At 48.8% G+C, this 57,671-nt stretch carries 46 protein-coding genes (1 of these 46 running past the window's edge); 19 read left to right on the top strand and 27 right to left on the bottom strand.

Features of this window, described 5'->3' with window-relative positions; genetic code table 11:
- Positions 1-241 precede the first annotated feature (241 nt).
- Positions 242-409 (top strand): hypothetical protein, encoded by a 168-nt coding sequence (locus tag AC5JLB_RS19120; RefSeq protein ID WP_495875415.1) that lies wholly within the window; start codon positions 242-244, stop codon positions 407-409.
- 227 nt (positions 410-636) lie between these two features.
- Complete coding sequence (locus AC5JLB_RS19125) at positions 637-1,038, top strand: hypothetical protein (RefSeq protein WP_495875416.1); 402 nt, start codon at positions 637-639, stop codon at positions 1,036-1,038.
- 92 nt (positions 1,039-1,130) lie between these two features.
- Here the strand turns inward: AC5JLB_RS19125 and hpsP are convergent, their stop codons facing one another.
- The 5 genes from hpsP to hpsL are packed head-to-tail and all read right to left on the bottom strand — an operon-like array spanning position 1,131 to position 7,225.
- Positions 1,131-2,318 carry a hormogonium polysaccharide biosynthesis glycosyltransferase HpsP gene (gene hpsP / locus AC5JLB_RS19130; RefSeq protein WP_495875417.1) on the bottom strand — a complete coding sequence of 396 codons (1,188 nt, stop codon included), beginning with the start codon at positions 2,316-2,318 and terminating at the stop codon, positions 1,131-1,133.
- 4 nt (positions 2,319-2,322) lie between these two features.
- Complete coding sequence (hpsO, locus tag AC5JLB_RS19135) at positions 2,323-3,492, bottom strand: hormogonium polysaccharide biosynthesis glycosyltransferase HpsO (protein WP_495875418.1); 1,170 nt, start codon at positions 3,490-3,492, stop codon at positions 2,323-2,325.
- A gap of 4 nt (positions 3,493-3,496) precedes the next feature.
- A complete protein-coding gene (hpsN, locus tag AC5JLB_RS19140; RefSeq protein WP_495875419.1) occupies positions 3,497-4,474 on the bottom strand; it encodes a hormogonium polysaccharide biosynthesis glycosyltransferase HpsN in 978 nt (325 codons plus the stop codon).
- A 4-nt stretch (positions 4,475-4,478) separates the two neighbouring features.
- Entirely contained in the window at positions 4,479-5,585 is a 1,107-nt protein-coding gene (locus tag AC5JLB_RS19145; protein ID WP_495875420.1) for an acyltransferase family protein, read from the bottom strand.
- A 26-nt stretch (positions 5,586-5,611) separates the two neighbouring features.
- A complete protein-coding gene (gene hpsL, locus AC5JLB_RS19150) occupies positions 5,612-7,225 on the bottom strand; it encodes a hormogonium polysaccharide biosynthesis protein HpsL (RefSeq protein WP_495875421.1) in 1,614 nt (537 codons plus the stop codon).
- Positions 7,226-7,657: 432 nt separating this feature from the next.
- On the opposite strand from hpsL, the gene AC5JLB_RS19155 reads away from it, so the two are divergent.
- On the top strand, positions 7,658-8,869 hold the full coding sequence (locus tag AC5JLB_RS19155) for a glycosyltransferase (RefSeq protein ID WP_495875422.1): 1,212 nt from the start codon (positions 7,658-7,660) through the stop codon (positions 8,867-8,869).
- Between the two features lie 58 nt (positions 8,870-8,927).
- Here the strand turns inward: AC5JLB_RS19155 and glmM are convergent, their stop codons facing one another.
- The 7 genes from glmM to fraC form a co-directional block, all read right to left on the bottom strand.
- Entirely contained in the window at positions 8,928-10,451 is a 1,524-nt protein-coding gene (gene glmM, locus AC5JLB_RS19160; protein WP_495875423.1) for a phosphoglucosamine mutase, read from the bottom strand.
- Between the two features lie 75 nt (positions 10,452-10,526).
- Positions 10,527-10,826, bottom strand: coding sequence for a DUF7734 family protein (locus tag AC5JLB_RS19165; RefSeq protein ID WP_495875424.1), 300 nt, complete (start codon positions 10,824-10,826; stop codon positions 10,527-10,529).
- A gap of 99 nt (positions 10,827-10,925) precedes the next feature.
- Complete coding sequence (locus AC5JLB_RS19170) at positions 10,926-11,534, bottom strand: DUF3177 family protein (protein WP_495875425.1); 609 nt, start codon at positions 11,532-11,534, stop codon at positions 10,926-10,928.
- A 174-nt stretch (positions 11,535-11,708) separates the two neighbouring features.
- Positions 11,709-13,604: an ATP-binding protein gene (locus tag AC5JLB_RS19175; protein ID WP_495875426.1), complete on the bottom strand. Its 1,896-nt coding sequence runs from the start codon at positions 13,602-13,604 to the stop codon at positions 11,709-11,711.
- A gap of 191 nt (positions 13,605-13,795) precedes the next feature.
- Positions 13,796-14,599 (bottom strand): ABC transporter permease, encoded by an 804-nt coding sequence (locus AC5JLB_RS19180; RefSeq protein WP_495875427.1) that lies wholly within the window; start codon positions 14,597-14,599, stop codon positions 13,796-13,798.
- A gap of 102 nt (positions 14,600-14,701) precedes the next feature.
- Positions 14,702-15,730: a DUF5357 family protein gene (locus tag AC5JLB_RS19185; RefSeq protein ID WP_495875428.1), complete on the bottom strand. Its 1,029-nt coding sequence runs from the start codon at positions 15,728-15,730 to the stop codon at positions 14,702-14,704.
- Between the two features lie 38 nt (positions 15,731-15,768).
- Positions 15,769-16,302: a filament integrity protein FraC gene (gene fraC, locus AC5JLB_RS19190; protein WP_495875429.1), complete on the bottom strand. Its 534-nt coding sequence runs from the start codon at positions 16,300-16,302 to the stop codon at positions 15,769-15,771.
- Between the two features lie 191 nt (positions 16,303-16,493).
- On the opposite strand from fraC, the gene AC5JLB_RS19195 reads away from it, so the two are divergent.
- From AC5JLB_RS19195 to AC5JLB_RS19220, 6 genes are all read left to right on the top strand, one after another.
- Complete coding sequence (locus AC5JLB_RS19195; protein ID WP_495696514.1) at positions 16,494-17,657, top strand: cob(I)yrinic acid a,c-diamide adenosyltransferase; 1,164 nt, start codon at positions 16,494-16,496, stop codon at positions 17,655-17,657.
- 115 nt (positions 17,658-17,772) lie between these two features.
- Positions 17,773-18,528, top strand: a complete 756-nt coding sequence (locus tag AC5JLB_RS19200; protein WP_495875430.1) for an endonuclease NucS domain-containing protein — start codon at positions 17,773-17,775, stop codon at positions 18,526-18,528.
- A gap of 123 nt (positions 18,529-18,651) precedes the next feature.
- Positions 18,652-18,849, top strand: coding sequence for a 50S ribosomal protein L35 (rpmI, locus tag AC5JLB_RS19205; RefSeq protein WP_495875431.1), 198 nt, complete (start codon positions 18,652-18,654; stop codon positions 18,847-18,849).
- 118 nt (positions 18,850-18,967) lie between these two features.
- The gene (gene rplT, locus AC5JLB_RS19210) at positions 18,968-19,318 is read left to right on the top strand and encodes a 50S ribosomal protein L20 (protein ID WP_495696518.1); all 351 of its coding nucleotides are present in this window, start codon (positions 18,968-18,970) and stop codon (positions 19,316-19,318) included.
- Between the two features lie 15 nt (positions 19,319-19,333).
- Positions 19,334-20,122: a transporter substrate-binding domain-containing protein gene (locus AC5JLB_RS19215; protein WP_495875432.1), complete on the top strand. Its 789-nt coding sequence runs from the start codon at positions 19,334-19,336 to the stop codon at positions 20,120-20,122.
- Between the two features lie 50 nt (positions 20,123-20,172).
- Positions 20,173-20,706 (top strand): tetratricopeptide repeat protein, encoded by a 534-nt coding sequence (locus AC5JLB_RS19220; RefSeq protein ID WP_495875433.1) that lies wholly within the window; start codon positions 20,173-20,175, stop codon positions 20,704-20,706.
- A 105-nt stretch (positions 20,707-20,811) separates the two neighbouring features.
- On the opposite strand, the gene hslO is transcribed toward AC5JLB_RS19220, so the two are convergent.
- Positions 20,812-21,714, bottom strand: coding sequence for an Hsp33 family molecular chaperone HslO (hslO, locus tag AC5JLB_RS19225; RefSeq protein WP_495875434.1), 903 nt, complete (start codon positions 21,712-21,714; stop codon positions 20,812-20,814).
- Between the two features lie 219 nt (positions 21,715-21,933).
- Between hslO and bchD the strand changes: the two genes are divergently transcribed.
- Positions 21,934-23,979, top strand: coding sequence for a magnesium chelatase ATPase subunit D (bchD, locus tag AC5JLB_RS19230; RefSeq protein ID WP_495875435.1), 2,046 nt, complete (start codon positions 21,934-21,936; stop codon positions 23,977-23,979).
- Here the strand turns inward: bchD and AC5JLB_RS19235 are convergent.
- The 4 genes from AC5JLB_RS19235 to AC5JLB_RS19250 form a co-directional block, all read right to left on the bottom strand.
- Entirely contained in the window at positions 23,976-24,179 is a 204-nt protein-coding gene (locus tag AC5JLB_RS19235; RefSeq protein WP_495875436.1) for a hypothetical protein, read from the bottom strand. The two genes, bchD and AC5JLB_RS19235, sit on opposite strands and share 4 nt — an antisense overlap.
- Positions 24,180-24,270: 91 nt before the next feature.
- Positions 24,271-25,407, bottom strand: coding sequence for a CO2 hydration protein (locus tag AC5JLB_RS19240; RefSeq protein ID WP_495875437.1), 1,137 nt, complete (start codon positions 25,405-25,407; stop codon positions 24,271-24,273).
- Between the two features lie 25 nt (positions 25,408-25,432).
- A complete protein-coding gene (locus tag AC5JLB_RS19245) occupies positions 25,433-26,983 on the bottom strand; it encodes an NADH-quinone oxidoreductase subunit M (protein ID WP_495875438.1) in 1,551 nt (516 codons plus the stop codon).
- A gap of 36 nt (positions 26,984-27,019) precedes the next feature.
- Positions 27,020-28,855: an NAD(P)H-quinone oxidoreductase subunit F gene (locus AC5JLB_RS19250; protein WP_495875439.1), complete on the bottom strand. Its 1,836-nt coding sequence runs from the start codon at positions 28,853-28,855 to the stop codon at positions 27,020-27,022.
- 571 nt (positions 28,856-29,426) lie between these two features.
- On the opposite strand from AC5JLB_RS19250, the gene AC5JLB_RS19255 reads away from it, so the two are divergent.
- The 6 genes from AC5JLB_RS19255 (at position 29,427) to AC5JLB_RS19280 (ending at position 37,560) form a co-directional block, all read left to right on the top strand.
- The gene (locus AC5JLB_RS19255) at positions 29,427-29,735 is read left to right on the top strand and encodes a carbon dioxide-concentrating mechanism protein CcmK (RefSeq protein WP_495875440.1); all 309 of its coding nucleotides are present in this window, start codon (positions 29,427-29,429) and stop codon (positions 29,733-29,735) included.
- Positions 29,736-29,806: 71 nt separating this feature from the next.
- On the top strand, positions 29,807-30,148 hold the full coding sequence (locus tag AC5JLB_RS19260; RefSeq protein WP_017290237.1) for a carbon dioxide-concentrating mechanism protein CcmK: 342 nt from the start codon (positions 29,807-29,809) through the stop codon (positions 30,146-30,148).
- A gap of 6 nt (positions 30,149-30,154) precedes the next feature.
- Positions 30,155-30,454 carry a beta-carboxysome shell vertex protein CcmL gene (ccmL, locus tag AC5JLB_RS19265; RefSeq protein ID WP_495875441.1) on the top strand — a complete coding sequence of 100 codons (300 nt, stop codon included), beginning with the start codon at positions 30,155-30,157 and terminating at the stop codon, positions 30,452-30,454.
- Between the two features lie 296 nt (positions 30,455-30,750).
- Positions 30,751-32,874 (top strand): beta-carboxysome scaffolding protein CcmM, encoded by a 2,124-nt coding sequence (gene ccmM, locus AC5JLB_RS19270; protein ID WP_495875442.1) that lies wholly within the window; start codon positions 30,751-30,753, stop codon positions 32,872-32,874.
- Between the two features lie 101 nt (positions 32,875-32,975).
- Positions 32,976-33,647, top strand: a complete 672-nt coding sequence (gene ccmN / locus AC5JLB_RS19275) for a beta-carboxysome scaffolding protein CcmN (protein WP_495875443.1) — start codon at positions 32,976-32,978, stop codon at positions 33,645-33,647.
- A 211-nt stretch (positions 33,648-33,858) separates the two neighbouring features.
- A complete protein-coding gene (locus AC5JLB_RS19280) occupies positions 33,859-37,560 on the top strand; it encodes a hydantoinase B/oxoprolinase family protein (protein ID WP_495875444.1) in 3,702 nt (1,233 codons plus the stop codon).
- Here AC5JLB_RS19280 and AC5JLB_RS19285 read toward each other — a convergent pair.
- Complete coding sequence (locus AC5JLB_RS19285) at positions 37,541-37,876, bottom strand: hypothetical protein (protein ID WP_495875445.1); 336 nt, start codon at positions 37,874-37,876, stop codon at positions 37,541-37,543. The two genes, AC5JLB_RS19280 and AC5JLB_RS19285, sit on opposite strands and share 20 nt — an antisense overlap.
- A gap of 804 nt (positions 37,877-38,680) precedes the next feature.
- Here AC5JLB_RS19285 and AC5JLB_RS19290 point away from each other — a divergent pair.
- A complete protein-coding gene (locus tag AC5JLB_RS19290) occupies positions 38,681-40,105 on the top strand; it encodes a right-handed parallel beta-helix repeat-containing protein (protein WP_495875446.1) in 1,425 nt (474 codons plus the stop codon).
- Between the two features lie 118 nt (positions 40,106-40,223).
- On the opposite strand, the gene AC5JLB_RS19295 is transcribed toward AC5JLB_RS19290, so the two are convergent.
- Positions 40,224-44,060 carry a WD40 domain-containing protein gene (locus tag AC5JLB_RS19295; RefSeq protein ID WP_495875447.1) on the bottom strand — a complete coding sequence of 1,279 codons (3,837 nt, stop codon included), beginning with the start codon at positions 44,058-44,060 and terminating at the stop codon, positions 40,224-40,226.
- 205 nt (positions 44,061-44,265) lie between these two features.
- Between AC5JLB_RS19295 and AC5JLB_RS19300 the strand changes: the two genes are divergently transcribed.
- A complete protein-coding gene (locus AC5JLB_RS19300) occupies positions 44,266-45,450 on the top strand; it encodes a pyridoxal phosphate-dependent aminotransferase (protein ID WP_495875448.1) in 1,185 nt (394 codons plus the stop codon).
- 132 nt (positions 45,451-45,582) lie between these two features.
- On the opposite strand, the gene AC5JLB_RS19305 is transcribed toward AC5JLB_RS19300, so the two are convergent.
- From AC5JLB_RS19305 to AC5JLB_RS19340, 8 genes are all read right to left on the bottom strand, one after another.
- Complete coding sequence (locus tag AC5JLB_RS19305) at positions 45,583-46,680, bottom strand: inorganic phosphate transporter (RefSeq protein ID WP_495875475.1); 1,098 nt, start codon at positions 46,678-46,680, stop codon at positions 45,583-45,585.
- A 336-nt stretch (positions 46,681-47,016) separates the two neighbouring features.
- Entirely contained in the window at positions 47,017-48,225 is a 1,209-nt protein-coding gene (locus tag AC5JLB_RS19310; protein ID WP_495875449.1) for a DUF8838 domain-containing protein, read from the bottom strand.
- 181 nt (positions 48,226-48,406) lie between these two features.
- Positions 48,407-49,732: a type III glutamate--ammonia ligase gene (gene glnT / locus AC5JLB_RS19315; protein WP_495875450.1), complete on the bottom strand. Its 1,326-nt coding sequence runs from the start codon at positions 49,730-49,732 to the stop codon at positions 48,407-48,409.
- Positions 49,733-50,058: 326 nt separating this feature from the next.
- Positions 50,059-51,789, bottom strand: a complete 1,731-nt coding sequence (locus AC5JLB_RS19320; protein ID WP_495875451.1) for an iron uptake porin — start codon at positions 51,787-51,789, stop codon at positions 50,059-50,061.
- Positions 51,790-51,932: 143 nt separating this feature from the next.
- The gene (locus tag AC5JLB_RS19325) at positions 51,933-52,928 is read right to left on the bottom strand and encodes an ABC transporter permease subunit (RefSeq protein ID WP_495875452.1); all 996 of its coding nucleotides are present in this window, start codon (positions 52,926-52,928) and stop codon (positions 51,933-51,935) included.
- A complete protein-coding gene (locus tag AC5JLB_RS19330) occupies positions 52,925-54,478 on the bottom strand; it encodes a sugar ABC transporter ATP-binding protein (RefSeq protein ID WP_495875453.1) in 1,554 nt (517 codons plus the stop codon). Before AC5JLB_RS19330 ends, AC5JLB_RS19325 begins: the two co-directional genes overlap by 4 nt.
- Before the next feature lie 21 nt (positions 54,479-54,499).
- Entirely contained in the window at positions 54,500-55,498 is a 999-nt protein-coding gene (locus tag AC5JLB_RS19335; protein WP_495875454.1) for an ABC transporter substrate-binding protein, read from the bottom strand.
- A gap of 574 nt (positions 55,499-56,072) precedes the next feature.
- On the bottom strand, positions 56,073-56,681 hold the full coding sequence (locus AC5JLB_RS19340) for a helix-turn-helix domain-containing protein (RefSeq protein WP_495875455.1): 609 nt from the start codon (positions 56,679-56,681) through the stop codon (positions 56,073-56,075).
- Between the two features lie 126 nt (positions 56,682-56,807).
- Here AC5JLB_RS19340 and AC5JLB_RS19345 point away from each other — a divergent pair, with 126 nt between their 5' ends.
- A protein-coding gene (locus AC5JLB_RS19345) for an FAD-dependent oxidoreductase (RefSeq protein WP_495875456.1) crosses the window boundary here: on the top strand, positions 56,808-57,671 show its 5' portion. Its footprint extends 378 nt past the window's final position; the window shows 864 of its 1,242 coding nt (coding positions 1-864); its start codon is at positions 56,808-56,810; its stop codon lies off the right edge, out of view.

Raw genomic sequence — 57,671 nt, forward strand, 5'->3', positions numbered from 1 at the left:
ACGGCTAAACCACAGGGCTGATGATTTCCGGTCTTATTTAATCCACGATCCTTAGGAACATGATGGCTACACCCGTCTAAATCCTAAACACCTTATGCTTCGTTCCAGAAATCTAGGATTGCTGCGGACATCCCATTGAGTATCAGCAATATAAATATAATCAAACTCTTTTTCGAGGTGTTTCCGAAATTCATCAAACGTTCTAGAGTCAACAAAGGAACGAGTCGTTACGAATGTGGTATTGCCGCAGAAATTGCGCTGCCTCCAGGATAATGATGAGGATGTTGTTCAACCATTAGAGATGCCTGACGATTTACCCATTTTTCTATGCAGTGCAGGGTTGCTCATTCTCTACCTGCTCCTCTCTGCCGCTACCGAGATGGGCACAAAGCTACCCTGGAAGAAATGAGGTTTAGAAGAGATACTGCGATCGCTAGATAGCTCACATCCGCTGCCAACGAACAGCCTTTGCCTAAGCCCTATAGTCACAAATAACTACTTATTAATGCACACTGATCTCAACCTAAAGATGTAGGGCATCCCAAAATTGAGTACCTACACTAGAACCGACTAGGTGAAGACAAAACTAATGTCTAGTCTTTATTTAGTCCCTTGTATACTCAGTGAGGTAAACCCATGAATCGGACTCTAAAGCGTGTTTTCATGCCGGGTCTAATGGTATCGGGGCTTGTCAGCGCTACTCTACTTCCCATGAAACCTGCATCTGCCGATCAGAATGTCTGGCGAGACATCGGCATCGGAGCAGCGACGGGCGTAGTATCTAGCGTGGTCACAAAGCACAAAGTTGTGCCTAACGTCATCAACGGGGCAGCAGCAGGGGCAGCCGTCAACCAATCTCGTGACCTCTCAACTGCCAAAGGAAAGCGCCCAGACTTGCTTCGAGACGCAGGATTTGGAGCAGCGGCTGGAGCGGCAGCGGGCGGCATCACAGGTCGTCGGCACACCGTTAGAAACGCTGCGAATGGCGCGGCTGTGGGAGCGGTGATTAATGTTCTAACGCCTCGTTCTCGTCGTTAAGCTCCCAGTTGCGAATCAGAGCTTAAAGCAACACAGAGCTTAGAAGATTGGGGTTTTACACCTAATAGGATGCATTTACCAAAAGCCAGGAGTTACCCACAGTCAACTCTTGGCTTTTTTGCCAGCCGATCGTACTCGTGAATCATTTGAAGCGCGATCGCAGCCCAACTAAAATTTTCTTGTGCGTAGTGGTAAGCATTGCTCCCACGTTGCTGCCGTTCATTCGGATCGTGTAATGCTAACCTCAAAGCATTGGTTAATGCAGACACGTCACACGGACTAATCCAGCCTGCTTCAGCCTGTTGAATGCCATGCCAAATGTGAACTTGGTTAGAAATGACAACCGGAGTGCCAACGCTCATGGCTTCAGCAACCGCAATACCGAAATTTTCGTAATAAGACGGCAGTACAAATAGGTCAGCAGCGTTTAATAAATCAGTTTTCTCGCCGCCTGTGACAAATCCAGCGATCGTTGTGTGGGCGTTTAATGGAGAGTGAGCGATGCGATCGCGAATCTCTTTTTCATAGTCAGGATCTTGAGGATTGCCTCCTGCTAGAACAAACTGAAACTCCTGTCCTTCAGCAACAAGTGTTTCCAAGGCTGGAATCAACAAATCTAATCCTTTTTTAGGATCAATCCGCGACATAAACAGCAGAATCGGACGCTGAGCGGGAATGCCAAATTTGGCTCTAATATCTGTCGATGTGCCTTGGGGAAGCTGCACGCCCAACGGCATCACCAAGTCGCGAGTTATGGCTCCAAACCGTTCTGATACTTTCGCTTCTTGGTCGCTAGTAAAGTGAATCGCAGCGGCTCCTGCCAGATTGGAACGCTCTAAAACTGCGGCATAGAGTTGCTTGAGATGGCGTTTCTTTTGTAGATCGGCAGGGTCAAGCGTTCCGAGAGGACGCAGAATGTAAGGCAAGTGATGCGATCGCGCCACTGTCGCAGCAGCAGAACTAATCGGAGAAAAGAGCGCGTGAATATGGGCTAAATCATACTCTTGATGATGCCTAGACAGCCACTTAAGCAAACTGAGAGAGAATTTGTAGCGGCGAAACGGCGAACATCGAAAATAGTAAATGTCGTAGCCGTTTTGACGAATTGGTACTTCCAACGGCACATCGAGCGGAGCCTGTCCGTTATCGCCGTTGGAATCAGTCGTTAGAATGGTCACTTCAACGCCTGCTTTTGCCAGCGCTTCAGAGAGTCCCATTACCATTTGGCTAGGACCGCCATATACCAGAGAAATCGACGGAACAATCTGAAGAATCCGCATGAGACTAATTTGAAAGGTCGCGATAGAACGTGAGAAGCTCTTTGGCGAGGGCGTGGTTGGTGTAATGTGCGATCGCACGTCCGTATCCTCGCCTACCCAACTCTTCTGCAAAAGAGCGATTGTCGATCAGTTGGCAGATGCGATCGCGCAGTTGATCGACGTTGCCTTCCGGAAAAATCAAACCTGCGTTGTCAATTACGTTGGGGATTTCGCCCGAATCCGAACCAATCACTGGAACCTGACACGCCATCGCTTCAATTAACACATGTCCAAATTGCTCTTTCCATCCCGCCGAGGTAAGCGTCTTAAACTGATAGGTTGTTTCAGATGGCAAAACCAGCGTGTGCATGAGATTGATGTAACGATAGACATCGGCATGAGGAACGCTTTCGACCCAAATTAAGCGATCGTCAAATCCCAAAGTTTTCGCCTCGGCTAACAGCGTTTCTTTCTGTTCACCACGTCCTAGTAATAGCCATTTCCATGACCGATCTTTGAGACCTGCTAGCGCTTTTGCTAACGTCAACAATCCTTTTTCGGGCACAAAGCGCCCCACAAAGCCAACGACAAAATCGTTATCAGAAATGCCGAGTTGTGCAGCAAGTTCAGGCTGGGGTTGCGGACGAAATAAATTATGATCTACGCCAAGCTGAGGCATGATTCGCATTTTGCCCTGATAGCCGCGTTGCCGCAAAATCTGGTCACCATCACGATTGCCAACGACAATGCCATCGGTATGGCGCAGGTTATACGATTCCAATAGCGAAACGGGAAACTTGAGCGTATACGGCAGGTTCCACCAGGTGAAGAAAAGATTTTTCGCCTTCAACCCAAGCAGCCGATTGAGGCTAATCATCTCAGCATAAGCGATCGACTTCGAGCCTTGCTCCACTTGAATAATATCAGGGCAAAAGGTTCGCAAGAGGGGAATCAGATCCGCGCCAAATGAGAGCAAGCCCTGATTATTTCGACTGAAGTTAGACACCGGAACGACGCGAAACGAGCCTTCTTCTCGGTAGCGAGTTTCAACGACATCTTTCATCACTCCGCCGGGTTTCCAGCGTTTGGGAACGACGATCGTCACTTCGATTCCTGGTTCTAGGTTGGCTAAAACCCGTAGCTTTTCGCAATTGAGATCGACAATGTAAGAATGACTGGCAACGAGAATTTTCATCGGTTTATGCCTCGCCTACGTCTTGTCGCGTGTAAATCTGTCCGTCATCCCACCGCGATCGCACGACTGTTTTCAACGCTTGCAAAAATCCCAAAGTATAAAATCCAAATCGCGTGATGATTTTGATTGGTGAGCCGCTCTTGTGACACGGCGGACGTCCCAACACATGGCAATCGAACAAGCGGAAAAAGAAACGGGTGGCTTGCCAAGGAGTTAGATTTTTGAGTCCCATCAAAAAATGATTGTGATAAAACGTCAGTTGGTATTTCAGCGATTTGGTGCTGATGTCGTGACAGCCGCCTGTCTCTTCGCCTAAATGAACCAACGATGCCTCTGGGTCATACCAAACCATCAGCCCCGTTTGTCTTAAATGGAGGCAAAAATCGGATTCTTCTCGCACCGCACTGCCCTGAAATCGCTCATCAAACCAGATTCCATACTTGGTAAAAATGTCGCGACGATACGACATATTGCAGCCACGGGCGCTGAGAACGCGCTGCGGCTTCACCGTATGAACTAAGTTGATGTGATACCAGGCAATGCCCGGATCAAGTGCTTCGGGCGGCAAATCCTGAATTTCTAACCCCGATTCAAAATCGGCTAACTTCATGCGATCGTAGACCCGTCCCGCCACGGCTCCAACCTCTGAGCGCTCGTAGTTTTTAGCATGAGCCGCAAAAAATCCGGGTTGAAGCTGCACATCATCATCGATAAACAGGACAATTTCACCCTTCGCCCGTCGTACTGCAAAATTTCTGGCTCCTGGCAAACTCGCCCACTTGGGTTGAAATAGGCGAATCTTGCCCTCCTGTGCCCGTTCGTCTAAAAATGCTTGAGTTTCTGGTTGATGCACCGGAGTTTGATCGACAACGATCACCTCGTAGAGGGGGTAGTCTTGTTTCAGCACATCCGCGATCGTGTCTCTTAGCGTTTCTTCGCGTCCATAAGTGGCAATTACGACCGATATGAGAGGAGGAAGCATAAGGTTAAGGAGTAGGTTGGGTTCGTTGGATTAGCGCGTCAAATCGCTTTCTGAGACCCGTTTCTAGGGCAGTGAATGCATAAACATACAGAGTCAGTAATCCCGAAATTGCGATAAAGGAAACGATGAGTTTTATAGGCTGACTCAAGGGGATATACTTTGCTAAATATGGAAATATTGAAAACAATAGCGGTTGATGAATTAGATAGATTTGATAGGAATAAACTCCTGTTAATGCCGCAAATGCTAATGCTAATTGCAAAACTTTGATCTGAGCACAAAGATTCAACAACCGATAAAGCCCCATGAACATAAAGGGCGTAAATACCAAGTCGAAGCCCAACATATAAACGATGTCAATTCCTTTTAGACTTAGTGCCACATAACCCACTAAACCTAATCCAAATAATACGCAAGCAACACGCCAATCTTTTCTACTAAATGATTTGTTTGCAGAGTGGGTTATTCCCCAATATAGCCCTAAGCAAAATTGGAAAATATAGCTTCCTAAGAAGTTCGTTTGTAAAAAGAAAAGATAATAAGGCGAATTAGAAAACGCTAGACAAATGAGTTTTGTAAGGATGCCAAGAACTGCACCCAGAATTAAATAAGTTCTTGGCTGCCGCCGACAGGCTAAAACAATAAAAGGTGTAAATAAATAGGCTTCAAGAATAACAGTAAAGAACCAAAATCCTGGATTGATTGCTTGGAAGTTATATCCTGCTAATCCAAGGACACTGAGTACGATTTTTAAGTTGAATTGTAGCTTATATCCTTTCAACCCTATGTAAAGCAGTAAGCTACAAACTACTGCTAGAAGATAAGTTGGATAGAGTCTAAATAAGCGCTTTTTTAACCAAGCCTTCCACTGGACTTGGCCCAAGCGAGATGCCATGACAAAGCTGATATTAAACCCTGCCATCACAAAAAAAATATCAACAGCAGCGTATCCTAGCTTTGCTCCATTACGATTCAAAACAGCAACCAAACCGAACTGATCAGGATAATTTTGAAAAAAGTGAAAGAGTACGATCGCAAGAATTGCAATACCTTTAATTTGATCGATCCACTGCAATCGAACCGGAACTTCTTGAGGCTTGGAAACTGACATAATTCAGAAAGCTTAGAATTTAATAACTACCGTCGTTTCTTCTTTTTCTTTTTAGGGTCGACTTCTTCAACAATTGGTTCTTGTTGATCTAAGTACGGCAACCGCAACACAACGCCTGCAAAAAACCAGTAATAGACTGCCACCGGATCAACATCAAGCGGGTAGTAATAGGTGTTGTAACTAATAAATAAAACGAACGTCCAAAGCGATGCCCCGTAGCCGCGTAAGTTGCGGTCGCGCACCTGCCGATACGCTTTAAAGCAGGCAAACGTTAGCGAAGTCACTACGCCTAAAAACAGTAGTGCCCCAATCGGCCCAATCTCAAACATCACCTTTGGATAGTATGTTTCAATTAGCTCCGTTTTCCCTAACGCTCGCGCAGAATTCGTCGCCCGTCCTAACCCTGCTCCTAACAGCGTTGCCCCTTTAGATACGTTCCCAAACTGTTGAGCAATAAACGCATCGGGTGGGGACGCATTCCAGCGTCCTACCGCACTTTCCCAGCGTTCTTGTGCAACTTCTGGATTAGATGCCATCGCGATCATCAACACAAGCGCTACCCCGATGCCGATTGGGATAAACCGCTTTAAATTTGCCACTTGCCCAGTTGTCACGAGTTGCAGCACAATCACCGCCGGAACTAGCATGAGCGCAATTCGCTGTCCGCACAACACCGCCATAATCATCGTGCCAAGCAGCGCCACCCCACCGATTACTTTCCAGATCAAATTGCGATCAAAGAAGGTGACGGCAAAACTAAAAAAGGCGCTCGAAATTAGAAACCATCCCCACTGCCAGGGAGCAACAAACGTTCCTGGTAGCCGAATCACGCCTTGTTCTTCGCTGTAGAGCAACGACCCCCCGACCAAACATCGAGCCGACAGCGACGCCTTGAACAAGGCTGCCCCTGACCCAACTGTGCCCGCACACCGTCCTGTTTTGAGAAACATGTACTGCAAAAAAGCTAAACCACAGCAGATAATCACTAAGATTGCTGTCATTCGCATGAGCCAGTAGACATCTTGCTTCTTCCGCATCAAGTAGTAGGCGCAAGGAATAAGAGGCACATAACCAATCAGCACTTTCAAGCCCAAAATTCCCATTACGATCGGCTTTTCGGTGGGCGGACCTGTAAACTGCTGAGTCCCATTGACAAACAGTAAAACGAGAATGCAATAGGCAAACATCAACGCAAACGGCGTCGTCAATGACTTCGCAACAACAAGCGGCAGCTTTTGCTGCTTGCAGTACTGCACGACACCAATAAGCGCTGGGAGAAACATCCCGTCTTTGGCAAGCTGGAATAAAGGATTATCGCCTCCTACAGCGTAGGTAATCGTTCCGCCAAACGGCATGTAGATCAAGAATGCGTAGAGCGCTTGCCACGGAAATTTAAAGGAGAGTAAGAGCGCTAGGATGGCGACGAATCCCCCGATCGCACCTTTCACCCCTGCCACGATCGCTAAAATCATGCCTGCCATGATCGCCGCCATGGATGCCATCGAAATAAACCCGATCGCTTCCTTGCGAGCTTGCGCGGCTTTGCGTTTCTGCGCCAACTGCTCTTTGAGACTCAGCGTTGAGCCATCTTGAGAAGCCGACTTAGACGAATGTTTTGACTTTGGCTTTGACTTTGGCATAGTAGAGAAGCGAAGCAATAAAGCGGCGGTCAGAGGAACAGGCTGATTGCTTCAACACTGCACATTGCTTGAAATTGGGTCAGTTTTGAAACATTAAACACCAGTATTGGCACTTCGGAATTGGTTATAGTCCGCATACTTCATAAGCTTTTTACCGCTTTATATGGCATTCATCAGTAAAGCTACGGAAGATCTACCGTGCTATTGCTTTTAGCACGGCAGCACATTAATGCTTTGGGGGAATGCTTAGCTGAGATGCTTGACGGTAAGGTTCGAGAAGCAGTAAGTTTCACTCTAGTTTCAGATGTCTGTCACGTAAGAACAGATTTTTAAGGCACAATACGTCTAAACTTGTAGTCTTATGAAGTGAAGTTTACACTTTCTATAAAATCTAGTCTCCGCTTTGCCGCTCTTTGAACGCTTAATCCATCCATGAATCTCGACTTATCTAACGTGCTGTTGCCTGTCCCAACAGGGGCATATCAAATCTCTGATGTGTCTTCAGGGCAGGCTGTTTCGTTTTCGCTCATCGTTCCAACCTTTAACGAAAGCAAGAACGTTCACCAGATAGTTCAGATTTTGACCCGGTTGCTTGACCATGCCTTACCCAACGACTACGAGCTAATCGTGGTGGATGACAACAGCCCCGATCACACATGGGAAATTGCCCAACAGATTATGCCTAGCTATCCGCATCTGCGGGTTATGCGTCGGCAAACAGAGCGGGGACTCTCAACGGCGGTGATCCGAGGCTGGCAAGTGGCGCGAGGAGACATATTAGGGGTCATTGATGGAGATTTGCAGCACCCGCCCGAAGTGCTGCTGAAATTGCTGCAAACGGTGCGGAACGGAGCAGACTTAGCGGTGGCAAGTCGGCATGTCGAAGGCGGCGGAACGAGCGATTGGGGATTCGTTCGACGACTGCTCTCACGCGGGGCGCAGTTGATCGGCTTGATCATCTTGCCTAATGTGGTTGGGCGCGTGTCTGACCCGATGAGTGGCTACTTTTTGGTGAGGCGAAGCGCGATCGCTCAGTGTCTGCTCAATCCGCTCGGCTACAAAATTCTGCTAGAAGTCATTGGTCGTGGCGATGTCAACCGCATTGCTGAAGTTGGCTATGTCTTCCAAGAACGGCAAGAGGGTGAAAGTAAGGTCACTTGGAAGCAGTACGTTGAATATTTAGCGCATTTGGTAAAGCTGCGATCGCGTGGGCGAATCAGCCGCTTAAATGAAAGATTCCAACTCGGGCGATTTTTGCGCTTTGGCTTAGTGGGTTTGAGCGGATTTGCGGTCGACATGCTCGCGTTCTATTTTCTGCGCACATCCCTTAATTTAGGTATTGCTCGCAGCACGATACTGTCTGCCGAAATTGCTGTCATCAACAATTTCTGTTGGAATGATTTGTGGACATTCGGCGATGTGGCGCAAAATCAGCCAAAGAAACGTCAGCGCTTAAAGCGATTTCTCAAATTCAACACGATTTGCTTGATGGGGATCATTCTTCAAGCTTTGTTAGTGAGTGGGATGCATGATGTGTTTCATCTGAGCGAATTTATCGCAAAACCGCTCGCGATCGCCATTGTCACCTTCTGGAATTTTTGGATTAACCTCAAACTCAGTTGGCGAGTAACGGATGTTCGATAAAGACTGAGCATTGTTGAAATGAGGCTGAGGGTTAGATTACCCTCAGCCTCATTTTTATTTATGCCAAGTGCTGCTCTACTAGGGCAACTAACTGATTCGTCCATTCGGTGACGAGTTCCATGCTCTCGGCTTCAACCATGACCCGAATCACGGGTTCGGTTCCAGAAGCCCGAACGAGAATGCGTCCTTGCTCACCCATCGCCGCTTCCGCTTGAGCGATCGCACGAGTCACCGGATCGCAAGCTTGCCAATTTAGTCGGCGATCGCGATCGTCAACTCGCACATTCTTCAAAATTTGCGGATAGGTTTTGAAACTGCCATCAACCAACTCTGCCAACGTTGCGCCGGACTGCTGAACTAAATACGCGACATGCAACGCGGTTAGTAAGCCATCGCCGCTCACCGTATAGTGAGGACAGAGGATGTGCCCAGATTGCTCACCGCCTAGCATTGCCCCCCGGCGAACCATTTCTGCATGAACATACTGATCGCCGACCGCCGCTCGAACTAGATGACCGCCAAGTTGCTGCCAAGCCCGTTCAAATCCTAGGTTAGACATGACAGTAGAGACGATCGTATTTCCGGGTAGCTTGCCTGCTTTAAGCAAATCTTGACCCCAGAGATACAGAATGTAATCGCCATCTACAGTTCTGCCCTGACCATCCACCGCTAAAACGCGATCGGCATCCCCATCAAAGGCAAATCCCAGATCCGCTGCTTGCTCCTGAACGGCGGCTTTGAGTAGGTTGAGATGGGTTGAACCGCAGTTGACATTGATGCGATCGCCATTTGGGGTTTCGTGTAAACAAACCACCTCCGCGCCCAAGGAGCGAAACACTTCAGCCCCATGACGAGTCGCGGCTCCCCACGCCAGATCTAACACGACTCGCAATCCTGCAAGAGGCCGATCGATTTGTGCCTTTAACGGCTGTTGAATCGCCTTCAAATAATCATTAACGAGTTCCGAGCGGTGGAGATATTTTCCCCAGGAATGATGAGCTGAGGAAATCGTGCCTAAATCGCCCCGCAAACAAGTCTCGATTTGCTGCTGGAGTGCTGGATCTAACTTCGTGCCATTCGTGCTAAAGAACTTGATGCCGTTATCTTCAGGCGGATTGTGACTAGCAGAAATCATCACGCCCCCGATCGCGTCGGTCATGGCCGCTAAGTGCGCCACGACTGGCGTGGGGCACAAACCCAGATCCCAGACTTCTAGACCCGATGCCGTCAAGCCTGCCGAAAGGGCCATTGCCAGCATATTGCTAGAATTGCGCGAGTCTTGTCCGAGAATGACCGGGTAAGAGTTACCGAGCGATTTGTTGGGCGACGCGGCCCCCGATTGCAGCACATGACCTGCCCAGTACCCAACCTGCATCGCCAGAGGAGCGGTCAGCAGTTCCCCTGCTTTTCCGCGAATTCCATCAGTTCCAAACAAAGCAGACGTAGGCAAATTGAGCGTTTCCCAATGCGTTCCTCTCGTGGCCCGACTGACTCCGCCAAGCTCCGAAGGAGTTCGCAAAGCAAAGTCTATTGGTTCGCTTGAGGAGCGAGTTACTTCCGTCCATTGCGGCAATGAAACCATAGCGAATTATCTTCCTCACACAACATCAATCATTCGTTAACCCTGCGATTCTTCGGAACTTGGCGAAGCCAATCGCTATACCCCTATCGCCGCTAACAACGGCTCAAAAGCCTTCCAACTTAGCCCCTGCTCAATATAGCGGGGAGATTTTGGATTGTAAGGGCTTTCTAATCGATCTACTGTGTCTATCTCAGCATGATCTGGCAAAACCGGAATATCTGGATCAAACGAGGTCGGATTCATCAACGAACTTGAAAATCCTTTAAAGATAGCGACTTGATCGAGTTGCCCGTCTACTCGAATCGATGCCAGCAAAACTTCACGCGGACGCTTAATTGTATATTGCTCTAAGCGACGCCCAATTGGAGTATTCATGAGATGCATGAAACAATTACAAAAAGGTCAACTTTAGATGAAGGAGGTAAGGGGAGCTTTAGGCAGAAAAGTCAGGTCTGAAACTGCCTATCTTAATTATTAGTTGTCCATTGCTGAGCGTTTGCGTTTGCCCAAGCGAAAGAAGACAAAGTATCCCAAGGACAGCATGTAGATCCCTAAGCCAATTAGCCCTAAAAATCCCAGAAAGTACGGTCTCGCTCCAGCATGAAGGTATTCGCGCAACAGCCAAGGCGGAGCCAGCCACGCCCGACAAGAGGCATCCGAGAGGAGCTGTTGACTAGACAGCAGAGCGCACCGAAGATAGATGGGGATTTGAACTAAAACGCCCAGTACACAGTAGGCCGAAACTGCCCAACGCCATGAGGTAACAGAGAGCCGCAGTGGACTAGATGGCTGATCGCGAATTTCTTCATTTAGATCGGCCCAAAACCAAAGGGAAATTGGAATTAAGATTCGAGCAAGCCACCCGGTCGCAAACCCAATCGGAAACGCTCCAATTAGCAGATACACCGTGATTGCTAGCAGACTCGATACTCGCCAAAAGATGATCATCAAGCGCTGAATTGCTTCGGAGCGTTGCACAAATGCCCAAATCAGCAGCACCAATGGGACGATGACCGTAAATAAGACCGCTAAACGATAGTCAGTCCAAACGAGTGAAGATAACCAAGAAGGGGCGTCCTGCATAGAAATCGGAAGAATGAGGGAGGGCATTGCCCCGCTTTCGCGAGGAGGAATGAGTCAGGAGAACTAAGTTATTAGCTCATTCAGTTAAGTTATTAGCTCATTCAGTATAGAGGAAAGCTTAAAAATCGATTCTTTACTGACATTTTTACTGGCAGGAGACTGAGAAAAACCAGTTCATTTTTGCTCTTCAACGGCTGCGGCTGTATTTTGAGTGAGACCTGTATTTTGAGTGAGACAATATTTTGCGACTGTTTTTGCTAATACGGCTAAGTCAATGGGTTTTGAGACATAATCACTGGCTCCCGCTTCTAAACATCGTTCGCGATCGCCTTTCATTGCCATTGCCGTTTGCACAATCACCGGAATTGACCGATAGCATTCTTGTGCCTGAAGCTCTCGTGTAAGGCTCAGCCCATCGGCTCCTGGAAGGTGAATGTCCATCAAAATCATCGCGGGCAGGGTTTGTTTAAGGGATTGCCACATTTCGCGATTGTCTTGTACCCAAGCGACTTTGTAGCCCAATTTGCCGAGGAAAGTCATCATCAAACGAGCGTTAGGAATATTATCTTCGACTAAAAGAATGTGGTTCGAGGGGGTGGGATTGGAGACTCGGTTGAGCGCGATTAGTGCTCCGCGCAACTCCAAAGGAACCGACGGCGTCAAATCGAGCGACGAAGCGGCGAGAAGAGAGGACGCAGAGAATAGGGTAGATTCTACATCAGGCTGCTTCGGTTGAGGTTTACTGAGGGGAAGCGCGATCGTGAAGCGCGATCCTTGCCCCAACACAGATTCTGCCCGCACCCAGCCGCCATGCAGTTCGGCTAATTTTCGGGTCAGTGCTAAACCTAACCCTGTCCCTTCGCCCCGATTCGCGCTCGTTAACTGAGTGTAGGGACGAAATAAAAGCTGCTGCTGCTCGTCTGAAATTCCGATGCCCGTGTCCCAAACGGTGAACTGCATATAGCCGTCATTGGAGCGAACCGTTAGACCAACCGAGCCGCATGTCGTAAATTTCAGCGCATTAGAGAGCAAGTTAAACAGCATCTGCTTAAGGCGCAATGGATCTGCAGTGATGGTCGTGCTGTCCGGTGCGATGTCTAACTTGAGGGCAAGTCTCTTATCGCTCGCTTTTTCTTGAACCAGTTTGAGAGCGATTTGGCAGACCGGCTTCACCTCTGTTATTTCTTGCTGCAAGTCAAGCTGATTTGCTTCAATTTTAGATAGGTCAAGAATGTCATTGATTAGTGCTAAAAGATGTTGACCGCTGCTGAGAATAATCTTGAGATAGTCTTGATGGCGAAGGTTTGTAGCATCATAGCCCTGCTCCCGTAATAGATGGGTGAAGCCTAAGATCGAACTAAGCGGTGTGCGAATTTCATGACTAGTATTGGCAAGAAACTCGCTTTTGAGTTTGCTGGTTTGGATGAGGGTGTGGTTTTCGGCTTGCAGGGCGTTGCAACGTTCGCTCAGGTGCTGCATCTGCTGGGCTTGACGCAGCATCGGAATAGTTTGTGCGCTCGCCCGAGCAATGAGGTGCGATCGCAGGGGCAGAAATCGATCTTCGATGGCTGTAAGTTCTAACTTCGACGGTGCAGTAATAAGCCACCCCAGCTCACCCTGACAATCGACCATATGCCAAGCGGTCTGCCACTGAGTCTGCTCTAGTAAGGTCAGCTCCGCGACGGTGAGGAGGCTGCCGCGAGCGAGCGAGATGACTTGGTGAGCAAGGCTTGGAGGACTACAGTGCAAAGCTCCTGCTGTGTGGTGAATTGCAACCTGATCAGGATGAGTCGTCGGTTTGGCAATAGCAATTATCTCTTCGTCTAACCCACGGCTCAAGGCGTGAACAAACGTCTTGAGAACCTCATCTTCCAGTACAGATTTAGAATCAGTTTCCAAGATGCCCTTGCTCAACGCTGCGTTCAACTGTAGGTGCAACCCGTTGAGATAGCGCTCGACCCAAAGTTCAGCCGCAAGGCAGTCTGTTGCTGGGTTGTTCCGAAGCAAGACTTGTCGTAAGGACAACTCGATCGCAGAGTCTTGAATTGCACGATGCAGATGCAAATTCATAAATCAAGGCGTGTTTAAGACGTAGACAGAACTTAGGACAAGAATACTCATTTCAGCCCAAACTCAACTATCAACCATCCTACCGAGATCTGCTGACCGATTAGGGCGATTTGATGGTTGCCTTGATTAAAGCCTTATTAAAAGCCTGATTAATAGAAGATACGTGTGAAGAGGATTTAGAATCGCAGCGGTTAAAATTCGCGGGCGGAGAATAGGAGAGACGCGATCGCGAGAACAAATACAATATACAGCACAGCATAACCTGCGTTGACAATCAATACATCCGGGCTGGGAATCAGATTGTAGACGGCCTGATTTTTGAGATCGAGTCGCGAGAAATCAGGTAGCACAAGATATAAGCCTTGAGTTGCCGCTTCGATTGAAGGATTTTTAGCGAGTTTGCCAAACTTGACAATATCTTGACTAAACTGCCCCATTAAGAAAACGCCGAATGTAAAAAGCGTCGCTAAGAGCGAACTCGTGCAGACTCCAAAACTGAGCGCGATCGCGGTAATTAGCGACAGTTGTAAAAACAGGAAGCTAGACGAAATTAATAAGTCTCGCAAAGAGAAGGGCACGTTCGCGACCTGTAAAATCGTGATATTGATCGCCGTCATCGCGGTGACTAGAACGGCAAGTACCCCCGATAAGCCCCAATGCTTCCCAACGATGAATTCAACGCGGCTGACTGGTTTTGCAATTAAAACGAACACCGTCCGCTTCTCAATTTCTTTGTTGATTAAACCTGTTCCCACAAAGATTGCAATCATCAACCCTAGCACCGACATGGCGGCAAGCCCTAGATCGAGCAAGATTTTTTTCTCGGTCGCTGCTGCAATTTCGGGCAGCAATCGGTAGGCCGGAATCATAGCTACCGCATAAAACCCTACGAGGTAGAGAATGCGATCGCGAATGACTTCGCGAAACACGTTCGTTGCGATCGTCCCAATTCGTCCAAACGTGCTACCGACACCCATGCCTACACTTCTATTCATCGCGGTTTCCAGTTCTATATAGGAAGAGACGCGACGGCGCACATCTCTCCAACACGATACTGGGATTTTCTAAAATCGCTCCAGTTTTTTCTGGGTTTCAGCTTAAGGCTGTGGAAGCGAATCAGGAGAACTCGCCGCTCCACATTGCACCGTTCCCAATGACCGAATTTGCTGTGCCGAAAGAGCTGGGGGAGTCGGAGAATTGAATTTAAGCTGCTCAGGCGTACTGACTTGCCGAGCTTGAGAAATGCGGCAGGTCTTTGTGAGGGAATATTCTGCGGTGCGGGCACTGGGGCCTTGCCAAATTGCTCGCATCTCCAAATCATACGCATCGGATATAACGCGGGCATTGAGATTCCATAACTGATTTTCGGCAACGCGTGACAGTTGAGCAAATGCCTCATCTCGTACTGTCGGAAATTCCTGATCTAAATTCGACAGCCACCGCTCGACCTCTGCCCAGGGTTTGCCCTCAAGCTGCGATTTGAGCGCTTTTTCGGCAGCATCCAAATAGTCAACTCCGCGAGACAACTCAAGGCGTTTCTCAGGCGGTTGCAGTTCTCTAACAAAGGCACTTTGCTCAAATCCTTGCGCTCGAAAACTAGGATACTCAGCCAGCCAATCTTGCACTTCAAAATACAACTGAAACCAGCAGCTAATTAGCAGGTTAGCGAGTAAGACCAGAATGATGTTTTGCCGATTAGCGGGAGTCGGAGTGGTGTAAATGGGGCTTTTGGTTTTGGGATCGGACTGAATGAATTTAGGAATTGACCAAACGATCGCAGAAATCGGAGGCCAGCTCACAAAAGCTGTAGGTGCTGGAATCGCTCTTCCTTCCCAAGTTCCAAATAGGTAGATACAAATCAGTGCCCCGACAATCCACGGCCCGATAAAAAGCTCGTAGATCTTCAGCTTTTTCTTCACGTCAGGTTCGTAAACAAACCACCACGTCCCCAAAATCAGAAAGACCCAGCCCAAGGACGAAATAATTCTCTCTGCAATTTGCGGTGGTGCTTGGGAGGTCAGTGCGGCGGTCGCTGCCGAAAAAATGCTCAAAAAGATGAGAGTCTGCCAGGATGCCCATTGGGGAGGCTGCATCCGTTTGCGAATTTGATCGAAAATATCTCTCATAGATTGGAACATGGGACGTGGAGAATCTCGGCGGCTGTTTAGTAATTGGTAGGCGGGAGAATGGTACGGACGGCGATGAGAAAGGTAATTGCACTAAAGCTGGCTGCATTGGCCCAAAGCACACCTAAGGCTCGGTTCGGAAGCTCGGAAAAGGTCTGGCGATGCGCCGTTCGTCCTCTAAACTTTATCGGGTCTTGGACTTCAACAGTAGACGGTTTCCGAATTCCTAAAATCTGATCTAGCCAGTTGATTGTCTGAACCTTGAGTAGAAATGTGCCGATGAAGATACTGAATGCAAGTCCAATTAAGAGAGCGGGACTGTTGATGCGATCGTAAAAAATGTAGCCAATCAACTGCACTCGCCAACTAGGTGGCAGCGACGACTCCGCTGTAAAGAAAACCAACCATCCGACAACTGTTGATGCCAGGTTCGCAGTGGCGGCATACTGAATACTGGTTTTTTGACCAATTCCTAAATATTTTTGGAGAACGATCGACTCAATAGCGATCGCTAGCACAATAAATAGTAGCTGAAACAAAATTGCTCGTAAGGGCAACACATCCGTGAACATTGGCAACCTGTCCCCATGCTAGACATCAAGATTCTACGGCGAGTTGGACGGTTTGGGACATATTAACTGTAGAGATGAGTAGATGAGCTAAGGATAAATAGCGTATATTTGAACTACGCTATATGTAGCGTTTGTGCGATACTAAACGGGCAGAAAAAGCCTTCCTGAGATATCCAGCACAAGCCACTACAATGAACGTACAGGTCAAAACCACAACAGCTATGACGAGAACCGGAATTGGGATTCGGACAGCGCAGACTCGATCGGAACGCCTAACGGGACAAATTCATGTTTACGATGGTGCGGGTAAAGGAAAGTCTCAGGCCGCGCTAGGTGTAGTGTTGCGATCTATTGGTCTGGGCATCCAAACCTTTTCGCAAACTCGTGTGCTGCTATTGCGGTTTCTCAAAGGTCCTGGTCGAATCTACGATGAAGATGCGTCGATCGAAGCACTGCAACGGGCGTTCCCACATTTGATCGATCAAGTCCGCACAGGACGAGCGGAATATTTTGGGGCAGATGAGATCACCAAGTTTGATCGACAAGAGGCGCAGCGGGGATGGGATGTCGCGAAAGGCGCGATCGCATCCGGTCTCTATTCAGTTGTGGTGATGGACGAACTCAACCCTGTACTAGATTTAGGGTTACTTCCAACCGATGAAGTGGTGAAGGCGCTAAAGCGCAAACCCGATCACATGGAGGTCATTGTTACAGGTCGGGGTGCGCCTCAAGGATTAATCGATATTGCAGATCTTCATTCTGAGATGAAGCCTCACTATCATTCCTTTGTGAAAGAATCCGGAGTTGCAGGCATTGAAATCTACACGGGTGCGGGCAAAGGCAAATCGACCAGTGCGCTCGGAAAAGCTTTGCAAGCGATCGGCAAGGGCATCAGCCAAGATAAATCTCATCGCGTGTTGATTATGCAGTGGCTCAAAGGCGGAGCGGGCTATACCGAAGATGCAGCGATTCAAGCTTTGCGCCAAAGTTATCCCAACTTGGTTGATCATCAGCGATCGGGGCGAGATGCGATCGTTTGGCGCGGTCAACAGCAGGAACTTGATTATGTCGAAGCAGAACGGGCCTGGGAAATTGCGAGAGCTGCGATCGCATCGGGTCTCTACAAAACCATCATTCTGGACGAACTTAATCCCACGGTTGATTTAGAACTTCTGCCCGAAGAACCGATTGTGCAAGCGCTGTTGCGGAAACCGAAAGACACTGAAATTGTGATTACAGGTCGCTGTAAAAATCCACCTGCTTATTTTGATTTAGCCACCGTTCACTCTGAGATGATCTGTCACAAACATTATGCAGAGAAAGGCATTGATCTCAAACGCGGCGTCGATTTTTGAGCCTTGTTTCTTGCATTCTAAGGCAGAGTTAGAAACTCCATTCAATCGACATCGGCAATTCACTAGTAAGACTGCATTTTGGGATTACTGGTGAAGTGTTGAATGGTGTGTTGATATGGCGATATATGAAAAACCAGTGCGATTCCTGATGAAGGATATGGTGAATGCTTTCGGTTTGCAAACTGGTCAAAGTTTTTTAAAACGGCAGGCGGTTGATTGGTTTGCACAACAGTATCCGAAGGTCAAAAGAGGAACGGTTACAGCCCATTTAATTCGTCTATCAACAAATGCTCCAGGTAGATTGCATTACCAACCAAAACCTGGAGAAGATGACCTATTTTTTCAGATCGATAGTAACCGTTTCCGTTTGTATGATACCCAGCAAGATCCAGCACCAGTCTATAGTGCAGCCAACAGTACGTTACAAAAGCTAGAGAATGTAAAGAAAGAAATAGATCTTGGAATCTCGACAGAATTCGCGTATGAGTCTGATCTGCGTGATTATCTTGCTAAGAATCTGCAAGTTATCGAGTCAGGATTGAAACTCTATGAAGAAGAGGGAATCACAGGCGTTGAGTTTCCGGTTGGTGGTCGCTTCGTTGATATTCTGGCAATCGATTCCAAAGGCGATTTTGTCGTTGTTGAACTCAAAGTATCGCGTGGATACGATCGCGTGATTGGACAACTGCTGCGTTACATGGCGTGGATACAGAAAAATCAAGCGGATTTAGGGCAAAAGGTTCGAGGCATTATTGTAGCTAGAGAAATCAGCAAGGACTTAATACTTGCTTGTTCTTTGATACCCAACATTGAGCTGTTTGAGTATGAATTAGCTCTTTCGCTCAAGCAAGTTCATTCAGTCGCAATCTGAAATATGGATTTTTAGGATCTCGCAAAACGATCGCTCTCGTAGATATGGGATAGATATTGCTCTTGCATATCTGGCTTATCCCATAGTAGGATAGAACCTTGTGTCGAATTCTGGAACAATCCCATGCCAAAGCTAAAAACCCGTAAGTCTGCTGCCAAGCGATTTAGAACAACTGGAAGTGGTAAATTTTTGCGCCGCCAAACGCACAGAGCGCACCTTTTAGAGCATAAGGGCACAAGCCGCAAACGCCGCCTTTCTGGAACGGTTGTAGTGAACGAGCGCGACGCGGAGAACGTGCGGTTGATGCTGCCATACGCATAGAGCTTAGCAAAATAGAGCTTAGCAAAGCAGAACTGACAACGGGATTGTTCAAGGTTCTGAGAAGACGTTCTGTAGAGGACGTTTAGCCAAAATTTAAATTAGTTAAGGAAGTTTCATCATGGCACGGGTTAAGCGCGGTAACGTTGCTCGAAAGCGCCGCAAGAAGATTTTGAAGATGGCAAAAGGATTTCGGGGTTCTCACTCGACTCTTTTTCGGACTGCCAATCAGCAGGTGATGAAGGCATTGAGAAATGCCTATCGCGATCGCCGCAAGAAAAAGCGCGATTTTCGTCGTCTGTGGATCACTCGCATTAATGCAGCAGCGCGGCAACATGGCATGAGCTACAGCCAATTGATCGGCAAGCTCAAAAAAGCTGATGTTCAAATCAATCGTAAAATGCTCGCTCAACTCGCAGTCATCGACCCGGCTGGGTTTGCAAAAGTACTAGAACGAGCCGCAAGCGTATAAGACGCGGCGCTTGTCATGCGTAAAACGGTTGCTAGAGTATTTGGATTTATGATTTTGGGGGCGCAATGGTTTGTTCCCCCTTCTTTGTTGGCAGCCGATCTCAAAACGATCGTGGCTCGCGATCGCCTAATTGTTGCGGTCAAAGATAATTTGCCTCCCCTCGGATTTTCTCAGCAGGGAAGGCTGCTAGGCTTTGAAATCGACATTGCCAACCGTCTCGCGCAAGACTTGTTAGGACGATTAGATGCCGCTGAACTAAAGCCTGTCAACAATCGCGATCGCATTGCTGCGGTGATTGATGGCCGCGTTGACCTGGCGATCGCGCGAGTTACAAATACAACAACGCGATCGCGAATTGTCAGCTTCAGCGCACCCTACTACCTGGATGGAACAGGATTGATCACTCGATCCATGTCGCTCCAGAACGAAACCGATTTGACAAATCAAACGATCGCCGTGTTGAACGGCTCTAGTACGATCGCTACGCTGCGCTACAAATTGCCCCAACTCAAACTCGTCGGAGTCGAGTCCTATAAGGCGGCGCAACAGTTGTTAGACGCGGGTACAGCGGATGCGTTTGCGGCGGATGTGTCAGTATTGACTGGATGGGCGCGAGAACAGTCAGGCTATCGGGTTTTGCCGTTGCGCCTCTCGACCGAAGCTCTTTGCGTGGTGTTGCCCAAAGGGGTTCAGTACACCGAGTTACAGCAGCGAGTGAATGGCGCGATCGCTCGGTGGAAAACTGAGGGTTGGCTTCAGCAACGGGCGAGCTATTGGGGACTTCCTTGGGCTACCCTGAGATAAGGGAGAAACGCCCGCGTCTTGCTTCAACTTAATTTACGCTCGGTAAAGCTATGAATAGTGACACTTCATTTCCACTCCTTTATATTTCGCTGTTGCTATTGCTGTTGGGGGCTGCTGTCGTCTTTGTCGCCAGACAAGTGCTTAAAACTCGGCGGGTCGAGAGTGCGCTGTCTCGCTTGCAAAAGAAGCTGAGCAAGGAGAAAGGCACAGCTGAAGAATATTATGAATTGGGCAGCATTCTGCTCGACAAACGATTGTTTGTGCAAGCGATCACACAGTTTCAGAAAGCGATAAAGGCGGAAACGCTAGAAGGACAAGATCTGGCAGCTGTGTATAACGCGCTAGGATTTGCCTACTTTGCTCAAGAACAATACGATTTGGCACTCAAGAACTACAAGGAAGCGGTCAAACTCGCGCCCGACTATGTGACTGGCTGGAATAACGTAGGTCACGCTTACGAGCGCAAACAGTTAGCCGGACCTGCATTAGAGGCATATGAGGAAGCGCTCAAGCATGACTCTAACAACCAAACAGCTAAGCGCCGAGCAGAGTCGCTACGCAAACGATTTGTCCCATCTGCTTAATTCAAACTTGATCCAAAAATAGGCAAGGATGTGTAAACTCCTTGCCTATTTTTGTGTTTCCTCATTCGATGTGATCGGTGGAACTGAGCCGCGATCGCACATTGGCTAAGAACGAGCTTCGACCTGAAGCTCATCAATTAAACCTGCCAGGTGCTTGCTGTCTGCCTTGTACACCTCATTGCAGAAATGGCACGTCGCTTCAGCCCCATCGTCTTTCTCAATCATGTCTTGCAGTTCCTCTGTGCCCAACAGCTTAAGCGCGCCTAAAACGCGATCGAAGGAGCAGCCGCAATGGAACCGCACAATCTGAGTTTCTGGCAAAATTTCTAAGCCCAAGTCGCCTAACAATTCTTCAAAAATGATGGGCAGCGTCTTCCCAGCTTGTAGCAGGGGCGTAAACCCTTGCAGCTTCGCGATGCGAGATTCGAGCAGCGTAACTAGTGCTTCATCTGTTGCCGCCTTTGGCAAGATTTGAACCAGTACACCGCCTGCCGCTTGCACACCGTTGACATCCACAAACACCCCCAAAACTAGGGCAGAAGGAGTTTGTTCAGACGTCACTAAATAGTTCGTTAAGTCATCTCCGATTTCACCAGAAACCAACTCAACCGTACTGGAATAGGGATATCCATAGCCCACATCCCGGACGACGTAGACATATCCCTCATGACCTACAGCTCCTCCGACATCTAACTTGCCTTTATTGTTGGGTGGCAACTCCACATCAGGATTATCGACATAGCCGCGCACTGTTCCATCTGTCCCGGCATCGGCCATAATTCCACCCAACGGACCATCACCCCGAATCCGAATATTGACTCTTGATTCTGCCCGTTTCATGCTAGATGCGATCAGTAGCCCTGCTGCCATCGTCCGGCCCAAAGCAGCCGTTGAAACATAGGAAAGCTTGTGGCGTTGTCGAGCTTCATCTGTCAGCCGCGTCGTGATCACTCCGACCGCTCGAATGCCTCCTTCTGCCGCCGTTGCCCGAATTAACTGGTCAACCATGAAAAACCCTTACATTTCTGTCTAAAGCGTTCTACTCAATTGTAACGATTTCGTTTACAAGTGCTGCGCGGGGAGAGATGACGAATAAGCGAGCGATCGCTTAGCTATATCAGTTGTGAGGATTAGAGAATAGCGTGAAGCTTAGTGTGAAGCAGTCTGACAGGCGAAATCAGCCGCAAAACTTGGTAGAGTGAAGATCCGAATCACTATGCACCCTTCATGCCTGCCACGATCGATTCTCGCGTTACCGCGTTTCCCCTAGCCGCTGTTATTGGTCAAGAAGCAATCAAATTAGCTCTGTTACTTGCTGCCGTTGATCCGGGGCTAGGCGGGGTTGTGATATCTGGACGCCGAGGTACCGCTAAGTCGGTGATGGCACGTGCCATTCATGCCCTGCTGCCGCCGATTGAGGTGGTTCAAGACTCGGTTAGTAATTGCGATCCGGCGAATCGTGATGAGTGGGATGATTTTACGATCGCGCGGTTTCAAGCCGAATCAGACGTTCCGACGGCTGTAATTCGTGCGCCGTTTGTGCAGATTCCGCTGGGCATCACAGAAGATCGGCTGTTGGGTTCTGTCGATGTGAGCCAGTCGATTCGGCAAGGCGAAACGGTGTTTCAGCCAGGGTTGTTAGCCGAAGCCAATCGAGGTGTGCTGTATATCGATGAAATTAATCTGCTCGACGATCAAATCTCGAATTTGCTGTTGAGTGCTCTGACCGATGGACGTAATCAGATCGAGCGGGAAGGCATTAGTTTTCAGCATCCCTGCCAACCGCTATTAATTGCAACCTATAACCCAGAAGAAGGAACGTTGCGGGAGCATTTGTTAGATCGCATTGCGATCGCGCTCTCGGCTGATATGGTGTTGGGACTCGACGATCGAGTGCAAGCGGTCGAGCAAGCCACGCGTTATTCTGACTCTCCCCAAGATTTTCTGACTCAATACAGCGACGATATTGATGCGCTCAAGACGCAGATTCTGTTAGCGCGAGAATGGCTTAGCGATGTCCAAGTTACGTCTGAGCAAATTCAATATCTTGTTGCCGAAGCTTTGCGGGGTGGAGTTCAGGGACATCGGGCAGAACTATTTGCGCTGCGAGTCGCGAAAGCTCATGCCGCTTTGGATGGACGAACTCAAGTCAGCGCTGAAGATTTGCGTCGCGCTGTTGAATTGGTGATCGTACCGCGATCGACCATCGTTCAAACACCACCCGAAGAGAATCCGCCTCCTCCGCCCCCGCCGCCTCAAAGTCAAGACGAGCCGCAAGACGAGTCTGATCAAGACCAAGAGGAAGAGGAAGAGGAAGAAAAGGACGAGTCTGAAGAAGACCAGCAGCAACCGCCTAATATTCCAGAAGAATTTGTGTTTGATCCAGAAGGCGTAATTCTCGATCCGGAGGTTCTCTACTTCGCGCAAATGGCGACCAGGCAGGGCAAATCAGGTAGCCGTTCGATTGTGTTTTCCGACGATCGCGGACGATATATCAAGCCGATGTTACCGAACGGAAAAGTGCGGCGAATTGCGGTCGATGCAACGCTGCGATCGGCGGCTCCCTATCAGCGATCGCGGCGGCTCCGGGCGGAAGAAAGCCAGTCGTCTCGGAAGCGGGTGTTTGTGGAGGAAAGCGACATTCGCGCTAAACGGCTGGCGCGTAAATCGGGAGCTTTGATTGTGTTTGTTGTCGATGCTTCTGGTTCAATGGCGCTGAACCGGATGAATTCTGCGAAGGGTGCCGTCCTGCAACTTCTGACGGAGGCGTATCAAAATCGAGATCAGGTGTCTCTGATTCCGTTTCGAGGCGAGCAAGCCGAAGTTCTCTTGCCGCCAACCAAATCAATTGAAGCGGCTCGTCGTCGGTTGGATCGCTTACCTTGTGGAGGCGGTTCCCCGTTAGCGCATGGATTGACGCAAGCTGTTCGGGTTGGTCTGAATGCGAAACAGTCGGGTGATATTGGTCAAGTTGTAATTGTGGCAATTACCGATGGACGTGGCAATGTCTCATTAGCGCGATCGCTGGGAGACACAATTCCTGACGGCGAAAAACCCGACATCAAAGGTGAACTGCTCGAAATTGCAGCGAAGATCCGGGCGCTGGGCATTCAGCTTTTGGTGATTGACACAGAGAACAAGTTTGTGTCCACTGGCTTTGCTAAAGAACTCGCTAAGCAATCGGGCGGTAAATATTACCATCTGCCGAAGGCGACGGATCAAGCGATCGCGGGAGTTGCCCGGAGTGCCATCAGCGATATGAAAGCTCGCTAAGCTTTACAAATCGATTCATTCATTTTAGCCAGGGCGACGCGATCGCTATATTCCAGTCCTAAAATCAACGGCGCAATTACCTCGATCAACGAGTCGTGACGATCGCAGATAAATTTTTGAGGAGCAATCGAAAGATTGAGTATCCCTGGAAAAAACGGCGTCCGCTCTAACTCTAGAGATTGGAAAGCAAGAGTTTGCATTTCGATTTTCCCTAATGACGCGTTATCCAGGGACAACAATACCTGTTATGACAAAACGATTCATTTCGTCTGCATCTAGCGACACCGCGCCTTACATTTCACAAACTTGTACATAGGCAATGCGCGAATCTGTCAACTTATCCATCCATCCCTCTAAGTATTTGCGATTAGCTTTTTGTTCCTGCGGATCTTCTGTATCCATCGAATGAGGTGCTAACCCTAGAATTGCTGCGGTTGTGACGCAAAACATCGATTTTTGAAAGCTTACACAAATCATCACTCGTAAGTCTTCCTCACCCCGTAACGAACGGCGGTAGAACTGATGCAAATACTCCGGCACATGATGGCGTAAATCTTGCATCAATAGCGTGGGCGGAATTCCAGCCCCGCCCACTGGCAACGGATCGGCGTAAAGCACACCATAGGAGAAGCGTTCGGGTTCTGAGGGGATGGCTCTTGCCTGAGCGTTGTAGGAAACGGTTCCCATAAATGGGAATGATTTGAAAAAAACAGCTTCCACATAAGGAACGGCTGTGTCCATTAAGAAGGTTAGCCCTGCTGATTTTGGCAGGATGTCATAGGATTGACCGTCGATATTCACAGCATAGGTAATGGGCAGACTAGCGCTCTTTACCAATCCCTCTTTAACCAAGGCAACAACCTCTGGAATCGACGAAATTTCTCCCGCATCATAGCGATCGCTCAGTTCCGTAAAGATATCGCTCATGACCCGCCAAAATTGACCCAGCCCACTGTAATACGCCAGCAGCCGGACTTGCTCGATTAAAAATTCTGGGAATGCTTTAGACAACCCTTGCATCAGCAGATTTCCTTTGAGCTTTGCCCCGATCGCGGCTTGTGCCAGGGCAACAAATTCGGGCGTATCTAAGTAAGCGTCTAATCCGCCGCCGCCATGCCAAAACATTGCCTTCATGCAGTATTCAGCAAACTCGTAATTAAAGCGATCGTGCCACCAATGCTGAAACAGCTTCTTAGCTGAAACGTCTCCATTAAAATATTTGAAAAACGGAAACAACACTAAAAACTGATGCTCAGCAATGTAGTTAAGATTGTTGGAGTAAGCATCTAAAACAACGGCATAACTCTTGAGAACGCCAACCACTTCGAGAACGTTTTCCTCCGAATCGGGCAATAGCGCACCGCCAGATTCTAACGTTTCAATGATTTCAGCCAGTGGGTGCTTCGATCGCGCACGGGTGCTAACCATAGCTTCTCCTAGATAAACGGACGAATTAATTTAACCGAACAGGCAAAGGATTCTCAGATACTGCTGGCGTGAGCGGTAGATCTATAGTTTTAGGATTGGGTAGATGGGCGGCGACTGTGGTGAAGTCATTGATTACAGCAGTGGTGGTTGTTTCTATCCAACGCACCATCCAGTTGGGTTGCAGTCCTAAAATTACAATGATCAACGCCAGCCCAAATCCGGGCAAGCGCTCCGACCAACTAACTCGCGGCAAATTTGCCAACGCATCTGGCAATCGACCAAAAAATACTTTATTGACGAGTAACAGAAAATAGACGGCAGTTAGCCCAGTTCCAACCATTGAGAGCAGGGTTTGTACAGGAAACACCTCAAAGCTGCCTCGGAAAATCAAAAATTCTGAGATGAAGCCCGTCATACCCGGAATTCCAGCGCTTGCCATCACTCCAGCTACCATTAAGCTGCCAATGATCGGCAGTCCACGTTCTGGTGTCATCAATCCTTGCAGAATGTTGATATCGCGAGTTCCAGTCGTTTTGTAGACGACGCCGACCAATACAAACAGCAAACCAGAAATTAAACCGTGGCTCACCATTTGAAAGACGGTTCCCAGCAAACTAATCGGCGTTGCGGCAGCGACGGCTAACAGAATAAATCCCATGTGCCCGATCGAACTGTAGGCAACCATTTTTTTCATGTCGGTTTGCGCGATCGCGGTGAATGCCCCAAACAGTACGCTCACCACAGCCCAGCCTGCCAACCAAGGGGCTAATACTGACCACGCCTGCGGGAACAGTTCTAAGCCAAACCGGATCAATCCGTAGGTTCCCAATTTTAGAAGAACACCTGCCAATAGCACCGAAATCGGCGTCGAAGCTTCAACGTGAGCGTCAGGCAACCAGGTGTGAAACGGAAATAGCGGAATCTTAATCCCAAAGCCAATTAAGATTCCCCCCAACAAGATAATTTGAGCCGTGAGTGGCAATCCTTGAGACATCAATGGATTGTATTCAAACGTGTTCGAGCCGCTCAGCCAGACCAGGCCCAAGAAGGACATCAGAATCAAGATGCCAGAAATTGCCGTGTAGATTAAAAATTTTGTTGCCGCATATCCTCGTCTTGTGCCGCCCCAAATTCCGATCAACAAATAAAGGGGAATCAGCTCTAATTCGTAAAACAAGAAAAACAGCAGCAAATTGTGCGCTAAAAAAGCACCTGCTACGGCAGAGTTAATAATTAAAATCAGCAGATAATACAATCGAGGACGTTGGATGGACGTATCGCTACACCACAGCGCAACGATCGTCAGCAAATTGTTCAGAATGACCAACGGCAACGATAGCCCATCAATTCCCAGGCGGTAGGTCAAGCCTAAAGAGTCCAGCCAAGGAATATCTTCTTGAAACTGGAGCCCAATATCAATGACATCAAATTGAGTGGCGATGTACAACGACCACGCAAATACAATGCTGATCGAGGCAATAGCAAGCGATCGCAAGCGGCTAGACGACACCGAAGCAGGCAACAACCCGATCACCGCCGCGCAGAAGATCGGAATCCAAATCAGGGCACTAAGCATAGACAACCTAGAGTAGATAGAAATTGAAAGTAGGGTTTACCAAAACGATCGAGTTAGGATTGCTCCTAGTAGTGCAACTCCGATCAGAATGGTCAACATATAAGCTTGATACTGACCAGAGACGCTGTACTTCAGACTTTCCCCACTAAAGATCGACGCTAGGCCAACCAGATTGACAAATCCATCAATCACATAGCGATCGCACCACGAACTAAAGCGAGAGATCGAACTAACGACCCAAACAACGCTGACCCGGTAGAGCCGGTCGATATAGAAGTCATACGACAACATATCCTGCAAAAATCTGAGCGGAGCTTGAACTGGGCGTGTCCACGTATGGTTGAGTTTCAGCAAAGACCCCACCACACAACCTGCCAATCCAGAGCCAACCAGTAACACCACTCCCGGCACATTGACTAAGCCGAACGCTGGCAGTAGCGTTAATTCGTTTAGAATCGCCGGAATCAGAAGCGTCAGCACGATCAGCGTCACGATCGGGACTGCCATTGTCCAAGGCACCTCTGGAGCGCGACGAGTTTTAGGTTGGGGTTCCCCTAAAAAGACTAACCGAAAGACTCGGGTGAGACTAAGTGCTGTCAGTCCATTCACCAACAAAATAACGGCGACCAACCACGGTGCAACTAACCAGAAATCTTCGATGCCTCGCTGAAGCGCCCAGAAGCCACCTAAGGGAAATAATCCAATTAGCCCCGCCGATCCGACGACAAATGCACCTGTTGTGGCAGGCATTTTCTTCCATAGACCGCCCATTTCGGTCAGGTCTTGGCAGGTTGTCGTCATAATGATTGAACCGATGCTCATAAATAAGAGAGCTTTCGCGATCGCGTGGGCAAACAGCAAGATAAACGCGAAATCTGTCCAGCCGACGCCAACCGCAATAAACACCAATCCAAGGTACGCACTGGTAGAGTGGGACAACGCTCGTTTAATGTCAATTTGGGCGAGAGAAACAAGCGATGCTCCGATCGCCGTCATCGTTCCCAGCGCAATTGTCGCGCCTGAAGCAACCGGCGATAACACAATAATGGGCTGAAGCTTGATCAACACGAATGCGCCGCATCCGACCACAACAGAATTTCGTAGAATCGAAGCGGGATTAGGTCCCTCCATTGCTTCATCGAGCCATAGGTGCAATGGAAACTGAGCGCATTTTCCGGTTGGTCCGGCAATCAGCGACAGTCCAATCAAGGCGGCGACGAGTGGAGCCGGTTGAGCGGTTTCTGCCCACTGGTATAAATCCGAGAAATTAAGACTACCCGAATACGTGGATAGCGCAACAACACCCATTAACAGTAGGATGTCTCCCACACGCTTGGTTAGGAAAGCGTCTCGGGCTGCCGTTACAACCAAGGGCTGTGCGTACCAAAATCCAACCAGTAAATATGTGGAGAGCGTCAATACCTCCAGCAGAGCGTAGGTGAGCAATAGTGAATCACTTAACGCAATTCCACACATTGCCGCTTCAAAAAATCCCATCAGCCCAAAAAATCGAGCCAGCGCCCAGTCTTTCTCCAGGTATCCCAGAGCATATACCTGAGCTAGCAGGCTTAATCCTGTCACTAGCTCCATCGCGCCTACGCTAATGGATGAAAGCTCCAGTGCAAACGAGAGGTCTAGCCCAGCGGCTTGCAACCACTGAAACTCGAGATACTGGGGCGGCTGTCCCCAAACCGCATTAAACAGAAATGTTCCGTGAATTAGTGCGATCGCGGTGGTCAAAATATTTAAATAAGCAGCGGGTCGGGGTCCTGTTCTGCGAATTAATCCGACTGCCCACGGCAGAGTCAAAATCGCGGCTAGAAGCCCATAACAGGGAACCCACCAACTTGTATTAATGAGGAACTGATGCAATGAAGCCTCCCCTTGCCCTAACTAAAATAGAACTGACAAAAACATTCCCCAAGCTCAAGCGAGACCTCAGGGAGATAACTTACTGGTGTTATGACTATCGAGAAGTTACCAACAAATATTGTTTGAATTTCTTAAGATTCAGCTTACCGTCTAATCTGAGCAAATGTAAAACTCGCGAGATAGATAGCTTCTATCGTAGCAAGAAGTAAACGTTTACATATAAATGTAACTTATAGTTGAAAAAGATGTTGATTTCCAGAATGAAAAACTGCCTGGTAGGATGCAGTTTAATCGGTCAACGCTTCCTGTTGCAGCCGAATGATCCCGTCCACTCTGGGAATGGGCGACAAGCTAATAGGTAGCAAACAAAAGCGCGATCGCGCTTTCATAAGCCTATCCTATAGGTTAAATTTGCAAGTATTATTGAACTTTATATTGTCAAGTGTGAACGTCGGTCTTATTCTTAATAGAGAAGGTAGGAATAGCTTAACAAACCTTTACATCATGGGCGATCCCGTTGAAATAGCAGCGTGGATTGGTATGATTAGTTTCACTTATCAGGAGATTTCCAATGCCCATTGCTGTGGGAATGATTGAGACGCGGGGATTCCCGTGTGTCGTGGAAGCCGCAGACGCGATGGTGAAAGCCGCTCGCGTTACGCTGGTAGGCTACGAAAAGATCGGGAGCGGTCGCGTCACGGTGATTATTCGGGGTGACGTATCTGAAGTTCAGGCGTCTCTGGCAGCCGCGATGGAAGCGGTCAAGCGAGTCAATGGCGGGGAAACAGTTTCAACTCATGTGATCGCGCGTCCCAGCGAGAACCTAGAATACGTATTGCCGATTCGATATACCGAAGCGGTCGAGCAGTTCCGTAGTTAACTCGCTAGTCGCGGCTAGCGGTTCGTTTAATTTCAAGATTATCTTTTACAGATTGGAAGGGAGAATTTCAAATGGCTATTGCAGTTGGCATGATCGAGACTCTAGGATTTCCTGCCGTAGTAGAAGCTGCGGACGCGATGGTAAAAGCCGCTCGCGTAACCTTGGTCGGTTATGAAAAGATTGGAAGCGGCCGCGTCACGGTGATTGTTCGGGGTGACGTGTCTGAAGTACAGGCATCGGTTGCAGCTGGCATCGAGAACGTAAAGCGCGTTAACGGCGGACAAGTTTTGTCTACACACATCATTGCTCGCCCTCACGAGAACCTAGAGTATGTTCTACCTATTCGCTACACGGAAGCTGTGGAGCCGTTCCGTGAGAGCGTCAGCGGAATTCGCCCTCTTAACCGTCCGTAACGCCTGATGCAAATTGCGAAAGTTCGCGGAACCGTTGTGAGTACGCAGAAGGAGCCAAGTTTAAGAGGAGTCAAGTTTTTACTGGTGCAACTCTTAGACGATGCGGGAGAGCCACTTCCAGTTTACGAAGTAGCGGCTGACAATGTTGGCGCAGGCATTGATGAATGGGTTCTAGTCAGTCGGGGCAGTGCTGCCCGTCAGATTCCTGGTAGTGAAAGTCGCCCCGTTGATGCGGCGGTGATTGGCATTATCGATACCGTGAGCGTGGATAATCGCTCGTTGTACAACAAGGGAACGCAGTACTAGAAACCCTTCGTCATGTGCGTTTGGTTCTGCCAGGTTTCATGCGATCGCGACAGAAAGCTAGTCCGTAATTTCTAATTCGCTCCTTTGGTCATTTAAGCATCGGAGCGATTTGTCAAACCTAGGGTGATGAGCGCGCTCCGATGATGAATCGAGGGCGAGAAATGGCTTTCTGACCTTCAGGTTGATTTGGGAGTTGCGCCTTCGGTCTTGCGCCTTGCGCTAACCGCTTCGTTTTCTGCGCAATCGTTTCTCTGCGGGAAATACAGTGCATTAGGCTTCAGTTAGGAGATCTTGTTATGGCAGCCCGGAATGCGGCTCCGCCTACGCCTTCGCGCAGCTTAGCCGAGCCGAAAATTGATGAGACAGCTTACGTTCATTCGTTTTCTAACATTATTGGCGATGTGCGGATTGGCGCAAACGTCTTGATCGCGCCCGGAACTTCAATTCGAGCCGATCAGGGGAATCCGTTTCATATTGGTCAACACACCAATGTGCAAGACGGGGTGTTGATTCGCGGCTTAGAGCAGGGCAGAGTGATCGGAGATGATGACCATTCCTATTCAGTTTGGATTGGAAATCACACCTCGATCGCTCACATGGCATTGGTTCATGGACCTGCCTATATTGGCGATCAATGTTTTATCGGCTTTCGTTCGACTATTTTTAATGCACGGGTGGGCGATGGGTGCGTGGTGATGATGCACGTCCTGATTCAGGATGTGGAAGTGCCGTCTGGCAAGCTTGTGCCGTCAGGGGCGATCATTACAACTCAGGAGCAAGCGGACCGATTGCCAGACGTTCGAGAGCGCGATCGCGCGTTTGCTGCTCATGTGGGAGGCATCAATGAAGCGTCGCGGCTGCAAGACAAGCTCCCTTCGGGAGTGCAGGGCAAGCTCCCTTCGGAATCGGGCTATTACTGCGCCGAAACTACGAATGGCACTAGCCCGATCAACGAAAAAAAATCAACTCGTACACAGCAAACCACTGCCTCCAGTAGTGCTACCAATGGATCAACTATGAACGGCGAAATTATTAACCATGTTCGGCAATTGCTGGCGCAGGGCTACCGGATCGGGACAGAACACGCTGACCAGCGTCAGTTTCGGACTAGCTCTTGGAAAAGTTGCGCTCCGATTCAGACCAGCAATGAGTCTGCGGTTTTGGCAGAATTACAATCCTGTTTGGCAGAACACGGCGGCGAGTATGTCCGCTTAATTGGCATCGATCCAAAAGTGAAGCGACGGGTTCTTGAAACCATTATTCAGCGTCCGGGTGAAGCCCCTGCCAAGCTTTCGTCTAACGGCGGATCGTACTCCTCCCAGTCTTACAAGAATCCCACAGTCACTCGGCCTCCGTTGTACACGCCTGATTACAGCCATCGCGGCGCACTTGATCCAGCGATCGCGGCTCAAGTGCGACAAGTGTTAGCGAAAGGCGGACGGATTGGTATGGAACACGCCGATGAGCGTCGCTTCCAAACGTCTTCCTGGAAAAGCTGCACCCCGATTAGCGCCACAAACGAATCGGCGGTGATGGCTGGGCTGCAAGCGTGCATGGCAGAACACCAGGGTGAGTATGTCCGTTTGATCGGCATTGATCCAAAAGTGAAGCGCCGAATTTTAGAAGCGATTATTCAACGCCCCGGTAATAAGCAGGTGACGCAGCACACCAAGGCATCCTCATCTGGAGGCGCTGCTTATGGTGGTGGATCTTACGGAGGCAATACTCCTGGTGGAGCTGCTCTTGGGGGTAGTATCGCTGAGCAAGTGAATCATTTGGTGGTTCAAGGTGCAACGATTGGTTTGGAATACGCAGATGAGCGTCACTTTAGAGCCAGTTCTTGGCAAACCGCTCCAGTGATGCATGGCAATTCAGCGGCTCAGGTGATGAATGCCCTGAACTCGTTCCTAGCAGAACATCAGAAACACTACGTTCGGCTTGTCGGTATTGATCCAAAAGCGAAAAAGCGGGTTACGGAAACGATTATTCAGCGTCCGGGCAAGCCTGCCTCTACTAATGGAGCATCTTCTGGCTCAGCTTCTAGCTACGGTGGATCTCACCGCAGTCAATCGCAACACAGTCAATCGCAACACAGTCAATCAAGCTATGGTGCGTCCTCAGGGCATCAGAATAGTTCCTCGAATGGCAGTGGTCGCTTGAACTCAGATGCGGTGAATCAAATCCGTCAATTCGTCAATCAAGGCTACCGGATCGGCTTAGAGTACGCCGATCAGCGTCGTTACAAGACGAGTTCTTGGCAAACGGCAGCTAGTGTTCAGGCGCAGCGAGATTCAGATGCGATCGCGAAGATTGAATCGACGTTAGCCCAACATCCTGGCGAGTACGTCCGCATCATTGGTGTCGACCCGAACAGCAAACGGCGGATGGCGGAAGTGTTGATTCAGCAACCCAAGAAGTGAGGTTTGAGTTTAGGTTTTGGAGCGATCCGAAGGACTTCGGGCCGCGAATCGCAACTCTAGAATCTGAACTTAACCTTCCGAACTCCAAAATGGTGTGATTTATGATGCACTCTCCGCCCCCACAACTGCATCCAATCAGTACGACTCACTCCTATATGAGTGGTGATATTACGGTTGGTGAAGGGGCAGCGATCGCGCCGGGTGTATTGCTGCAAGCAGATCCTGATAGCCGAATTGTAATTGGCGTTGGGGTCTGTATTGGCATGGGTTCGGTCATTCATGCGAGTGGCGGAACCCTCACTATTGGAGAAGGAGTGATGATTGGGGCGGGCGTGTTGATTGTAGGCGTGATGGCGATTGGCGATCGCGCTTGCATTGGTTCTGCCACGACTGTTTTTAATCGCAACATTGGCTCTGGCGCAATGATTCCTCCTAGTTGTTTAATCTGCGCGGAGTCTGATACTACCCCGGAATCAGCACCGTCTGACCCGTGGGATGACCGCTCAGAAGCCTCTGCTAAACCGTTTTCCCAGAACGGACAGCCGAAAGCGGAACCATCTTCAGAAAATGGTCAGTCGAAACAATTTTCAACATCAGAGTCTAAAGCAGAACCAGAGACCAAAGAATTTGTTTCAGAGGAACCATCCAAAGAAGCTGCCCCTGGTTCTGCGCTCGTTCAAAAATCTAATTTGCAGGCTGGTGTGTACGGTCAGGTTTACGTCAATCAGCTTCTCGGCAAACTGCTGCCAAATCATAATTCTGGTCAGGGCTGATGCACTAGCGCAGTGTTCTACGTTACTCCGTAGTGATCGCACCAACATTGAAGGATTGCCCGAATAAATCTATTGACTTAAGCTCATGGCGTTTAGGGCAAGCTTAATACCTTTAGAATTTGACTCTATCAGATTATTAGTCTCCGTTTGAGAACATCTTGTCATCAAACGTGCAGATTACAATAAGCCTATTCTTCCAGGTGAATAGCTCATGTCTCGTTGGCAATTCTGGGTCGATCGCGGCGGCACGTTTACCGATATTGTGGCTCGAAAACCTGATGGCTCTCTGGTGATTCATAAACTACTGTCAGAGAATCCAGAACGCTATGCTGATGCACCATTACAAGGTATTCGAGAGTTACTCGGAATCGCTTCTGATCACCCCATTCCATCAGGGCAGATTGAAGCCATCAAAATGGGAACGACGGTGGCAACGAATGCGTTATTGGAACGCAAGGGCGATCGCACGCTTCTAATCATCACCAACGGATTTCGAGATGCATTGCGAATCGGATATCAAAATCGTCCGAATATTTTTGCTCGCGAAATTGTGTTGCCAGAAATGTTATATGAGCAAGTTATTGAAGTTGAAGAACGTTACAGCGCTCAAGGTGAGGAACTTTTACCAATCTCATCCGATGCCGAAGCACGATTGACGTTAGCATTGCAAGCCGCGTTTGATTCGGGCATTCGCTCTTGCGCGATCGCATTTCTGCACGGTTACCGCTATCCGCAACATGAGCAGCAGGTTGCCGCGATCGCCCATCAGATCGGCTTTACTCAAGTTTCAGTGTCTCACCAAGTCAGCCCGCTCATGAAGTTGATCAGTCGCGGTGATACGACAGTTGTAGATGCTTATCTGTCTCCAATTTTGCGACGCTATGTCAATCGAATTTTCAACGAACTCGATCAGACTGCAACCGCTCGACCGCGATTGTTGTTTATGCAGTCCAACGGCGGCTTAACCGATGCTCAATTTTTTCAGGGGAAAGACAGCATTCTGTCAGGCCCGGCAGGGGGAATAGTCGGTGCAGCGCAGACGAGCGATCGCGCTGGATTTCGTAAAATTATCACCTTCGATATGGGCGGAACTTCGACTGATGTTGCTCACTACAACGGCGACTATGAGCGCACGTTTGAAACCGAAGTGGCAGGCGTTCGAGTGCGATCGCCGATGATGGCAATTCACACGGTAGCGGCGGGAGGTGGCTCGATTGTGCGGTTTGATGGCGCTCGCTATCGAGTTGGTCCAGAATCGGCGGGCGCAAATCCGGGTCCGGCGTGTTATCGCAAGGGAGGACCGCTGACCGTGACCGATTGCAATGTCCTGCTGGGTCGAGTACAGCCTGAATTCTTTCCAAACGTGTTTGGAGCGACAGGAGATTTGCCGATCGATTCTGAAATTGTTCAAGAAAAGTTTATTGAGTTGGCCGCCGAAATCGCAGCGGCAACGGGAAAGAGCGTTTTACCTGAAGACGTAGCACAGGGATTCTTAGCGATCGCAGTCGAAAAAATGGCAAGTGCGATTAAGAAAATCTCTGTTCAGCGGGGGTATGACATTACCGAATACACACTCTGCTGTTTTGGTGGGGCGGGCGGGCAACATGCCTGTGCGATCGCTCAAACGCTTGGCATTTCTCAAATCTTTTTACATCCATATGCAGGCGTTCTTTCAGCTTACGGAATGGGGCTTGCAGACCAGCGAGTGTTGCGGGAACGCGCGATCGAGAAAGATCTATCTGATACGGTGATGATCGACTTGGAACACGCGATCGCGCAACTTGTTGAAGATGCTGAGACTGAGTTAAATCAGCAAGGCGCAACGACGACAGAAGTTATTCGACGAGCTCATTTACGATATGCCGGAACCGATTCAGCCTTAATCGTTAAGATGAATGGTTTAGATGAAATGATTCACCGATTTGAAGAATCTCATCAACAACGCTTTGGTTTTATTTCACCTAACAAAAAACTCATTGTTGAAGCGATCTCTACAGAAGTCATTTCGACAACAGCTTTACCAACGGAACCAGATATTTCAACCCCTCGAATTGGTCTGCTCGAACCCATTGCAACCGTACAGGCTTACATTGGTAATTGTTGGCAACCCACGCCTATTTTTCGTAGGGAGGATCTACGTCCTGGCGATCGCATTTCCAGTCCCGCTATTTTGATCGAATCCACAGGCACAAATGTTATTGAATCTGGCTGGGAAGCCGTTATGAATGACGGGCATCTTGTTCTCCGCAAGACCCATACCTCTACTCAATCCCCGATCCTACGCTCCAGTCTTCACACTCCTGATCCGGTGTTTCTCGAAATCTTCAATCATTTGTTTATGGCGATCGCGCAGCAAATGGGCGTTACATTGCAAAACACAAGCTCCTCTGTCAACATCAAAGAACGCCTAGACTTCTCTTGCGCTATTTTCGATCGTCAAGGTCAGCTTGTCGCAAATGCGCCTCATATTCCGGTTCATCTCGGTTCGATGAGCGAAAGCGTGAGCAGTTTGATTCACGATTACAGCAACGCCTTCAAATCAGGAGATGTTTACGTTTCAAACAATCCGTACAATGGCGGAACTCATTTACCTGACATCACGGTAATTACTCCTGTATTCGCAAAGAGCAACGCAACTGTCTTTTCTGCCACCCCCTTGTTTTTTGTTGCTTCTAGAGGGCATCACGCAGACGTTGGTGGTATCACTCCCGGATCAATGCCTCCTAACAGTACAGCGCTCGATCAAGAAGGCGTCTTGATTAACAACATTCGATTGGTTGAGCAGGGTGAATTTCAAGAACAAGACATTCTAGACCGACTGACAAATCATTCTTATCCGGCTCGCAATCCTGCACAAAATATAGCCGATCTGAAAGCACAAATTGCTGCTAATGAACGAGGTGTACACGAACTGCAAAGCATGGTTGCACACTTCGGCTTAGAAACGGTGCAAGCGTATATGCAGTATGTGCAAAACAACGCTGAAGCGGCTGTGCGGCAGGTGATTGATGCCCTCAAAAACGGCAGCTTTACTTACAAAATGGACGACGGCAGCCAAATTCAAGTTGCTGTAAGCATCGATTCTACCCATCGCACTGCCAAGATTGATTTCACGGGAACCTCTCCTCAACAGCCCAACAATTTCAACGCGCCGCTCGCCGTTTGCAAGGCCGCCGTTCTTTACGTCTTTCGGACGCTAGTAGACGATGACATTCCGCTCAACGCTGGTTGTCTGAAGCCACTAGAGATTGTTGTTCCAGAAGGCTGTATGCTCAATCCACATTATCCTGCTGCGATCGTAGCCGGAAATGTTGAAACCTCACAAGCCATTACCAATGCCTTGTATGGCGCGTTAGAAATACTATCGGCATCGCAAGGCACAATGAATAATTTTACGTTTGGCAATCATCAATACCAATACTATGAAACCATCTGTGGTGGCTCTGGTGCGGGTGCTACATTCGATGGAACCGATGCTGTTCAAACTCACATGACCAATTCTCGCTTAACTGACCCCGAAGTTCTAGAATGGCGATTTCCTGTCCTGCTAGAGCGCTTCTCGATCCGGGCTAACAGTGGAGGAAAGGGTTTCCATGCGGGCGGAAATGGTGTGATTCGTCAAATTCAGTTTCGCGCCGCTATGACTGCCGCTATTTTGTCGGGTCATCGCGTTGTGCCTCCGTTTGGACTGCACGGAGGCAACTCTGGAGAAGTGGGGCGAAACTATCTTCGGCGCAATTCTAGCGATCGCGCCGAAAATTCTATTGAATCACTCGATGGTAAAGCACAAGTGCAAGTGCATCCAGGAGATGTGCTGGTGATTGAAACACCTGGAGGGGGCGGATATGGCAAACCTCGTCCGCTACCCTCACTGCCTTCTAAAGAGGCTCGATCTAACGAGTTTCGTAGCTAGGAAGTGGACGACTGGTTCTGCCAGGGTCAGAGGCATCCCGTCTGCGCGAGTGCGAATCGCCTCGACGCTGAGGACGAGCGCGATGGGACGAACGACCCGATCCATCCCCGTCTTCGGTCGATGCATCACTGATTGGATCAGGGCGGGATGCGGTCAGCATAAACACCCGTCGCCCATCATTAATGCGGTAAAGATCTTCGGCAGTACAGACTAGTCCGGTTGCTTGTAGCGCTTCAATTCGTTCATCTCGCTTCTTTCGTGCAGTCTCTGGGTCGTCCCAGTCGAGTTCTGCAAATACTTCTTTGATCGGAGTCATTGCGTTTATCTATTGATTTTGATTTGTCTACTTAAAGTGCTACTTCTTAGCGTAGCGTGCTTTCAGGACAGATTTTATTCCTTAAAAGGCGATATGAAGCTTTAATTGCAAACAGCATATTGAGAAGCAAGTGCAAATTGATACAGGCACAGTTACTAAATTGTCATGAAGTGAGTTGCTCAAATTCGGCTTAATCACTTAAGAGCAATTCAGTTTCATAGATATCTTTATTCTACGCAATTAAAAATAACGAATAGTTCCGCGCCAAGAATCGTTTCATCCGCGACACGTATGCCTTTGCTAGTTGTGTAGACGGTTTTCAGCTCACAAGGTTCCGTAAACCATAAATAAAATCTGGAGTGAGAAGAAAATCTTTTATAGAACAGGGCTTGAATAAATAGGAGTGTCCACAAATAGAAGTAGCACACCCTGCTGTTGTGAGGCTTTACTTTCCTTTTACATTAGCCCCGTGCATCCACCGCTTCAATTTACACAAATCAGGTTTCAGTAGTACGCGTCTGATCAATAGGGTGTGATCGTTTCAAAGGCGTGTTCCAACCGCAATCGTAGGATATCGCAATCAAGACATCGCAATTAAAACTTAGTGTGTTGCGCTCATCACGCCATTGTCGCGTTTTCGACGTAACAAAGTTTTCGTTCAATTTTTTCCATTTCTTCTAAACTAGCAACTTTTCTGCTGAGTCATTTGGCTGATTACACGAGTAATGGGTCAGACGTGATTCAGTGAGAGAACTTCATGCTCCTCAAGGTGCTCTACCCCGGTATTTCATACAAGGAGTCTTTATGATGTTATCTACTCAGTCTTCTCAACCTCTCAATACGAATGTGATCGATTATTCGGCAAATGCTCTGCCTAAGTCAGAGTTGTCCACCTCTAGAACGGCAGCGCTTTCCTCTGCTCTACCTGTATCGAGCAGTTCTGCGCCTTCTTATTTTGTTGCCACCAATGGCAGTGATCAGAATGCAGGCACGATCGATAAACCTCTAAAAACGGTTCAAGCGGCGGTTGGTAAGATTGTTGATGGCAAAGGCGGCAACATTTTCTTGCGGGGCGGAACGCATACGCTGAACGACACGATCTGGGTTGGAGACTACAACGATGGGTCTGCAAGTTCTCGTTTGGTGATTCGCCCGTACCAAGATGAAAAGGCAATTTTAGATGGTCAAAACCGCGACATTGTGGGAGTTTCAGTCGGAGGACAGTATGTTGATGTTGCAGGGCTAGAAATCCGCAACACCAAAATGGGTGTAATCTCGTGGGGAGGGCGTCATCTCGGTATTCTCAATAACACCATTCACGATACAAACGATACGGGAATTGCCAGCTACGCGCCCAAAGTGTTTGGGTCAGCAGATGTGCGGGTAGATGGAAATGTTGTTTACCACACCAATCTCAAGAATAGCCATCGCGGGGATAGCGGCAATTGGGGGTCAGGCATTACGATGTCTCGCACCGATGGAGCTGTAGTGACCAACAATCAGGTCTATGAAAATTATGGAGAAGGAATCACAGGGACTCTTTCTAATAATGTGAGAATTGCAAATAATGTAGTTCACGACAATTACAGCGTCGAACTGTATTTAGACAATGCTACAAACTCTGTTGTAGAGAATAACTTTGTCTACAACAGTGGCAACGCAACTTACTTCCGTAAATCATCTGGAATTCCTCAGCCTGCATCTGGAATTCGGATGGCAAACGAAGACTATGGCAGTGATTCAAATCCATCCGATCGCAACATTGTACGCAACAACATCGTATCTGGCACATTAGCAGGATTTGAATATGCCAACTACGGTAAAGGCGGCGGTATGAAAAATTCGCAAATTGTCAACAACACCTTCTATGGAGGAACGGAAACAATGCTGAGAATTTCTAGTGGGAGCCACCAAAATACTGCGATCGCAAACAACATTTTCTACCAAACCAAAGGTAAACCGATGGCAGATATGCAGCCGAGTTCTGGGGTAGCGCTCGATCACAATTTGTGGTTTGGCGGTGCGGCAGGCAAAGCGGCAAGTTCTAGCGATATCAATGGCGATCCAATGTTGGTCAAGGCAGGCGGGTTTCAAGCGGTAGACTACAAGGTGCAGAACGGATCGGCTGCGATCGACAAGGGCGCAGCGCGGAGCGATGTGACGACCGATTTCTTTGGTGAACGCCGCCCAGTCAATAAAATGGAGATTGGCGCGGATGAGTTTAACTAAACGCCAGAGGTACTGCGTTTTTTAGAAATCGTAGCGAAGCCAGATTTCACGAACCATAGGAGCAGCGCTGCCTATTCTCTTAACTGAGGTCAGGGCAGCGCCAAACAAAAAACTATTTCTATTCAGAGCAAGTCCTATCAACTTCGCGAATCGTTTGTGATGGCAAATCGCTTTCAGAAATATCTTGAGGAGATTGACGTAACTGATTGCATCCTTGCTTCATTAGATTTGTTAAGTTCAGATCCCAAACGATCAGACCATTGCGATCGCTAACGCTGGTCAGAGCTGCTCCCTTGGCATCAAATGAAAGGCTCTCTACTGGGTCTTGATGTCCAAACAACGTTTTGATCACGGCTCCACTGCTTAAATTCCAAAGTTTGATCGTTTTATCCTGGCTGCCTGATGCGAGAATCTGTCCGTCAGCATTGAAGCCTATGCTAGACACAGGCTGGCTATGCCCAGTTAGTGTCAGATAGGGACTCGCCTCGCGTTCAGGTTTGCCATCACTAACCGTCCAAAGTTTAATTGTTTTATCCCACCCTGCCGACGCGATCGCTTTTCCATCAGGACTAAACCTCACACCTGTAATTCCCTGAAATTTAGTAGGATCAGGCGATTCGTTATGGTGTCCCAGCAGAATGGGCTGATTGCTCTCTGGATACCATAAGCGGAGGGTATTGTCGCTGCTTCCAGTCGCCAGAATTCGACCGTCTGAGCTGAAATCAATTGCACTAATGGCGGCTTCGCCTGCTTTCAAAGTTTCTACTAAGTCACCTTTAGGAATTGTCCAAAGTTTGATGGTCTGATCGGCGCTGCCCGACGCAAGAACACCTCCATCCGAGCGAAAGCGAATTGCTGTCACGCGATCGCTATGTCCGGGTAGCGTTTTAACTAGTATTCCTTTTTCGATATTCCAAAGTTTAATGGTTTTGTCTGCGCTGGCAGAAGCTAACAAGTTTCCATCAGGACTAAATTGGAGTTGCGTAACCGCGGCGCTGTGCCCGCTCAAGGTAGTTGCTGATTTCCAATTGCCGTCGTCGCCTTTGTTCCAAAGCGTTATAGCTCCCTCAGGACTGGCAGTAGCAAGCTGTTGTCTGTCAGAACTGTGTGCGATCGCGACGGTAGGCTGGCCGAGTTGGGAAGGAGTTTGAGAACGGAGGATGGCTTGTTGGAGTGTTGCGATCGCGCTAATTTTTGCGGGTTCCGGCAAGAAATTCCAAGGCCGATCGATCTGTTGCAAGCGATGTCCCATTTGTAGGGCAACGACTAAGGCCGCCTGTGATTGATTGGCAGATGAAAGCTTTTCTGAAGTAGCAGATAGCGCTCTAATATCACGTAGTTGGGCGTTGCGCTGCTGATAGAAAGAAGATGCAGCCATTCCACACGCTAGCAGTCCAGATCCAGCCAAGGCAAAGACAATGATTTTGCGGGCTTGGGGACTATGTTGTTGCTCAACAAAGCGGTGCGTGAATCGCTCAGCAGATTGTTTCAATCCGCCAACGGCTGTAGCGCTATGTTGACTGGTATCCGAGGCGAACCGCTTTAAGCCATTTTTTATGTTGGATGCTTTCTGAGTGCGTTGACGCCGACGTTGTTCTTTAGCAGCTTTTTGATGACGTTCGGCTTCTTCCTGCTCACGCTGGCGCTGTTCAAACAGTTGTTCGGCTTCTTCCCGTTGACGCTGTTCTTCAGCTGCTTTTTGCAATTGCAGTTGACGTTCAGTTTCTTCGCGCTGGCGCTGTTCTTCAGCCGCTTTTTGCAGTTGTAATCGTTCGGTTTCTTCGCGCTGACGTTGTTCGCGTTGCAGCCGTTCGGTTTCTTCGCGTTGACGCTGTTCTTCAGCTGCTTTTTGCAGTTGTAATCGTTCGGTTTCTTCGCGCTGATGTTGTTTGAGTTGTAGCCGTTTCGCTTCTTCCTGCTCACGCTGGCGCTGTTCTTCAGCTGCTTTTTGAAGTCGAAGTCGTTCAGCTTCTTCCTGCTCACGCAGCCGCTGCTGTTCAAGTTGCAAACGTTGACGTTCGGCTTCTTCCCGTTGATGCTGTTCTTTAGCCGCTTTTTGCAGTTGTAATCGTTCAGCTTCTTCCTGTTCGTGCAGACGCTGTTGTTCGAGTCGAAGTCGTTCAGTTTCTTCACGCTGGCGCTGTTCTTCAGCTGCTTTTTGCAATTGCAGTTGACGTTCAGCTTCTTCCTGCTCGCGTAGACGCTGTTGTTCGAGCTTTAGTCGTTCAGCTTCTTCCTGTTCGCGCTGGCGCTGTTCTTCAGCCGCTTTTTGAAGTCGGAGTCGTTTGGTTTCTTCGCGTTGATGCTGTTCAAATCGGAGTCGTTCAGCTTCTTGTTGCTCACGCAGACGCTGTTGTTCAAGTTGTAGTCGTTCAGTTTCTTCGCGTTGACGTTGTTCTTCAGCCGCTCTTTGCAATTGCAGTTGACGTTCAGCTTCTTGTTGCTCACACAGACGCTGTTGTTCAAGTTGTAGTCGTTCAGTTTCTTCGCGCTGACGTTGTTCTTCAGCCGCTCTTTGCAATTGCAGACGGCGTTCAGTTTCTTGACGCTGTTGTTCGAGTTTTAATCGTTCAGCTTCTTCCTGCTCGCGCAGACGCTGTTGTTCAAGTTGCAAACGCTGGCGCTCGGCTTCTTCACGTTGACGTTGTTCTTCAGCCGCTCTTTGCAACTGCAGTTGACGTTCGGCTTCTTCGCGTTGATGCTGTTCAAGTCGAAGTCTTTCGGCTTCTTCCCGTTCGCGTTGACGTTGTTGTTCAACCGCTTTTTGCAATTGCAGTTGACGTTCGGTTTCTTCGCGCTGACGTTGCTCAAGTGGACTATCTACCGAATTCCGCGATGAGGGTGTGAGCTTGTCAGAAATTGAAGCGCTAGGCTCTTGCACTACAGGCGCTGCGATCGCTTGGATCAAACTTTGGGGAAGCGGAGACTCAACAATGTCTGGCTGAAAGGGCTTGATCGAATCTTGTGTTATCAGCTTGAGTTGATTATTTGATGCAGCGTTAGATCCGCCCTCAGCTGTAGGTGCTGACCTTTCTGCTAACGCAACTCCTAAAATTGTCTTTTCACTACTTTTAACAACTCTTTTAGGCTTCTGCAATGTGTATTCGAGCTGTTGATCTTCCCAATCTTGTTTATGCTGATTAACGAATCGTATTTTTTGATTTCGTTGGTTGACGTATTGCAGCGTGTGGTTATAGACATAATCGCACAATCCATCAGTGTCAATTATGCCTTGAGCATTAGCCGCTTCTCCCTGTAAGCCTTGTACTAGATAATGGGTGAATACGCCATGTCCTAGTTCTGGGAATTTCCAGGATTGTTGAGAATTATCGCACGATAGAAGCGCATCGAATCCTGGATGTTGAGCAGCGCGTTGGCGGAGGATTTCAATCAGTTGTGCGGTCGAATCGTCTAACCGATCTAACATCTGATGGTTTGAGCCATCGTGTCTCACGTTGTCGCTGTGACATGTATCAAGCCAAACGACTTGTTGTTTGGCTTTGCAGTTGCCGAGCGCCCCTAAAAGAGCGATCGCGCTCATTCCTGTTTTTAGCAACGCATCTTTTTGAGTATCGGCGAGACAAAAAACGGCTTGCTGCAATCGCGGCTCTAATGCGCCGTGCCCACAGAAATAAAACAAAACCGTGTCTTGAGTTTGAGCATATTCCGCGATTTCCTGAAGGCTCTCACGCACAGCACTTAGCGTTGGTGCCCGAGACGCCAGATCATGGTGAATGGCGATCGTACGTTCTGGAAAACTCCGAGTGGCTTGGGTGAGTGCGTAGGCCAAGCTTTGACAGTCGATCGCGGCATAGGGTAACGAGGGGAGCCGAGGATCGTCATAGTGATGGACGCTCACCAGGAGTATCCAAAGTTTGGCTTGTCCACCTTTGAGCGCGCTTAGCGCAGAGCGCAACTCCGAAGGAATCTCAGAACGACTAGGGGTGCGAGGCATGGCTAAGAGTGATGGGTCGTGGAACTGCTGAGCGCATTCCCAGTGTATTGTGTTACAGCTATATCTACCTTTGATCAGGACATTATGCGCCTGTAGCCATTGGTTTTTCAACCGTTAATTCCGTATCTTTACAGTTGTGACACAGTTGTGACATCAATAGCTAAAGTCCACATGAGGGGCTAAAGTCCAGATGAGGAAGAACACGATGCAGGAAAGGCAAGCTTTGCGGATGCAGTCCGTGCAATTGCCGATGATTCCGATTGTCGGCGAACTGATTCGTCAGCATGAGGGGACAATTTCTCTTGGTCAAGGCGTTGTGGGCTACCCACCGCCCCCTCAAGCGATCGCGCAAATCAGCGAGTTTCTGAGTCAGCCCAACAATCACAAATATCAAGCGGTAGAAGGAATTGCCGCCCTGCGATCGCGGATTGCCCAAAAGCTCCAGGCCGAAAATGGCATGGATGTTTCTGCAAGTCAAATTGTCGTCACTGCAGGCAGCAATATGGGCTTTCTGAATGCGATTCTGGCGATTACCGATCCAGGTGACGAAGTGATTTTGCAGGCTCCCTATTATTTCAATCATGAAATGGCAATCACGATCGCAAGTTGTCAGGCGATCATTGTTCCAACAGATGAAAATTATCAACTGGACTGCGATCGCATCCGGGCAGCAATCACCGAGAAGACGCGAGCGATCGTCACGGTTTCGCCCAACAATCCAACAGGTGTTGTCTATCCAGAAATCGATCTGCGGGCTGTGAATCAACTATGCCAACAGCACGGTCTTTATCACATCAGCGACGAAGCTTACGAATACTTTACCTATGGCGTGCCTCACTTTTCGCCCGGATCGATTAGCGCCGAGCGCAACTCCAAAGGGACTGCGGCAGGTCGTGATCACACGATTTCTCTGTTTAGCCTTTCCAAAGCCTACGGATTTGCAAGCTGGCGCATTGGCTACATGGTCGTTCCGGCCAATCTGCTGGAATCGCTGCAAAAAATTCAGGATACGAATGTGATTTGTCCTGCGGTAGTGTCTCAATATGCCGCGATCGGCGCGTTAGACGCTGGAAAAGCCTACTGTCAAAAACAGATTGCCGCGATCGCAGAAGTGAGAGAACTCGTGTTGCACGAACTCAGTTCTATCTCTCACCTCTGCACTGTTCCGCCTGCGAATGGCGCATTTTATTTTTTGCTCAATGTTCACACGGATCAAACCTCAATGGAGGTGGTAGAACGGCTGATTCGTGAGTATCGCGTCGCGGTGCTACCAGGATCGACGTTTGGGTTAGAGACAGGTTGTTATTTGCGAGTGGCGTATGGTGCGTTGGATCGAGAAACTGCGATCGCGGGCATCGGACGATTAATTAACGGATTGAAACATATTTAGACGATCGCAAATTTGACACCTGTCCTATTTGGCAACGGATTTGATGGCGGATTGGATAACAATTGGATAACAGATGTGACGGACGAAATCAGTCTATCCGCTACATCTGTTACCCAATCCGCTGCCACCAGATTATCGATGCAAGATCCAGTAGAACAGCCCACCCAGACACGCCGCGATCGGGAGGGTCAAAATCCAGGACAGCAGAATTTGAGAAAATACCTTAGCATTGGCTTTTCGAGAAATGACGCCAACCCCAAAAATTGAGCCAACCGATACGTGAGTCGTTGAAACAGGCAATCCAAATTGACTCGCCGCAATCACTAGAAAGCCAGTGACCAAATTTGCTGAGAACCCTTGACCAGAATTCATTTCAGTGATTTTCTTACTCATCGTTTCAGCCACTCGACGAGCGTTGAGCAAGCCGCCTAACGCCATCGCCAGCGCGATCGCAAGCGAGCCGCCTTGCAGTGAAATGGCCTGAATGGTCAATAGTAACGGCACAATTTTTGGGGTATCGTTCAGTCCTCTGGCAAAGCCAACAATTCCGGCACTGAGAAAATGACCTGCATCCACTAACCTCTGACTAGAAATTCCGGCAAAGGCTCCGGTATAGCGTTGCTGACAGTTTTCGACCGAATCGATTGAAACGACGGAAGATTGCATTAGAGCGGGTGCGCCTACCGGCACTACTGATGCTGTTTCGCCAACACAAATACAGCTTTCTTTACCAATGCCTAGCTGTTTTCGGGCGTAGTGAAGGATGCCATACACTCCAATTGCCAACAGAATGGCGATTATAGGGCTTAACAGTAAAGGTAGCAAGAAAGACTTCTGTAATGCGGCAAAATTAACTTGAGTTCCGATTGCTAGTAATCCTGCACCGACCAACGCTCCGGTTAATCCATGAGTTGTTGAAATTGGAAATCCTAAGATTGTCGCCAGAATGACGGTTAGCCCTGTGGCAATTGCAACGGCAAGGTGAAAATCGGTTGCGTTCGCGATCGCATCAGGCACAAGCCCTTTGCCTGAGAAACTTTTGACCAGAGCAGAGGCCAGGAAGACAGAGCAGAGCGATCCTGCAAATGTAGTGATGGTGGCCCATGCGATCGCGGTTTTGTAATTTGTTGTTTGACTGCCAAATAGGGTAGCTACGCCTTTGAAGTTGTCGTTCGCACCGTTGGAGTAGGCGAGGAACAGAGTTGCCAAAAAGAGGAGGACAAGATACACCAAAATTAGGTCTCCTTGGTTCAGAGATTAATGCTCAAAGATTAACGTTTGGTTATGCTGCTTTCAACGCTCAATGTTGCGGCTGTCGAAAGCACTAACCTTTCATCATCCTGGGTTGAATGCAATAATTTCTAAACGATAACCTTTTCTTAACTTTGCTCTCTCATTTCATTGTTTAAGAGCTTTTCCGTATACTCTCAACATTCAGTAGGGGCTAACGATAATAAGGATTAGAAACTGTGCAAAACGATTGCTTAAAGATAAGCTCTTCAAGCAGTCGTTTTATTAGCAATGCGATTAGCGCATAGCGCAACTTCGTAGAAATCGCAAATGCGACTAGCAACAGCTTTCTACATCGCAGCAAGCACTACCCTCATTCGTAACTGTGACGTGATAATCTAACCCTTTTGTCTCCTGAGCGGGTCGAATGATGTTACGTGAACAATCGAATATAGGTGCAGACTCCAACGGAATGGTTTCGTAAGGTTCAACCGGAATCACATCACCATAATAAGCACCACTTGAGCTTGTGTAAATCCCAAAGGTCTTCTCACAAACTGCCATTCGTTCGCCTCGATAAAGCGTATGCCCGTCATCATCCTGAACCGCCTTCCAAGGCCCTTTATAAATCACCGCTTGATTGCGATCGCGACACTCTCCTTCTTTCCCCTTAAACGCGCGAACCGTGAGAGAACGAAATTCAATACCGTCTACGACTTGCCAAGGTTCTGTTTGGCGACTCAAAATCTCGATGCCATAAAATCCGGCTTGCTCAAACATTTCGAGAAATTCGTTCTCGCGAAATGCGCCAGAAATGCAGCCACTCCATAAGTCAGGATCATTGAGAATTTCGGAAGTCGGATCTTCATCGCACACAATGTCAGAAATTACGGCTCGCCCGCCCCGCTTTAACACACGAAAGATCTCTTGGAACAACTGTTTTTTATCGTGAGGACGAACAAGATTCAAAACGCAGTTGGAAACGACAACATCAACGCTATCACTAGCAATGAGAGGCTGATCGCGGCGTAAGCGATCGCACTCTGATTCTAGCTCTGCCATCCCAGCAACGGTTGTAACCGGATGCTGCTCTAGCCAAGCTTGGACTGAATCGAGGCTGAGAGCTAAGTCTTGAATCTTACCTTTGACAAACTCAACATTGCGGTAGCCCAATTTCTCGCTCATCTCGCTTAGATAGCTGCGAGACAACCCTAGCATTTCATCATTAAAGTCAACCCCAATGACTCGTCCTGCCGCCCCAACTTTTTGAGCCATGATGTAGCAATTCTTTCCTGCGCCTGATCCTAGATCGACAACCGTCTCTCCTGCATTCACATAGCGCGTCGGATCGCCGCAACCATAGTCTTTCTCAATGATTTCCTGGGGTAACGCCTCTAAATAGCGACTATCATAGCCATCTGTCGGACAGCACAACGCGGCTTGAGGCTGCTGCGCTCCTGCTTCGTAGCGTTGCAATACAGCTTGCTCAATATCATAAGTGATGTTAGAGGAATCTGTCGGTTGAGAAAGTGCAGTTTCAGTCATAACAGTGTCTCGATTACCACTTCATGTTACACAAGACAATACATTTGCCGCATCGCTCTGGATTTAAGTCTACCGAGAGCCACCGCAGAAAAGCTGAAAACTTGCTAAAAATAGTATGAAATCTCAACCTATTTCTTTCGCGTTGATTTCTGTACTTGAGTTTGACTAATTGAACATCACTCTAACAATGGATGTACTGTTGTAGTTCCCATTGTGTCACTTCTGTGTGATAGTCACTACATTCTTTGTACTTAAAGTCTAGAAAGGTTTTTGAGCCTTGCTCACCCAAGGTTTTTATCAATAAGGTATCTTGCTCTAGACAACGCAATGCTTCGATCAGTGTTGTTGGCAGCGTTTGTAGAGTAGGAAATTCTGAGCCGCGAACAAACATATTTTCGTCAATGCGATCGCCCGTCGTCAAGTGCTCAGTTATCCCTTCGAGTCCTGCCGCTAGAATTCCCGCTTGCGCTAAATAGAGATTGGTTGAACCATCGGCGAGGCGAAGCTCAAACCGTCCCCCTTCTGGAATTCGTAGCATGTGAGTGCGATTGTTGCCACCAAACGAAATGTATCGCGGGCTCCATGTGCTGCCGGATGAGGTCATCGCTGCGCCTAACCGACGATAGGAATTGACGGTCGGATTGCAGAGCGCTGTCAGGCCCCGTGCGTGAGCCATCACCCCTGCCATAAATTCGTAGCCAAGTGGAGCCACGCCTAATTCATCCCGCGCATCTTCAAACACGTTTGACTCACCGTTCCAGAGGCTCATGTGCAGGTGAGCGCCATTTCCTGTGAGATGACTAAATGGCTTGGGCATAAAGGTTGCAGTCAATCCTTGCTGTTCTGCCAATGTCTTCACCATGTATTTGAAAAAGACGTGCCGATCGGCAGTAGTGAGCGCGTCGCTGTACGTCCAGTTAATCTCAAACTGTCCGTTGGCATCTTCGTGATCGCACTGGTAAGGCTCCCAGCCCAACGCTTCCATATAGCGCACCAGTGTGGAAATCAGATCAAATTGGCGCATCAGGTTGAGTTGGTCATAGCACGGGCGAGCCGCGTCATCGAGCGGATCGGCAATGCGGTAGCCCTTCTCCGCTTGCTTTAGCAGCATGAATTCGGCTTCGACTCCGGTTTTATAGTCATAGCCGAGTGTTGCAGCGCGATCGCACACTTGTTTCAAAATGATTCGTGGTGCGGCGGCAAAGGGTTCACCATCGAGGTACAGATCACTGGCAACCCAACCGACGTTAGGTTGCCACGGCAGCACGATCAGCGAACTTGCGTCAGGAATCGCTGCGATATCGTGAGCGTCGGGACCTAAGCCCAAGTTACACGCAAAGGGCGCAAAACAGGCACCCGCCGATTCAACCGCAGAAACTTTGGCAGCAGGAACGAGCTTAGCGCGAGTTCCTCCCAGCAAATCTGTAAACGAGACTAGAAAGAAATCTAACTTATGCGCTTTAGCAAGGTCTGTCAGCGTTTGAGTTCTGGGTGCAGTTCCAACCATCGTCACATCTCCGGCGATTCCTGCATCCAGTAAATCAAGCGCATTTAGATTAATTTGTAGTGAATGCTACTAATGTGATTGAGATTGTATTGAGTTTTACGACTGGCAATTTATGCAGCTTGGCAAAGCCGTTATCTCTGAAGTTGCGCTTGGCGATCATTGTGGCGATTCGCTCAAGAGCATCACAACGGTTACCAGATCCATTGTGCGTAATCTCATGTGCGTAATCTCAGTTGACAGAGGATTTGATAGCAGATGTAACAGATGAGAATTGCTTCTATGGATGAATCCGCTACGCCCATTATCAAATTGGCTACCGACTTGGTTTAAAACGCAAACACCGTTCTCAGCACTCCAATCACCACATCACTGTTGTCTTCATTGAAGTCTGGGTTAGTAATCCAAATTACTCCTGGCGTAACGGCAATGTTGTCATTTAAGCGATAGCGATAAAAGGCTTCTAAGTGAAATGAAGGGTCGCGATCGCGCACTCCTAAATTGCTGCCCGCTAACTTTGGCTCTTGCCCTACCAACAGACCGCCTAAGTTTCCTTCCTTAAACAAATCAGGAAACGCTAACGTAACCGCCCAATTCCACACGTCCCCTTTGCCTCTGTTGACGTAGCGATGATTGGCGTAACCAACCCATCCCCCTAACGCAAACTTTGGTGAGAGTTGAAACGTACCAGAAACTCCGTAAGCGTTAATGCCAACCGCTGTTCCAAAGTTACTATTTGCCAAGTTGCTTCCCGCCGCACTCAAGTTGAATGGGTCGTCAGGCTGCAAATCGCTGGCAAACGGTGCATACGCATTAATGTAGGTAAAGCCAATTCGCGACGTTTGACTCAGGTTCACAATGAGTTGGGCTAAGGCTCCATACTGACCATTAAACAACCCGTTCTTATCGCTGGGATTAAATGCATTTGGAACTAGATATCCTAAGTTCACTTCTGCCGCGTCGCCAAATCGGTGTCGCAGACCAAATCCTGTACCCCCAGAGTAGTTATAAATTGGGTTACGCAACCCAAATAGCGACACTGCACCGCCATCAAAATAGGGGTTGAGTTGCGAAGACGCATCTAGATCAACAAATCCGTTTCCGGTTCCAGCGAGATAGCCATCGGTGTTGCTGCCGATCGGGAAGCGGTAGCGCAGTAAAGCAAGCCCGACTGTACCGCCGCTATCGCCATCAAATTCGACCCGCCCCTGGTTAGTGCCCAAAACGCCCAAACCGCGAACTCCTGTCGGGCTGGTTGCATCTGGCGTTGTGTTACCAAGCGGGACGACGTTGTTTGCCTGTAAGCGAGTGGTGAGCAAGTCGCGCCCATTGAAGCTGGTGTTGAGGTTCAAGCGCACCCGGTAGCTCAGCGTCGGATTCCGGAGCGCTTCTTGTCCGTTGGCATTGTCGCCCGCAAGGACACTAATTGCACCAAAAATAGCCTCGCCTTGTAGCTTGGTTGTCGTGGAGAATTGTTGCCGTTCTACTGTAGCGCTTCGAGCTTCGAGGGCACCTACTCGACCTCGCAATGTGGCGAGTTCAGCCGCAAATTCTTCTTGCAGCCTTTGCAAGCTTGCCAAATCTTCTTGTTTGACCAGATTTGCAGTAGATGCTGCAATCAATTCATTCACGCGATCTAAACAGGCATTTAACCCCGCCGCAAATTCGTAGCGGGTCAAAGCGCGATCGCCACGATACGTCCGATCAGGATATCCGGCGATACACCCATACCGCTCAACAAGAGATTGAAGCGCTTGAAATGCCCAATCCGTGGGTTGCACATCCGATAGTTGCGATACCGAAGTGACTTGATCCAGTTCCGGCTGATCTTGGCTCTGAGGTGCGGCGGGAATAATGTCGTTTGAGATATTATTTGAGATCTTGTTTGAGGTTTGCTGAGCGATCAGTTGCGGAGACGGAGAGGTGGAGAGATGGGGAGCGGCTTCAAACACTTGCGGCGCGGTTTGTTCAGGTTGAGGCGAAGCGCTTAGAGCTGGAGACACTAGAAAGCAGCTCGTTGCTAGGGCAACGAGAGAGGCAAATGAATCGTGTTTTGACATTGTTTTTATAGATTGAGAATTGATTTTTTATAGTTTTTGAGAACCGCAAAGTAAGTTTGTGAACTCAGAAAACGGCGGCTCCAGATCTCCGATTTCTTCAAGAAATCAGAGATTTTTGCACAATTCTCAGCGATTCGTAGAGTTCATCGAGACGAACGGCGGCGGAGTCTATCGATCGTTACGGCGATGATAATCACTAAACCTTTGACAACCAACTGCCAGAAATAAGACATGTTGAGCAGAGTCAAGCCATTGTTGAGAACGGCAATGATTAACGCACCGAGCAACGTTCCCGGAATCGTGCCGATGCCACCCGTGAAGCTTGTGCCGCCCAAGATGACAGCCGCGATCGCGTCCAATTCATAGCCGTTTCCTAACTGCCCAGTGGCACTATAGAGACGGCTCGAACTCATGACGCCTGCTAACCCTGCCAGCAATCCGCTCACTCCGTAAACGAATAGGAGGACGCGATTCACTTTAATACCCGTTAGACGCGCTGCGCGCTGATTACCGCCCACAGCATAAATTTGCACGCCCAATACCGTCCGCCGTAGGATAAACCAACTCGCCAGCACCGTTAAGAGCGCAATCACAACCAGCCAGGGGAAAGGGCCTAAGTAGCTATTGCCGATCCAGGCAAAATTGAGATCCCGATTTAGCACCGTTGTGCCGTTAGCAACCAGATAAGCAACCCCGCGCAGGGCCGTGAGTGCGCCCAGCGTCACGATAAACGGCGGTAAATCTACAAACGCGATTAGCACGCCGTTGAGCAACCCTAACAGTAATCCCGTCAGCAGCGCTGCCAGCACCGCCGCCCATCCTAACCCTGGCACGAGCGAAGTCAAGACGCCCACGACAGCAGACACGCCCAAAATCGAGCCAACCGATAGATCAATGCCTCCTGTCAGAATTACGAATGTCATGCCAGTTGCCAGCACGATGTTGATCGAGGCTTGCCGTAAAATGTTGACCACGTTTCCTGCGGTAGGAAAGTTGGGGGTCAGCACCGAAAACAGGATGCAGATTAAGATGAGAATCGGCAAGATTCCGAGTACCTGAATCCAGTTGTTCGCAGTTTTGCGCCGACCTGGCGCACCGCGTGACCCATCCTTTAACGGTCGTAGTTCAGTTTGACTCATGATGCAGTAACCTCCGATGCGCCAGTGGCGTAAGCCATAATGTTTTCTTGAGTAATGGATTGACGAGTCGAGCCGCCAAGTTCGCCAACAAGCTGTCCTTCTCGCATCACCAGGACGCGATCGCTTAATCCCACAACTTCTGGCAGTTCGCTCGACACCATCAGAACGGCAACGCCTTGTTTTGCTAGGTCGCTAATAATCCGGTAGATCTCGCTCTTTGCCCCAATGTCTACGCCCCGCGTGGGCTCGTCGAGTAGCAAGACTCTCGGCTTAATGGCCAGCCAGCGTGCTAGCAGCAATTTCTGCTGATTGCCGCCCGACAGATCCATGGCGCGAATTTCTAGGTTTGCGAGTCGGATATTGAAGTCTTGAACGGCATTTTTCGCAATTTTGCCGACCGACCCCCAATTAATCACGCCTGCTTTAGCGTCCTGCTTCAGCATATTGAGGATGATGTTTTTGCCAGAACTCATTTCTAAGAACAACCCTTGGTCTTTGCGATCTTCTGGGACGTAGCCGATGCCTGCCGCGATCGCATCTCCAGGGGAGCGAATGTTCAGCTTTTGACCGTTGAGAAACACTTCGCCGCTGGCTTTTGGGTCAGCCCCAAAAATCAGCCGCGATAGCTCTGTGCGTCCTGCGCCGACGAGTCCCGCCAGCCCGACAATTTCGCCAGCTCGCAGCACTAGATTAGTGGGTTGCACCTTACGACCATCGCTGATGTTGCGAACGTCTAGTACGATCTCACCGGGAGTCGTTTGTCGCTGATGTTCGTAGAAATCTTGCATTGGGCGACCGACCATCATTTGCACAAGCCGCTCTGGTGAAATTTCATGCCGATCGAGACTACCAATGTACTGACCGTCTCGTAGCACGCTGACTCGATTTGCTAGCGCATACACTTCTTCCATTCGGTGGCTGATGTAGATGATCGCAATACCATCACTTCGTAGCTTGTGAATCACCTCGAACAACCGCTCAGTCTCGCGATCGGACAGTGCCGCTGTTGGTTCATCCATCACCAAAATGCGGCTGTTATCTTTCAACGCCCGGGCGATTTCGACCTGCTGTTGTTCTGCGATCGACAAGCTAGAAACCACATCATCGGGGGCAAAACTTGCTCCTAAGCTTTGCAGCACCCGTGCCGCTTCTCGCCGCATTCCTTCACGATTCAAAAGCTGTCCTTGCCGCAACTCACTGCCCATAAACATATTTTCAGCAACGGTGAGATTAGGCGCGACATTGAGTTCTTGATAGATCAGATTAATGCCTGCTCGTCTTGCGGTGCCTGGATCGGTAATAGTGAGCGGTTGCCCGTTGATCCAAATCTCGCCTTCATCTGCAATGTAGGCTCCAGCTAAGATTTTCATCAACGTGCTTTTACCTGCCCCGTTCTCGCCCATTAGCGCATGAACTTCGCCTGGATAAATCGTAAGATTGACGTTTTGCAGCGCAGGCACGCCACTAAATCGTTTGGTGATGCCCCGCATTTCTAACACTGGCGTCGCGATCGGGGCGTTGAGTGGCAACGGTTGTTGATTGGTTGTCATGAGCCATTCCTGAAATAGAGGTTACTGCCAGGCTTTGTACTGGCTAACGTTGTCGCGGGTGATGAGCTTGACGGGAATCTGAATGTCGGGGTTGGCCGGTGGCTTGCCATACAAAATGTCGTTGCCGACCTGAACCGCTTTTTGCGTCATGCCCAACGGGTCTTGAGCCGCCGTGGCGACAAACAAACTAGATTTGTCCTCGATCGCGGACTTTGCCTCGGGTGCGCCATCAACGCCGACAATAAAAAAATCACTGCGCTTGGCTTGTCTAGCCGCGAGTTCTGCCCCAACGCCGCTGGGGTCATTAATGGCAAAGACTGCATCGATTTTGGGAAACGATGTGAGTAAGTCGCTCATGACTCTCAATCCGCCATCCCGGCTGCCTTCAGCGTTCTGGTCTTTTGAGAGGATTTTGATATTGGGATATTTAGCGAATACCTGTTCACAGCCATCGACGCGATCGAACACCGACTGCACGGGTGGACCATTCACAATCACTACATTCCCTGTGCCCTTAAGTCGATCGGCAATGTATTGGCAACTCACCTGTCCCGCTTGCAGATTATTAGAGGTGACGGTGGCATCCACTCCCCCGCCTGCGCCCGTGTCAACGGCGATGACGACAATTCCAGCTTGTTTGGCTTTCTCAACGGCAGGCGTAATGCCTTTACTATCTCCCGCGTTGAGAAGAATCAGGTCGGTGTTAGCTGCAATAAAATTCTCGATTTGGTTGAATTGTTGATTCAGGTCGTACCCGCTCGAAACCACCGTCGTACGAACATTCTCGCCACCGAGTTTTTTGGCTTCTGCCTCTGCACCGCGTCCCATCAACACAAAGAAAGGATTGCTGAGATCACCAACAGTGACAGCAACCGATTTCAGCTTGTTATTTGGGTCTCCCTGGTTTGCCTGATTGGTGGGTGTGCAACTGACTAGAATGCCGCCGACAAGACTCAAAATGCTCGTCGCAATAGCGCTGTGGCGAAGCGCTCTGCGAGTTGCTAATGTATTTACGTCCATTTTTCTCCAACAACTCACTTCCAATCATTCACTGGATGAGAGTCAGCAGAATCTGCATTGCGATCAAACATTGAACCAGATCTACATTACGTAAATCCGACTCATGACACTACCAGTATTTGCAGTTTCAACATTTTGTAAACTGGTTTTATCAATGTAACTAGCAATACTAGTTACATTGATAAATTAGATGTTTGAACAGGCACAATTATAAATTTATGCCAATGCAAAAATCTTATTATTGAATTATGTTTAGATAATGTTTGAACTTGCAAAAAACAGCTTGTAGTGAAAGCCCTTAATAATGAAGTGTGATATATTTCGCAACACTGTATTCTGCACACTCTCTATAGCAATTATGGTGCGGCTTGTCAGAGATCCATCACATCTATCCTAATGGTTATATCTTAAGACGTAGCTTTAACGACGTATCGCTGAAAGCCTCTCTGTCAGATAGTTTACACGTTTACTTCAGCAAACAGAAATCGCCAGAATTAACAAAAAGTAATTATTTTTCATCGTCTAGGGTAAATTCTGCGTGATTGGATTGAAGCGATCGCGAGATCACAACTCCTCACGACGACTCAACGTAGTAAATGATCGCTAAAAATCGAATGGGTAACTGAATCAGGTTTTCAGGGCCGTGGGGCACATCTCCCCGAAACGTGAGCGCATCGCCTGGCTCTAGTAAATAGGTATGCTGACCATGGCGATATTCAAGTTTGCCATCCAGCATGTAGATAAACTCAATTCCAGAATGCTCGAAGGTGGGAAAGACCTCTGAGGCATCGTCCATCGTAATGAGGAACGGCTCAAATAGCCGCCTCTGCCCTTGTTCGTAAGCGAGTAAATGATAGGTGTGTCCGCATTTAGTTCCGCGTCGAACGACCTCCATTCCAGCTCCATCTTTGACATGTTGCGCTCCGCCTACTGGCATGTTGTAGTTGCGAAACAGCGTCGAGAGAGACACCCCAAATGCGCCAGCAAGTTTTGTTACGGTTTCTAAACTCGTTGACGTTTGAGCATTTTCAATTTTTGATAACATGCCGCGAGAAATTCCGATCTGTTCGGCAACATCTGCGATCGTTAATCCATGTTTCTGGCGGAGTTCTCGAATGGTTGTGCCTAAATATCGGGCTAACGAATCGTCAACGAGGTTAGTTTTTGTTGTAGCTTCCGTCATAATTACCCCTTAATCGCCGCTTGCCACATTCATTATGATGTGGATTGAAGCGAAACATTATTGACATATATGAAACTTTGATGCACGATAGTTCAACAAAGTTTCCTTTTGGGAATTTTTTAGCCTATGCCGTTTCGTCTATTAAAATTTGCTCTGTCCAAAGAGCATCCTGAACCTCGGATGTTTCAGAGCCGCGATCGCTTAAAGTCGAGTTACGATGCGGTGATCATTGGCGGTGGTGGTCACGGATTGGCTGCCGCATACTACTTATCACGCGATTACGACATGTCTAACATCGCTGTGATCGAAAAAGGCTACATCGGAAGTGGCAACACTGGACGCAACACGACGATTATTCGATCGAACTATCTCACACCAGAAGGTGTGAAATTCTATGACGAATCGGTTCGGCTGTGGCAAGACCTGTCTCAAGATTTTGACTTAAATTTATTTTATTCAACCCGCGGCCATTTCACGCTGGCACACACCGATTCAGCGCTCCGAACCATGCGCTGGAGAGCGGAAGTCAACAAGCATTTTGGTATTGATAGCGAAGTGGTCAGTCCTGACGACATCCAAAGTGCATGTCCTCCTATGAATCTCGCCTGCGGAGGTCATGCTCCCGTTTTGGGTGCGCTCTATCATGCGCCTGGAAGTATTGCCCGCCATGATGCGGTGGCTTGGGGCTACGGGCGCGGAGCCGATCAGCGTGGGGTCGAAATCCATCAACAAACCGAGGTATTAGGAATTACAGTCCAATCGGGTCGTGTGACGGGAGTAGACACCAATCGAGGGCACGTTTCAACGCCAAAGGTACTTTGTGCCGTTGCTGGATTCACGCCTCGAATTTTAGACATGGTGGGACTGCGATCGCCGCTCTACATTCACCCACTCCAAGCCCTTGTGAGTGAACCAATGAAACCCTGGCTTGATCCGATCATCGTGTCGGGAAGTCTGCATGTCTATGTGAGCCAAACGGCACGAGGAGAA

Source organism: Myxacorys chilensis (assembly GCF_059505265.1).

Coding starts and splice junctions, on each gene's coding strand:
- AC5JLB_RS19290 (WP_495875446.1), top strand. CDS start 38,681: ATGATGTTATCTACTCAGTCTTCTCAACCTCTCAATACGAATGTGATC.
- AC5JLB_RS19335 (WP_495875454.1), bottom strand. CDS start 55,498: ATGGACGTAAATACATTAGCAACTCGCAGAGCGCTTCGCCACAGCGCT.
- rplT (WP_495696518.1), top strand. CDS start 18,968: ATGGCACGGGTTAAGCGCGGTAACGTTGCTCGAAAGCGCCGCAAGAAG.
- AC5JLB_RS19220 (WP_495875433.1), top strand. CDS start 20,173: ATGAATAGTGACACTTCATTTCCACTCCTTTATATTTCGCTGTTGCTA.
- AC5JLB_RS19300 (WP_495875448.1), top strand. CDS start 44,266: ATGCAGGAAAGGCAAGCTTTGCGGATGCAGTCCGTGCAATTGCCGATG.
- AC5JLB_RS19325 (WP_495875452.1), bottom strand. CDS start 52,928: ATGAGTCAAACTGAACTACGACCGTTAAAGGATGGGTCACGCGGTGCG.
- AC5JLB_RS19215 (WP_495875432.1), top strand. CDS start 19,334: ATGCGTAAAACGGTTGCTAGAGTATTTGGATTTATGATTTTGGGGGCG.
- hpsP (WP_495875417.1), bottom strand. CDS start 2,318: ATGCGGATTCTTCAGATTGTTCCGTCGATTTCTCTGGTATATGGCGGT.
- AC5JLB_RS19200 (WP_495875430.1), top strand. CDS start 17,773: ATGGCGATATATGAAAAACCAGTGCGATTCCTGATGAAGGATATGGTG.
- AC5JLB_RS19235 (WP_495875436.1), bottom strand. CDS start 24,179: ATGCAAACTCTTGCTTTCCAATCTCTAGAGTTAGAGCGGACGCCGTTT.
- AC5JLB_RS19195 (WP_495696514.1), top strand. CDS start 16,494: ATGAACGTACAGGTCAAAACCACAACAGCTATGACGAGAACCGGAATT.
- AC5JLB_RS19125 (WP_495875416.1), top strand. CDS start 637: ATGAATCGGACTCTAAAGCGTGTTTTCATGCCGGGTCTAATGGTATCG.
- glmM (WP_495875423.1), bottom strand. CDS start 10,451: ATGGTTTCATTGCCGCAATGGACGGAAGTAACTCGCTCCTCAAGCGAA.
- AC5JLB_RS19180 (WP_495875427.1), bottom strand. CDS start 14,599: ATGAATAGAAGTGTAGGCATGGGTGTCGGTAGCACGTTTGGACGAATT.
- rpmI (WP_495875431.1), top strand. CDS start 18,652: ATGCCAAAGCTAAAAACCCGTAAGTCTGCTGCCAAGCGATTTAGAACA.
- ccmM (WP_495875442.1), top strand. CDS start 30,751: ATGGCAGCCCGGAATGCGGCTCCGCCTACGCCTTCGCGCAGCTTAGCC.
- hpsL (WP_495875421.1), bottom strand. CDS start 7,225: ATGCCAAAGTCAAAGCCAAAGTCAAAACATTCGTCTAAGTCGGCTTCT.
- AC5JLB_RS19340 (WP_495875455.1), bottom strand. CDS start 56,681: ATGACGGAAGCTACAACAAAAACTAACCTCGTTGACGATTCGTTAGCC.
- AC5JLB_RS19280 (WP_495875444.1), top strand. CDS start 33,859: ATGTCTCGTTGGCAATTCTGGGTCGATCGCGGCGGCACGTTTACCGAT.
- ccmN (WP_495875443.1), top strand. CDS start 32,976: ATGATGCACTCTCCGCCCCCACAACTGCATCCAATCAGTACGACTCAC.
- AC5JLB_RS19145 (WP_495875420.1), bottom strand. CDS start 5,585: ATGTCAGTTTCCAAGCCTCAAGAAGTTCCGGTTCGATTGCAGTGGATC.
- ccmL (WP_495875441.1), top strand. CDS start 30,155: ATGCAAATTGCGAAAGTTCGCGGAACCGTTGTGAGTACGCAGAAGGAG.
- hpsN (WP_495875419.1), bottom strand. CDS start 4,474: ATGCTTCCTCCTCTCATATCGGTCGTAATTGCCACTTATGGACGCGAA.
- AC5JLB_RS19175 (WP_495875426.1), bottom strand. CDS start 13,604: ATGAATTTGCATCTGCATCGTGCAATTCAAGACTCTGCGATCGAGTTG.
- AC5JLB_RS19155 (WP_495875422.1), top strand. CDS start 7,658: ATGAATCTCGACTTATCTAACGTGCTGTTGCCTGTCCCAACAGGGGCA.
- hpsO (WP_495875418.1), bottom strand. CDS start 3,492: ATGAAAATTCTCGTTGCCAGTCATTCTTACATTGTCGATCTCAATTGC.
- AC5JLB_RS19240 (WP_495875437.1), bottom strand. CDS start 25,407: ATGGTTAGCACCCGTGCGCGATCGAAGCACCCACTGGCTGAAATCATT.
- glnT (WP_495875450.1), bottom strand. CDS start 49,732: ATGGTTGGAACTGCACCCAGAACTCAAACGCTGACAGACCTTGCTAAA.
- AC5JLB_RS19255 (WP_495875440.1), top strand. CDS start 29,427: ATGCCCATTGCTGTGGGAATGATTGAGACGCGGGGATTCCCGTGTGTC.
- AC5JLB_RS19320 (WP_495875451.1), bottom strand. CDS start 51,789: ATGTCAAAACACGATTCATTTGCCTCTCTCGTTGCCCTAGCAACGAGC.
- AC5JLB_RS19245 (WP_495875438.1), bottom strand. CDS start 26,983: ATGCTTAGTGCCCTGATTTGGATTCCGATCTTCTGCGCGGCGGTGATC.
- AC5JLB_RS19185 (WP_495875428.1), bottom strand. CDS start 15,730: ATGAGAGATATTTTCGATCAAATTCGCAAACGGATGCAGCCTCCCCAA.
- AC5JLB_RS19295 (WP_495875447.1), bottom strand. CDS start 44,060: ATGCCTCGCACCCCTAGTCGTTCTGAGATTCCTTCGGAGTTGCGCTCT.
- hslO (WP_495875434.1), bottom strand. CDS start 21,714: ATGGTTGACCAGTTAATTCGGGCAACGGCGGCAGAAGGAGGCATTCGA.
- AC5JLB_RS19260 (WP_017290237.1), top strand. CDS start 29,807: ATGGCTATTGCAGTTGGCATGATCGAGACTCTAGGATTTCCTGCCGTA.
- AC5JLB_RS19170 (WP_495875425.1), bottom strand. CDS start 11,534: ATGCAGGACGCCCCTTCTTGGTTATCTTCACTCGTTTGGACTGACTAT.
- AC5JLB_RS19285 (WP_495875445.1), bottom strand. CDS start 37,876: ATGACTCCGATCAAAGAAGTATTTGCAGAACTCGACTGGGACGACCCA.
- AC5JLB_RS19330 (WP_495875453.1), bottom strand. CDS start 54,478: ATGACAACCAATCAACAACCGTTGCCACTCAACGCCCCGATCGCGACG.
- bchD (WP_495875435.1), top strand. CDS start 21,934: ATGCCTGCCACGATCGATTCTCGCGTTACCGCGTTTCCCCTAGCCGCT.
- AC5JLB_RS19165 (WP_495875424.1), bottom strand. CDS start 10,826: ATGAATACTCCAATTGGGCGTCGCTTAGAGCAATATACAATTAAGCGT.
- AC5JLB_RS19310 (WP_495875449.1), bottom strand. CDS start 48,225: ATGACTGAAACTGCACTTTCTCAACCGACAGATTCCTCTAACATCACT.
- fraC (WP_495875429.1), bottom strand. CDS start 16,302: ATGTTCACGGATGTGTTGCCCTTACGAGCAATTTTGTTTCAGCTACTA.